Raw genomic sequence first — 57,671 nt, 5'->3', positions numbered from 1 at the left:
CCGACAGGCGGCCGTCCCACTGGGTCAGGCGCCGTTCCAGGTCGGACGCGGGCAGCGCGATGGCGGCGATGGCGCCCTTGCCGACCAGCGTCTCGGCGAACAGGCGGCTGCGCAGCACGATCACGCGTACGGCGTCCTCCAGCGACAGGCCGCCGGCCACGTACGCGGCGGCCACCTCGCCCTGGGAGTGGCCCACGACGGCGGACGGGCGCACGCCCATCGACTCCCACAGGGCTGCCAGCGACACCATCACCGCGAACAGCACCGGCTGCACGACCTCCAGCCGGTCCAGGGCGGCGGGGTCGTGCAGGGCTTCGAGTACGTGCCAGTCCACGTGCCGGTCGATCTCGGCGGCCACCTCGGCCATGCTGGTGGCGAAGACGGGGCTGGTCCGCAGGAGTTCGGCGGCCATGCCGGGCCACTGGGAGCCTTGGCCGGGGAAGATGAACACGGCCTGTGCGCGGGCTTCGGCGCCGGCGTGGGTGGCGCCGAGGACGAGGTTGGGTGCGGGCTCGCCGTCGGCCAGCGCCGTGAGCGCGGACGTCAGGGCGTCAGGGTCGCCTCCGCCGGCGATGACGACGGCGCGGTGCTCCCATGGGGTGCGGGTGGTGAGCAGGGATCGGGCCACGTCAGGCAGGGCGACGGCGGGCTCGGTCACGGTGGGCTCTCCGTCGGGTCGCCCGTCCGGATGTCCGTCAGCGTGCCCGTCGGGCTGCCCGGTGAGACGTCCGGAAAGGTGATCCGCCAGGGCCGCCGCCTGTGCGCGCAGTGCTGCCTCGCTTCTGCCCGACACGGCGAACGGCAGCACGTCAGGCGTGCGGTCGCCGTAGAGCACCGACGCGGTACGCCCGCCGGCCGCTTCATGAACGGTGGTCGCCTCGGCCTCGTCCCCCGACACGGAGTCCAGCTGAGACTCGGGCCCCGTCCCGGACGTCGAATCCGTCCCTGACGCGAGCCTCGTCCCTGACGCGAGCCCCGTCCCGACGGCGAAAAGTTTCTCGGTCGCGGGAGGTTCCTCGATGACGACGTGGGCGTTCGTGCCCGAGACGCCGAAGGACGACACCCCGGCCCGCCTCGGCAGCCCGTTCGCGGGCCACGGCGTGTCCTCCAGCAGCAGCTCCACCCCGCCCGACGACCAGTCCACGTACGGCGACGGCTCGTCCACGTGCAGGGTGCGCGGCAGCATGGAGTGCCGCATGGCCATCACCATCTTGATCACCCCGGCGACGCCGGCGGCGGCCTGGGTGTGGCCGAGGTTGGACTTGACGGAGCCGAGGCGGAGCGGGCCGCGCCCGTCGCGGTCGCGGCCGTACGTGGCGAGCAGGGCGTGCGCCTCGATCGGGTCGCCCAGTTTGGTGCCGGTCCCGTGTGCCTCCACCGCGTCCACCTGGTCGGGCGTGAGGCCGGCGTTGGCCAGGGCCTGGCGGATCACCCGTTCCTGCGATGGCCCGTTGGGGGCGGTGAGGCCGCTGCTGGCGCCGTCCTGGTTGATGGCCGAGCCGCGGATCACGGCGAGCACGGGGTGGCCGTGGCGCAGCGCGTCGGAGAGGCGTTCGACGGCGAGGATGCCGGCGCCCTCGGAGAAGGCGGCCCCGTCGGCGGAGGCGGCGAACGCCTTGCACCGGCCGTCGCGCGACATGACCCGCTGGCGGCTGAACGCGGTGAACGTGCCGGGGGTGGACATGACGGTGACCCCGCCGGCCAGGGCGAGGTCGGTCTCCCCCTCACGCAGCGACCGGCAGGCCAGGTGGAGGGCGACGAGGGAGGCCGAGCAGGCGGTGTCGACGGTGAAGGTGGGGCCTTCGAAGCCGAAGGTGTAGGCGACGCGGCCGGAGACGACGCTGGTGGCGTTGCCGGTGACGAGGTAGCCCTCGACGTCGGCGGGCGCCTTGTCCAGGCGGGGCCCGTAGTCCTGCGGCTCGGCGCCGATGAAGACGCCGGTGCCGCTGCCCCGGAGGGTGACGGGGTCGATGCCGGCGTGTTCGAGCGCCTCCCAGGCGGTCTCCAGGACGATCCGCTGCTGCGGGTCCATGGCCAGGGCCTCGCGTGGGTTGATGCCGAAGAAGGCGGGGTCGAACGCGTCGGCGTCGTGCAGGAAGTGCGCCTGGCGCAGGTAGGAGGTGTTGGGCGTCTCGGGGTTGTCGTCGAAGAGCCGTTCCAGGTCCCAGCCGCGGTTGGTGGGGAAGCCGGTGACGCTCTCGCGGCCCTCGGCCACGAACCGCCACAACTCGTCGGGCGTGGTGACGCCGCCGGGGTAGCGGCAGCCGATGCCGATGATCGCCAGGGGATCGTCGGAGGCGGAGGCGACCCTGACCTCGTCGCGGCCGGCGGTGTCGCCGTACAGGTGGGCGTGCAGGAAGTCGGCCACGGCCTGCGGCGTGGGGTGGTCGAACGCGAGCGTCATGGGCAGGTCGGCGCCGACGGCCTCGGCGAGCCGGTCGTGCAGCTCCACCGCGCCGAGCGAGTCCAGGCCGAGCTCGCGGAAGCCGCGGGCGGGGTCCACCGTGTCCGGCGGGTCGGGGTGCGTGGTCCGCAGGATGCCGACGGTGACGTCTCGTACCAGCTTGACCAGGAAGCTACGCTGCTCGCTCACTTTTCCGTACTCCGTCGCTCGCTCATGCGTACGTGCGCGTGGGTCTGGCGGGTGGTCCTGCGGGGTGGGCCGGTGGGCCTACTCGTACTTGCGGTGGAACTCGACGCGGGAGATCGACACGACCTCGCCGTCGTGGACGACGACCTCGGCGGGGGCAGGCCGGCCGAGGAACATGACGAGGCTGGCGGTCATCCCGTACGCGCCCGCGTTCGGGATCGTCACGACGTCGCCGGGGCGCAGGCGGGGGACGTCCACGTTCCTGCCGAGGATGTCGCCTGGGGTGCAGAGGGGGCCGGCGAGCGTGGCGGGCTCCAGGGCCTCTCCCGCCTCGCCCGAATCGTCCGAGCCCGTGTCGACCTCGACGGTGATGGGCAGCAGGCGGCCGAGCCCGGACATGCCGCCGAGCACGTTGATGCCGGCGTCGAGGATGACGAACCGCCGGCCGCGGCTCTCCTTGACGTTTACCACGGTGCAGACGAGCTCGCCGCAGTCGCCGACCAGGTAGCGGCCGGACTCGACGGCCACCCGCGGCTCGCCGTCGCGCCAGCCGGGGAAGTGCTCGTCGAGCACCTCCTCCAGCGCGGCCCGCAGCCCGGAGTAGACGGTGCGCTCGCCGTGGGCGAGGTACGGCGCCGCGAAGCCGCCGCCCAGGTCCAGCAGGCCGATGGGCATGCCGGTCTCCTTCCGCAGCCGGGCGGCGGTGGCGGCGGTGTGGCGGAACTCGGCGATGAGGCTGTCTTCGTCCTTGGCGTTGCTGAGCGAGAACAGGTGCACCCCCGCCAGCCGGGTGCCGGGCACGGTGCTCAGCTCGGGCATGAGCGCGGGCAGCGTCTCACTGTCGATGCCGAACTGGGACGGCGCGCCGGTCATCCTGATGCTGGTGGTGCCGCCTGACTCGACGCTGTTGATGCGCAGCAGGCAGTCGGCGACGACGCCGCGCACGGTGGCGGCGGCGCCGACGTGACGCAGGTCCGACGGCGACTCGACGGAGAACGTGCGCACCCCGGCGTCGAGGGCGACGGCGAGTTCGTCGTGGGTCTTGCCGGGGCCCGTGTAGAGGATCTCCGAGGCGTCGAACCCGGCCGCGAACGCCGCGTCCAGCTCCCCGGTCGAGCTGATCTCGGCGCGCGCGCCGCGTTCGCGCAGGGTACGGCCGATCTCGGGGTGGGGGTTGGCCTTGAGCGAGAAGTAGCGGGTGACCCCGTCGGGCAGCGCGGCCATGAGGTCGTCATGGGCGGCGGCGACCCGGTCCAGGTCGTAGACGTAGAGGGGGCTTCCGAAGCGGGCCGCGAGGTCGTCGCGGCTGATCGAACGGCTCATCCGAGGGTTTCCTTCAGCAGCTGGGCCAGGCGCCGGCGCTCGTTCTTGCCGTTGAGCGTCAGCGGGAAGGCGGGCAGGACGTGGCAGGCGGCGGGGGTCTTGGCGGGTTCGAGGCGTTCGCGCAGGCCCCGCAGCACGTCCTGCGGCCGCAGGTCGCTCTCGACGAAGATCACCAGGTCGTGGCCGTCGCCGGGCGGCAGGGCGGCGGCGGCGCGCACGCCGGGCACGTCCATGGCGGCGGCCTCGATCTCGACGGTGCTCATGCGGGCGCCGCGGCGCTTGAACATGTCGTCGCGGCGGCCTTCGAAGTAGAGGAAGCCGTCCTCGTCGAGGTGGCCGTGGTCGCCGGTGTGCAGGCGGGTCTCGCCCGTCTCGGGGTCGGGGCGGTAGACGGCGGCGGTGAGCTCGGGCGCGCGCCAGTAGCCGGCCATGACGTTCGGTCCGGAGACGACGATCTCGCCGCTGACGCCGGGGGGCACGGGGCGGCCGGCGGCGCCGAGGACGGCGACGGTGGTGCCGGGCAGCGCCCTGCCTGACGAGCCCGGCCGCTCGTCGCCGAGCTCCGGGTCCATGATGGTGACGCGCTTGCACTCGGTGATGCCGTACATGCGCACCACCGCGGCGCCGGGGAAGCCGGCGCGCAGGGCCTGGATGGTGGTCTCGGGCAGGGCGGCGCCGGTGTTGGTGAACATGCGCACGCGGCCGGGGTCGTGCCCGCCGCGCCCGGCGAGGGAGGCGATCATGCTGCCGAGTGAGGGCACGATGGGCACCACGGTGGCGCCGCACTCCTCGATGGCCCTGAGCAGGCCGAGGTCGGGTTCGTCGTCGGCGAGCACGAGCTCCGCGCCGCCGAGCGCGGCCAGCATGATCTGGTAGAGGCCGTAGTCGAAGGAGAGCGGTAGCCGGCAGTAGACGACGTCGTCGGCGCGGTAGCCGAGCACCGCGTTGATCGCGGAGGCCGCGAACGACACCCGCGCGTGCGGGCAAACCACGCCCTTCGGGGCGGCGGTGCTGCCGGAGGTGTAGATGAGCAGCGCCACGTCGTCGGGCCCGACCTTCACCGGGTCGGGCCTGGCGGCCAGTCCGGCCAGGACCTCGATGTCCGTCCAGAGCTCGTCGAGCGACACGACGGGGACGGCGCTCCCGTCGAGCGGATCCGCGCTCCCGTCGGGCGCCGGGCCCGAGCGGGCGGTCCCGTTGGGCGTGGCCGCGCGGGCGGTGCTCAAGTCGGCCGGGTCGCCGCCGTCGTCGGTGATCAGCAGCGCTGGTTCGGCGTCCGCGAGGACCGAGCGCAGGTGGAACGGCTTCATGCCGGGGTTGATCGGCACCGCGGCGGCGCCGGCGCGCCAGATGCCGTACAGCAGGGGGACGATCTCGCGCCGGTTGCGGGTCCTGACGAGAACCCGGTCGCCCAGCCGCACTCCGCCGGCGACCAGCCATCCTGCGACGGCGTCGCTGAGCCGCGTCACCTGCTGGTACGTCAGGGCGCCCCTGGCGTCACGCACCGCCCGGCCCAGCGGGTGGCGGGCGGCGGCCTCGTCCAGCAGGTCGTGGACGAGGCCCGAGCGGAGGGACGGCGTCGTGGCCATGGTCGTTCCTCCATCCATGTCTGGCATCCATGTCCGGGCCCCACGTCCGGCCTTCGGACCTCGCGGGCGGCTTTCCTTATCCCCTGGAGAAAGTAGTCCCGGCGCTTCCGAAGCCACACCCCTAACGGCCCCCTAAGCCTTATGCCTCGCCCCTTAGCACTGCTCCGGCCAGGTTCCGCAGATAAGCCCGGTCCGTTTTTCTGTTGCCGTTCATCGGCAATGCGGCGAGGTGACGATAATGCCGTGGCACGATGCCGTCAGGAAGCGTCTGGCGCAATCCGCGTGCCATTTCGGCCGAGGCCTGTTGAAGACCGGTGTAGAAGACGACGAGTTCGGCGGTGTCGCCGTTGTCGACGCCGACGGTGACCGCGTCCTCGACGCCGCGCAGGCCGCGTACGGCGTGGTCGATCTCGGCCGTCTCCACGCGCCAGCCGCGCACCTGCACCTGGGCGTCGGCCCGGCCGAGGTAGACCAGTTCGCCGCTCGCCGTCCTGCGGGCCCGGTCGCCGGTGTTGTACCAGGTGCGGCCGTCGCGTTCGACGAAGCGGCCGTGGCCGTGCGCCGGATCGAGGTAGCCGGGGGTGAGCTGGGGGCCGGTGATCCACAGCTCGCCCTCGGCGCCGGCGGGCCGGCCGCGCTCGTCGAGGAGCAGGTGGTCGTGGCCGTCGTTGACGGCGCCGATGGGCGCCAGGCCGTTCACGCCGAGTGCGGGCGAGCCGGGCGTCCAGCGGTGCGCGCTGATCGTGATGGTCAGCTCGGTCGGGCCGTAGAGGTTCTCCAGCGTGGCGGCGGGCGCGGCGGCCTGCCAGGCGGCCGCGTCGGCGCACTTCAGCGCCTCCCCGGCGAACAGACTCCAGCGCAGGCCCGGCATCGAGCCGGGGGTCAGGCCGCCGGCCCTGCGGACGGCGCCGATCGCGCCGGGCGTGGAGAACCAGACGGTCACGCCGTGCGCGGCGAGGTAGCCGGGCAGGTCGCGGTAGGCGTGCGGGGGCACGTCGCGCACGTGCGCGCCCGCGCTCCAGGCGCAGAACAGGTCGAACATGGCGCAGTCGAAGGTCAGGTCGAACGTCTGCGAGAAGACGTCGTCCTGGGCGAAGCCGAAGCGCCGCTCCGCCCACGAGAAGTAGGAGCTCAGGTTGCCGTGGGTGATCGGCACCCCCTTGGGCGTGCCGGTGGAGCCCGAGGTGAACAGCACGTACGCCACGTCCTCCGCCTGTACGGGCACCGGCTCTGCCAGCGGGGGCCCTTCGGCGGCGACGGGCAGGCCCAGCTCGTCCGCGGGCCCGTCGGCGACCAGCACGGACACGCCGGCCGCGCGCGCCATCGCCAGCGTGCGGGCCCGGGGGAAGCCGGGGTTGAGCGGCACGACGGTCAGCCCCGCGTACAGGCCGGCCAGGATGCCCACGTACGCCGTCCGGCCGCGCGGGGCCAGCACGCCCACGGCGGTGTGCCCGCGCCCGGCCAGACCGCCGGCCAGCCGGAGCGCCGCCGCGTCCATCTCGGCGTACGTGGCGCTGTCGCCGCCGATCGTGAACGCAGGCCCGCCGGGATTCTCGGCGAGCCCTTTCCTGAATAGCAAATAAAGAGGCTGACTGATTTTCGTGATGGACATCTCCGGATTCCGCCTATACCGTCGATTACGTGAGTCCTACCGAAAGCGAGGAAATCATGACTTCCCCCTGGGACGATAAGTTCGAGACGCTCGTCCGCGGCGCGCTTCCTTTTCTCGGGCCCGGCGAAGAACTGCGCGCCGACACCGATCTGACCGACGCCGGGCTCGACTCGATGGCCATTGTCGAGCTGCTGACGTCCCTGGAGCAGGCGTACGGCGTGCGCCTGGCCGCCGAGGCGCTGACGCGGGAGACGTTCGGGACGCCCGCCACGCTGTGGCGGGCGCTGTCCCTGGCGAGCTGAGCGCGGGCGGGGCCACCACGGCTCCGCCGCCGTCCCATGAGCACCCCGTCTCCTCAGAACCGACCCGTCAGAACCGACCCGTCAGAACCGACCCGTCAGAACCGGCCCTTCAGGGCCGACCTCGGGTTCACGGCGACCACCGCGAAGTTCCGCGTCGTGACGGGCACCCGGCCGAACAGGCTGTCCTGGCCCGTCACGCAGAGCCGGGTCACCCCGCGCCGCAGCATCGACTCGACCACAGACGGCCAGGACGGCGCCCGGACGAAGGCGTCGAGCAGCAGCGTGCGCACCTGCTCCCCCGTCGTGAGCGCCGCACCGCCGGCGTCGTCCAGCACCGGCAGCTTGGGGTCGGCGAACTCCAGCCCCGCCAGCACCTCCCGCTCGACCGTGCGGCGCAGCGGCGCGAACGCGGCGGCGTGCATGGGCGGGCGCATCGTGTAGAGCGACAGGCCGCCGGCCTTCCTGATCCGCCCGTCCAGCCAGTCCAGCTCGGTGCCGGGCAGCGAGAGCATGACGAAGTCGTGGTCCACGCGGCACGACAGCTCGTGCCAGATCCCGCGCCGTTCCAGGTCGTGCATGATCTCCGCCTGCGCCGGGCCGGGCACGCGGACGAAGGAGTGGGTGACCACGCCGGGGTGGGCCGTGGCGAAGTAGTCCCGCGTGTGCCGGGCGATCTCGGCCGTCATGCGGACGGCCGGCTCGAAGCCGAGCGCCTGCGCGTACGCGGCGGCGGCCTTCCCGCCGAAGCTGGGCCCCACGCACAGCTCGGGGGTGAGGCCGAGCTCGCGTTCGGCCCAGGAGGCCAGCGCCAGGCAGTTCACCAGGAACGCCACCTGCGCGGCCTGGCTGTAGTCGTCGTCCGCCTCGGCGTACCGTTCGGCCACGGGGTAGCCGACCGTGTCGGAGGCGCGGCCGAACAGCTCGCGCGCCACCGGGTCGCGTTCGAGGAAGGCGGCCGCCTCCCCTGCGTCCGTGGGCCCCATGCCGGGGAAGACGAAAGCGGTGCCGCCGCTCATCCGCACTCCTTCAGGTGGTCGAGCAGGACCTGCGTGAACCGCTCCGGCTCCTCAAGGTGGGGGGTGTGGCTGGAGTTCTCGAAGATCTCCCACCGCACGTCGGGGATGAGCTCGAAGTACGGCCGCACGGTCTCCGGAGTGGCCTCGTCGTACCGCCCCGAGATGAGCAGGGTGGGCACGTCGATCTCGGCGACCCGATCCTCCACACCCCAGTCGCGGAGCGACCCGATCACGTGAAACTCACTGGGCCCGTTCATCGCGTAGTAGACGGTCGGATCGTTGTAGATCTCCATGAAGGTGGCCTGAAACTCCTGAGGCCAAGGAGACAGCCGGCAGACGTGGCGGTTGTAGAAGACCATCATCGCCTCGAAGTACTCCCGCGAGTCGGTCGTACCAGCCTCCTCATGAGCCCGCAGCACGTCGTCCACTCCGGGCGGCAGCCGGCCGCGCAGCACCACCATCTCCTTCAGCCACAGCGGGTACGACACGGGGGCGTTCGCGATCACCAGCCCGCGCAGCCCCGGCGGCCGGGCGGCGGCGTGGGCGGCACCCAGCATCCCGCCCCACGACTGCCCGACCAGCACGTAGCCGTCACGCAGCCCGAGCCGGTCGAGCAGGTTGTCCAGCTCGTCCAGGAACAGGCGCGGCGTCCAGAAGCCGGGAGGCGCGTCGGGCAGGTGGGTGGAGCCGCCGTTGCCGAGCTGGTCGTAGTGGATCACGGGATAGCCGTGGTCGGCCAGGCCGGCCAGGCCGACGAGGTAGTCGTGGGTGCTGCCGGGGCCTCCGTGCAGCGCGACGACGGCGGGCCCGGCGCCGGGCAGCTCGCCGGTGCGGCGGTACCAGGTCCGGTACGGCCCGAACGGCAGATGGCCCTTCACAGTGGCGGGGCGGGACATCGTTCACCAGCCCCGCTTGATCGTGTCGGCGATGTGCCGGCGCTGCTCGTCGCTCACCCACCACCCCACCGGCACGCACACGACGCGCGGGGCGACGGCGTCGAGGCCGGGCAGGTCGGCGGCGAATCCGCGTACCACGGAGTGCTTGTCGTTGCGTTCGTGCACGTTGCTCGCCATGATCCCGGCCTCGTTCATGCGCTTGACGAACCCGGCCCGGTCCTCGACCTTCATCGGGTAGATCCAGAACGAGTGCGTACGATCGGCCGCCCGCTCGGTGAGCTCGACCCCGGGCACGCCTGACAGCTCGGCGTCGTAGAAGGCGGCGTTCTCCCGCTGCCTGGCCAGCGCCCGCTCGGCCGTGTCCAGGTTGGCCAGGCCGACGGCGGCGTTGATGTCGTTCATGTGGAACTTGTAGCCCCACTCGGCGACGTCGGGCGGGTTGCTCAGCCGGTCGGCGGAGCGTTCGATGCCGAACCAGCGCAACAGCCGGGCCCGCTGGTGCAGCTCCGGCGTCGGCAGGGTCATCGCGCCGCCGTCGCCGCAGGTCAGGTGCTTGATGGCCTGGAAGCTGAAGACGGAGACGTTGCCGTGCGCGCCGATCGGCGTGCCGTCGTAGGTGGCGCCCCAGGCGTGGGCGCAGTCCTCGACGACCGGCGGCCGGAACCCGTGCAGCGCCTCGGCCCGGTCGAGCACGGCCTCCAGCCTGGCCAGGTCCACGGGGTAGCCGGCGAAGTGCACGACCACGATGGCGCGCGTGCTGGGGGTGATCTTCCTGGCCAGGTCGTCGAGGTCCATGGTGAGCGTGGCCGGGTCGACGTCCACCCACTTGATGCGCAGGCCGTTGGCCAGGATCGCCCAGTTGGTGGCCTCCATGGTGAGCGGCGTGGACAGCACCTCGCCGCCGCTCGCCGGCCGGTGGCCGGTGACCAGGCGCAGGGCCAGGGTCAGGCCGGAGGTGCCGCTGTTGACGGTGACGACGCGCGGGTTGCCGACGCGGGCGGCCAGTGCCCGTTCGAACGCCTCGACCTTGGGGCCCTGGCCGACCATGCCGCTGCCGAGCACCTCGGCGGCGGCCGCCGGGGCCTCGGCCGACATGGCGACCTTGAACAGCGGGATCATCGCCGGTCACCGCCCACGGCGAGGCCGTCCAGGCGGGCGTACAGCTCCTGGCAGTCGGTGTAGGCGGGCAGCAGGCCGCGCTCGGCCGCCTCCCGCAGCGTGGGGGCGGCACGGTCCTTCTCCGACATCAGCGGCTCGGGTGTGACGGGCCAGGGCAGGTTCAGCTCGGGGTCGAGCGCGTTGATCTGCACCTCGCGTCCCGGGGCCCACGTGCTGGAGCACAGGTAGACGACGGTCGCCTCGTCGGTGAGCGGGGCGAAGCCGTGGGCGAGGCCCTCGGCCAGGTAGAGCGCCCGCCGGTTGGTCTCGGTCAGCTCGGCGGCGACGTACTCCCCGTACGTGGGCGAGCCCAGCCGGATGTCCACGACGATGTCGATGATGCCGCCCTGCGGGCAGGTGACGTAGCGGGCCTGGCTGGGCAGCGCCACCGCGTGCAGGCCCCGGATCGTGCCCCGCCGCGACAGCGAGCAGTTGACCTGCGCCACGTTCAGCTCGTGGCCGACGTCCCGTTGGAAGGCAGGCTGGCTGAACAGTTCCAGGAAGTGGCCTCTGTCGTCGGGGTAGATCACCGGATCCGCCAGGAAGGCGCCGTCCACGTCCAGTCGGTGCAACTGCATTGGTGTGACCTTTCGAAGGGCCTGGCTGACGTTTCATGGTCGGCCGCGCGCGAGCCGCCGAACAACCCCCTACCAACCCTTATCGTGCGGCCACTCCCCTAAACGGGGGTAACGCCGTTGACCGGCTTCCCCGGCACCCGTTTGATGCGTGTCATGGGAAGGATTCTGCTGGCCGTCATTATGCTGGCCGTACCGCTGCACGTCATTCCGGAGAAACGATTCCAGGTGCCTGGATTACGCGCGCCCGCGGAGATAATCGTGGACCGCTGGGGAGTTCCGCACATTTACGCGGAAAATGATCAGGACCTTTTCCTGGCGCAGGGTTTCAACGCCGCGCGGGACCGGCTGTTCCAGCTCGACCTGTGGCGGCGGCGCGGGCTCGGGCTGCTGTCGGAGGTGTTCGGGCCCGAGCACGCCGAGCGCGACCGCGCGGCTCGGCTGTTCCTCTACCGGGGCGACATGGACCGCGAGTGGGCGGCCTACGGCCCCGGCGCCCGGCAGGCCGCGACCGCCTTCACCGCGGGGATCAACGCCTACGTCGCGCACCTGGAGGAGAACCCGGAGGCGATGCCGCCCGAGTTCACCCGGCTCGGCTACCGCCCGTCCCGGTGGCGGCCCGAGGACGTGGTGCGCGTCCGCAGCCACGGCCTGGCCATGAACCTGTCCACCGAGGTGCTGCGCGCCGCCGTCGTGTGCAAGGCGGGCATCGAGGCCGACCGCAAGCTGTGGCGGCTCCAGCCCGCGCATAAGACGCGGGTGCCGCGCGGGCTCGACCCGTGCGCGATCCCCGCCGACGTGCTGCGCGTCTACCAGCTCGGTACGCAGGGCGTCAGGGTCTCGGGCAACACGCTGGTCACCGAGCCGCGGGCGGTGTCGGAAGGCAGCAACGCGTGGGCGGTCTCGCCCGGCCGCACGGCGACGGGCCGGCCGGTGCTGGCCTCCGACCCGCACCGGTCGCTGACCGCGCCCGCGCTGCGGTATCTCACCCACCTGTCGGCGCCCGGGCTCGACGTCATCGGCGCGGGCGAGCCGGCCCTGCCCGGCGTCTCGATCGGGCACAACGGCACGATCGCGTTCGGCCTGACCGTCTTCGCGATGGACCAGGAGGATCTGTACGTCTACCGGACCAAGGGCGGCTCGTACGCGTACAAGGGCGAGTGGGAGCCGTTCCGCGAGGTCACCGAGCAGATCGCCGGGCGGCCGGCGAAGCTGACGTTCACCCGGCACGGCCCGGTCATCGCGACCGACCCTGAGCGCGGCCTGGCGTACGCGCTGCGCACCACGTGGCTGGAGCCCGGCACCGCGCCCTACTTCGGCTCGATGCGTTACCTGCGCGCCCGCGACTTCGGCGGCTTCACCGAGGCCATGCGCACCTGGGGCGGCCCGCCGGAGAACCAGATCTACGCCGACTCCCGCGGCCACGTCGGCTGGGTGCCCGGCGGCCTGGCCCCCAAGCGGACCGGCTACGACGGGCTGCTGCCCGTGCCCGGCGACGGCCGCTACGAGTGGGCCGGTTTCCGCGACGGCCGCGAGCTGCCCCGCCTGCTCGATCCGCCGGCCGGGTTCGTGGCCTCGGCGAACGAGTACAACCTGCCGCCCGGCTCACCGGTCGTCGGCTATGAGTGGGATCAGCCGTTCCGGCGGCAGCGGATCGACGAGGTGCTCTCCGCCGGCAAACGCGCCGACGTGCGCGGCTCGGCCCGGCTGCAGAACGACGTGGTGTCCCTCCCGGCCAGGTCGCTGGTGCCGCTGCTGCGCGACCTGACCACGCAGGACCCGTCGGCGGTGCGGGCGCTGGCGGTGCTCAAGGGGTTCGACGGGGTGTGCGCGGTGGACTCCGGGCCGGCCGCCCTGTTCGAGACGTGGCTGACCCGCCATCTCGGCCCCGGGTTCGTCGCGGAGTCGGGGCTGCCGCCCGAGGTGCCCTTCTTCGACCTGCGCACGATCCTGGAGGAGCTGGCGCGCGGCGGCCACGAGGCGCTGATGGTGCGCACGCTGGCCGCCGCCTACGACGACGTGGCGGCCCGGCTCGGCCCCGACCCGGCCGCCTGGCGGTGGGGCGACCTGCAGCGCACGACCTTCACCTCCGCCGCCGGCGACGACGTGGGCCCGTTCCCGCGTGGCGGGTCGGCGTACACGGTGAACGCCTCGACGTATCTTCCGAGCGATTTCCGGCACGTTTCAGGGGCGTCGTTCAGAATGGTGCTCGACGTGGGCGCCTGGGACAATTCGCTGGCGATCAACGCGCCCGGGCAGTCCGGTGACCCGCGCGATCCGCATTATCGCGACCTGGCCGCGTCGTGGCAGCGCGGCGAATACTTCCCGCTCGTTTACGGCCGAGCCGCCGTGGAGTCCGCCGCGGCCGGCCGGATAACGCTGACACCGGTGTCGGGATAGGGGTGGTAAGGGGTTGGTCCGGTCACCGCCCCGCGGTTAGCGTGCATTTGCCTTTACCTCTCCGCGACGAACGGATGACGGCGTTGACGGTCATTGCAGAAAATTCCCGGCTGGATGGCCGCGCTCCCGCCGTCCGCCTGTCCCGCCTGCTCGACCCGGGTTCGGTGACGTACCTGACCGAGAGCGACGCCACGGGTGTGGCGACCGCGCGGGGCAGGATCGGCGGCCGGTCCGTGCTCGCCTTCTGCACCGACGCGGCCGTCATGGGCGGCGCGCTCGGCGCCGGCGGCTGCGAGCGGATCGTGGCGGCCATCGACCGGGCGGCCCGCGAGGGCAGCCCGGTGATCGGGCTGTGGCACTCGGGCGGCGCGCGGCTGGCCGACGGCGTGGAGTCGATGGACGGCGTGGGGCGGGTGTTCGCCGCCATCACGCGGGCGTCGGGCCGGGTGCCGCAGATCAGCGTCATCCTGGGCCCGGCCGCCGGGGCCGCCGCCTACGGCCCGGCGCTCACCGACGTGGTGATCATGGCGGAGCCCGCGCGGATGTTCGTGACGGGGCCCGACGTGGTCCGCAAGGTCACCGGCGAGGAGATCGACATGGAGGCGCTCGGCGGCCCCGCCGCCCACGGCGTCAAGTCCGGGGTCGCCCACGTGGTCACCGCGACCGAGGAGGCCGCCTACGCCACCGCCCGCCAGCTCACCGGCCTGCTGGCCGGCCCCTCCCTGTTCTCCCCGCGCACCGCCGGCGACTGCGACGGGCTGGCCGGGCTGCTGCCGGACAACCCCCGCCGCGCCTACGACGTGCGGCCGCTGGTCAAGGCGATCCTCGATCCCGGGCAGCCGTTCGTCGAGCTGCAGCCGCGCTGGGCGCCGAACATCGTGATCGGCCTCGGCCGGCTCACCGGCGGCGCGGTCGGGGTCGTCGCCAACAACCCGCTGCGCAAGGGCGGCTGCCTCGACTCGCTCAGCGCCGAGAAGGCCGCCCGCTTCGTCCGGATGTGCGATGCGCTGGGCGTGCCGCTCGTCGTCCTGGCCGACGTGCCCGGCTACCTGCCGGGAGTGCGGCAGGAGTGGGACGGCGTGATCAGGCGGGGCGCCAAGCTGCTGCACGCCTTCGCCGCCGCCGAGGTGCCGCGCGTGACGCTGGTGACGCGCAAGGCGTACGGCGGGGCGTACATCGCGATGAACTCCCGCTCACTCGGCGCCACCCGCGTCTTCGCCTGGCCCGGCACCAGCATCGCGGTGATGAGCGCCGAGGCCGCGGCCGGCATCGTGCACCGCAAGGAGCTGGCCAGGGCGCCCGAGGCGGAGCGGGCGGCGCTGCAGCGCAGCCTGGCCGAGCGGCTCGACCGCGAGAGCGGCGGCGTGGACAGGGCGCGGTCCCTGGGCGTCGTGGACGAGATCATCGAGCGCACCTCGACCCGGCGCAAACTGTCCGCGGCGCTGGCCGCCGCGCCCTCCAGGCGGGGCCCGCACGCCAACATCCCGTTGTGAACCGGACCGGATGCAAGCAGGAAGCGGACCGGACACGAACCGGCCGGAAGTGAACCGGAAGGACGAAGCGTCATGGATGCCCTGACCGAAGCCGTGCTGAGCGGTGCGAGCCCGGAGGAACTGGCCGCGGCCCCGGTGCCCGGCGACTATCTCGCCGCCCACCTGCGGGTGGAGGACGTGCACATGTTCGACGGTATGAACGACGGCGACGACAAGGACGTGCGCAAGTCGCTGCGCGTGGGCACCGTGCCGATGCCGGAGCTGGCCCCCGACGAGGTGCTGATCGCGGTGATGGCCAGCTCGATCAACTACAACACGGTGTGGTCGGCGATGTTCGAGCCGCTGCCGACCTTCGGCTTCCTCGAACGCTTCGCCGCCACCGGCGGGTACGCCCGCCGCCACGACCTGCCGTACCACGTGCTCGGCTCCGACGGCGCCGGTGTGATCGTCCGGGTCGGCGACGGCGTGCGCCGCTGGCGGCCGGGCGACCACGTCGTCATCAGCCCGTCGTACGTGGACGACCAGGAGCCCGCCACGCACGGCGACGGGATGATGGGCGCCGAGCAGCGGGTGTGGGGGTTCGAGACGAACTTCGGCGGGCTCGCCCACTACACGGTCGCGCGGGCCAGCCAGCTCGCGCCCAAGCCGGCCCACCTGACCTGGGAGGAGGCGGCGTCCATCACGTTGTGCGCGGTCACCGCCTACCGGATGCTGATCAGCCATCGCGGCACCCCGATCAAGCTGGGCGACCTGGTGCTGATCTGGGGCGCGGCGGGCGGGCTCGGCGCGTACGCGGTGCAGATGGTGAAGGCGGCGGGCGGCGTCCCGATCGGCGTGGTCGGTTCGGAGCGCAAGGCCGATCTGCTGCGCCGGCTCGGCTGCGACGTCGTCATCGACCGCAACGAGATCGGGCTGGGCGGCCGGCCGCCGGCCACGCCGGGCGAGACGATCGCGGCGGGCAAGCGGCTCGGCCGGGCGATCAGGGCCGCGACGGGCGAGGATCCGCACGTGGTCTTCGACTACGTGGGCCGCGACACGTTCGGCATCTCGACCTTCGTGGTCCGCCGCGGCGGCGCGGTCGTCACGTGCGGATCGAGCACGGGCTTCGCGCACGAGTACGACAACCGCTACCTGTGGATGAACCTCAAGCGGATCGTCGGCAGCCACGCGGCCAACCTCCAGGAGACGTGGGAGTGCCTGCGGCTGTTCGCCAAGGGTGTGCTGGTGCCGACGCTGGCCACGCAGTACCCGCTGGAGGACGTCGCCGAGGCGGCCAGGCTCGTCCAGCTGAACGAGCATCAGGGCAAGGTCGGCGTGCTCTGCCTGGCTCCCGAGCCGGGCATGGGCGTGACGGATCCCGGTTTCCGCGCCCGCGTCGGCGAGGATCGTCTGCACGCCCTGCGCGGCTGAGGCGGGAGCGACAACGTGCGTGCCGTGGGAATCGTCGCCACCGGCTCCTACCTGCCCAAGGAAGAGGTGGGCAACGAGGAGCTGGCCGCGGCTGCGGGTGTCACACCGGAGTGGATCGTGGCCAGGACGCGCATCTCGTCACGGCGTTTCGCGGCGGCCGGCGAGAGCACCGCCGACCTGGCCGTGCGCGCCGCGCAGCGGGCCCTGGAGCGGATCGACCCGGCGGAGCTGGGCTACGTCATCGTCTCCACCTCCACGGCCGACACGCCGCAGCCGCCGGTCTCGGTCACCGTGCAGCACGCGGTCGGCGCGACCGGCGCGGCCTGCTTCGACGTCAACGCCGTGTGCAGCGGCTTCGTCTACGGCCTGGCGCTGGCCAGGGACCTGGTGGCCGAGAGCGGGCGGCCGGTGCTGGTGGTGGCCGCGGACGTGTACTCGCGCATCCTGGACTTCTCCGACCGGCGCACGGCCGTGCTGTTCGGCGACGGGGCGGGCGCCGCGGTGGTGGGTCCGGCCCCTGGGCCGCCGATCCTCGAACCGGCGCCTGGATCGGCGCCTTCCGGCTTTCTCGGCTTCGAGCTGGCCTCCGACGGGTCCAGGCAGGGGCTGATCAGGGTGGAGGACGGCTTCTTCCGGATGGAGGGCCGTCAGGTCAAGGAATTCGTCCTGGAACGGGTGCCGCCGGCGCTGGCGGCACTGGCCGCCCGGCACGGGCACAGCCTCTCCGACGTGGACGTGTTCATCCCGCACCAGGCCAACGGCGTCCTGGTGACGGAGCTGGCCGAGCGTGCGGGGCTGGGAGGCGCGCTCATGCCCCGCACGGTCGACCGGTACGGGAACGTGGGCAGCGCCTCGGTCGCGGTGACGCTGGACGAGGCGAACAGGGCCGGCATGTTGCGGCACGGGGATCTGGTGCTGCTGGCCGGGTTCGGCGGCGGGATGGCGATCGGGGCGGGCCTGCTGCGGTGGGCGGCGCAGGAGGAGGAACGATGAACCAGCCGGAGAAGATCGGCGTGGTCGGCTGCGGGCTCATGGGAGCCGGCATCGCCGACGTGTGCGCCCGCGCGGGCCTCGACGTCCGCGTGGCCGTCCAGTCCCCCGCCGCGGGCGCGCGCGGGCTGGAGCGGGTGACCCGCTCGCTCGGCCAGGGCGTGCGCAAGGGGGCCATCACCACGGAGCAGCGGGACGCGGCGCTGGCGCGCGTCTCGTTCACCACGGACCTGCACCAGCTGGCCGACCGGGAGTTCGTGGTCGAGGCGGTCCCCGAGGACGAGGCGCTGAAGCTGCACGTGTTCGGCGAACTCGACAAGATCATCGAGGATCCGCAGGCTGTTCTGGCCTCCAACACCTCCTCCATCCCGATCATCCGCCTGGCCAGGGCCACCAGCAGGCCCGAGCGGGTGATCGGGGTGCACTTCTTCAGCCCGGTCCCGCTGCTGCCGCTGGTCGAGCTGGTCGCCTCGCTGCTGACGGCCGAGCGGACCCGCGAGCGGGCCGCCGCGTTCGTCTCCGGGGTGCTCGGCAAGGAGGTCATCGAGTCGCAGGACCGGGCCGGCTTCCTGATCAACACGCTGCTGATCCCGTACCTGCTGTCGGCCATGCGGATGGTCGAATCGGGCTTCGCCGACGCCGAGATGGTCGACAAGGGCATGACGCTGGGCTGCGGCCATCCGGTGGGGCCGCTGCGGCTGGCCGACCTGATCGGGCTCGACACCGTCACCTCCATCGCCTCGGCCCTGTACCAGGAGCTCAAGCAGCCGCAGCTCGCGCCGCCGCCGATCCTGCTGCGCATGGTCGAGGGCGGCCTGCTCGGCAGGAAGACGGGCCGCGGGTTCCACGCCTACCCCTGAACGAGGAGAGATTCTTGCCGTACGCCTTCGATCCGGAGCTGGTCCCCTACGCCGAGCTGATCCCGTCCGTGCCGCTGAGCGAGGTGATCCGGCGGGACGGCCCGCCGCCCGACCCGGCCCTGCTGGCCGAGATCGAGCGGCGGCTGCCGTCGTACACGCCGCGGCGCGAGGTGACGGTCGAGCACCGGCGCGTGCCCGGCGAGGTGCCTGGTGGGGTGCCGGTGCGGGTCTTCCGGCCTCGGGCGGAGGGGCCGCTGCCCGCGATCATCTACCTGCACGGCGGCGGCTTCGTGTCGGGAGAGCTCGACTACTTCAGCGTACGCTGCCTGCGGCTGGCCGACCTGGTGCCGGCGGTCGTGGTGGCCGTGGACTACCGGCTGGCGCCCGAGCATCCGTACCCGGCGGCGCTCGACGACACGTACGCCACCCTGGAGTGGCTGGCGGGCGCGGCCGGGGAGCTGGGCGTGGACCCGGACCGGATCGCGGCCGCCGGTGACAGCGCGGGCGGCAACCTGGCCACCGCGCTGGCGCTGCTCACCCGCGACCGTGGCGGGCCGCCGCTGCGGTTCCAGTTCCTGGACGTGCCGGTGACCGACGACCGGCTGGCCACGCCCTCGATGCGGGCCTTCACCGACACGCCGATGTGGAACCGGCCCGACGCCGTGCTGAGCTGGCGCTACTACCTGGGTCGTGACGGGATCGCGCCGCCGCACGCGGCGCCCATCAGGGCCGCGGACCTGAGCGGGCTGCCGCCGGCGTTCGTGGCGGTGTGCGAGTTCGACCCGCTGCGTGACGAGGGCATCGCGTACGCCCAGCGGCTCGTGCAGGACGGCGTGCCGACCGAGCTGCACCTCTATCCCGGCGCGTTCCACGGGGCCGCGATCATCGCGGACGTGGCGCTGACCCGGCGGATGAACGCCGACATGGTCGCCGCCCTCCGCCGCGCCCTGCACGGTACGGACAACTGACCGGACGACCGACCGGGCAGGCGGCGGACCGGCCATCTGATCGGACATCAGACCGGGCGGCCGGACGGCCGGCCCGGCGGACGGTCAGGGAGACGGGACGGTCGCGGCGGCGTGCTCGCGGATCAGGGAGACGATCCGCGGCAGGTGCTCGGTCAGGTAGAAGTGGCCGCCGGGGAAGGTGTGCATCCGGAACGCCCCGGTGGTGTGCGCGCGCCAGGCCGCCACCTCCGCGACCGGCGCCCTGGGGTCGTCCTCGCCCGTCAGCGCGATCACCGGGCAGCCCAGCGCCGGCCCGTCGGTGTGCCGGTAGGTCTCGATGGCCCGGTAGTCGGCCCTGATCGCGGGCAGCGCCGCGCGCATGAACTCCTCGTCCTGCAGCAGCACGGAGGCGGTGCCGCCGAGCGCGCGCACCTCGGCGAGCAGGTCGGCGTCGGGCTTGCGGTGCAGCCCGCGGTCGCGCACGAACGAGGGCGCCGGCCGCCCGGACACGAACAGCCCGGCCGGCGTGACCCCGGACCGCTCCAGGCGCCGCGCCAGCTCGTACGCCACCACGGCGCCCATGCTGTGCCCGAACAGGATCAGCGGCCGGCGGGTCCACGAGCGCACCTCGGCGGCGATCCGGTCGGCCATGTCGGTCACACTGTCCACGCACGGTTCGAGGCGCCGGTCCTGCCGCCCCGGATACTGCACGGACAGCACCTCGGCCCACTCGCCGGCCAGGCGCGCGACGGGCATGAAAGAGCCGGCCGAGCCGCCCGCGTGCGGCAGGCAGAGCAGCACGGCTCCGTCTCCGGGCCGCCGCGCGAAGTGCCGGATCCAGTCGCCAGGTGTCGTGTTGTCGTCCATGAGGCCAATAACATCCTTACTTCGATAGAGCGATAATTTAATATTCGAGGACGCGGACGGGGATCGCAAACCCCTAGTTCGTGCGGTTCCGATAGGGGGCCGCAGCGCGTCTGGTAAAACTCACGAGCCGGCCTCGTACGGCGTGATGAAATGATGAATTACGCCCATCGCGTGATGAATAACTAAGGCATTGCTTAGTTACCGCGAATAGGTACAGAATGTTGAGGGTCTAGACGGATTTGCGACTGTAACTGTGTGCGGGACAGGGTGGATCAGCGCTGCACCTGAGCCACGCACAGGCAACCGGGGAGCCTGATGTTACTGATCGACCGTACCAGCGAATTGTCCCTGCTGAATAGCCAGCTGCACCTGACGGCGCAGGCCGGCGGCCGGGTCGTCGCCATCACTGGGCCGACTGCCGCGGGAAAAACTGAGCTCGTTTACGCCTTCGGCCAGGATGCGGTCAAAGCGGGGGCCACGTGGCTGAGCGCGACCTGTTCACGTACCGATCGTAATTTATCACTGGGGGTGATCAGCCAGCTATTCCACAGCGCCGCGCTGCCGATTGAGCTGGCCTCGCAGGCGGCCGAGCTGATCGAGAGCATGACGTTCGACCGGGCGTGCGAGGAGCCGCCCGCCACCGACGACCGGGCCTGGCTGCACATGACGCAGCGGCTGTGGTCGGCGGTGCTGGAGCTCTCGGACGGCGCACCGCTGCTGATCACCGTGGACGACGTGGAGCACGCCGATCCGCCGTCGTGGCACCTGCTGCTCCACTTCGTCCAGCGGCTGAAGAGCAGCAACGTGTTCCTGGTGGTGACCACGACCGAGGACACCCAAGGGATGGAGCCGATGGTGGAGGTCGCGCTCACCCGGCACCCGCACTACCAGCGCGTACGGGTCGGCATGCTGCCACCCGACGGGGTACGGCGGATGTGGGAGCAACTGGCGGGCGGACCGGCCGCGCATGTGCTGGGCCCGCCGAGTCACGCGGTCACCGGCGGCAATCCGCTTCTGGTCAAAGCATTGATCGAGGACTACGTGACCGCCGGCCAGAACGCGGGCGAACTGGTCGTGGGCTACGCGTTCGCCCGCTCCGTCCGCGCGGTGCTGCACCGGGGCGACCCGACCGTCCTCCAGACGGCCAGGGGGCTGGCGCTGCTGGGAGAGGCGGCCGCCCACCTGCTGCCCGAGCTGCTCGGGCTCAGCCCGGTCGCGGTGCGGCAGGCCATGTGCGCGCTGGGCGGGATCGGGCTGCTGGAGTCGGGGGACTTCCGGCACACCGCCGTACGCACGGCCGTACTCGACGGAATGAGCGAGGAGGAGCGAACCGCGATGCACGCGGGCGCCGCGCGGCTGCTGCACGCCGAGGGCGCCGTGCCGTCCGCCGTGGCCAGACATCTGCTGGAGTCCGGCTGGGCCGGCGAGCCGTGGGCGCTGGCCGAGCTGCGGGTGGCCGCCGACCAGGCGCTGCCCGGCGACCAACCGGAGTTCGCGGTACGGTGCCTGAAGCTCGCGATCGAGGTGTGCGCCGACCAGGATGAGCGCACCAGGCTCGTGGCCGCGCTCGCGCGGGCGGAGTGGCGGTTCAACCCCGCCGTGGTCAGGCAGCATCTCGGCCCGCTGGCCGAGGCGGCGCGGGAGGGCCGGCTGTCCTTCGACGACACCACGACCCTGCTGCGCTACCAGCTCTGGCACGGCGCGCTGGAGGCCGCCGGCGACACGTTGCGCGGGCTGCCCGAGCCGGACGACGACGAGGCGGCGCAGCGGCTCACGGCCACCGTGGACTGGCTGGCCACCACCTTTCCCGAAGTCCGGGCCGGGTTTTCGCGCGGGGCCCCGGGCGGCGTTCCTGGCGGTCCTCGTGTCGAGACCCGTGCCGAGGCCCGTGGTGAGACCCGTGGTGAGAGCCATGCCGGGCCCCGCACCGGGCGCTGGAGCGCGGCTGGCGGTGAGGGGCCCAGCGAGAGGCCCGGCGAACGGCGGGGTGAGGGGCGGAGTGACGGGCTGCTCGGTGGAGGCGGGCGGCACGGCGCGCGCCGGCCGGGCTCGTGGGGCGTCTGGCCCGCGCAGGGTCCCAGCCTGCTGGCCGCCGTACTGCGTGACGGGCCGGAGGAGGCCACCCTGGACGGCGCCGTACGGACGCTGCAGTCGGTCACGCTCGACGACGCGAACCTCGACACGATGGAGACGGCGCTGTCGGCGCTGATCTACTCCGACCAGGCCGACCGCGCCGAGCCCTGGTGCGACCGCCTGTACGAGGAGGCGGTGCACCGCCGCTCCCCCACCTGGAGCACGCTGCTGGCCGCCGTCAGGTCCGCCATCGCGATCCGCCAGGGTGACCTGATCGCCGCCGAGAAGTACGCCCGCGCCTCGCTGGCCCCGCTGCCGCCACGCGGCCTCGGCGTCTTCGTCGGCCTGTCGCTGGCGGCGCAGATCAGGGCCTCCACGGAGATGGGCCGTTTCGACGAGGCGGAGCAGTACCTGCGCCGCCCGCTGCCGGAGGGGCTGCTGCAGACCCGGTTCGGGCTGCACTATCTCCAGGCCAGGGCGCACCACTACCTGGCCACCGGGCAGGCCCAGGCCGCCCTGCGCGACTTCACGACGTGCGGGACCCTGATGCGGTCGTGGGGGCTGGACACGCCGGGGCTGGTGCCGTGGCGGCACGGCGTGGCGACGGCGCTGCTGCGGCTGGGCCAGCGCGGCAAGGCCCGTGCTGTGCTCGGGCACTCGTACGCGCTGCCGGGTGAGGAGTCGCCGCGCATCAGGGGCATGTCGCGCCGGGTGCAGGCCGCGGCCGGCGACCTGCCGCAGCGGCCCGCGCTGTTGCGGGAGGCGGTGGACCTGCTCCAGACCGGCGGGGACAGGCTGGAGCTGACGTACGCGCTGGTGGACCTGACCCACGCGCTGAACGAGCTGGGCGAGTCGAACAAGGCGCGGCTGGTGGGCCGGCAGGCGGGCAAGATCGCCGACGAGGTCCAGGCGGAGCCGCTGCGCAAGGCGGTCGGCCCGGTGGAGGAGCCGGCCGGGAACGGGGAGGAGGAGTCGATGAGCCTGCTGAGCGACGCCGAGCAACGGGTGGCGTCACTGGCGGCCCTGGGGTACACGAACAGGGAGATCTCCAAGAAGATCTACATCACCGTCAGCACGGTCGAGCAGCATCTCACCCGCATCTACCGGAAATTGGACGTGAAGGGCCGCAGAGACCTGCCCGACCAGTTCCGCCGCCTGCAGATGCGATAACGACCCCCGCCACGCGCCGGGACGTGCTCCCGCACCCGGCAGCACCCGCCCGCCACTCGCCGGAACTCCCCTCATCCGGCGGGAACCGCGTGCCGCCCGGCCCGGATTTCCGCTCTGAAGTGTGTGGAATTGTCCCCCGCGCATTTCCGCGCGGCGACGAGCGGAAATCCGGCCGGGTTCCAGGTCGCGAGTTCCGGGGCGCGGGTTTCGTGTCGCGCGTTCCAGGTCGCGGGTCATGGGTGCACGCGCCCGCTGTCCTCGCCGGACACCACGCCGGCCTCCAGCCGCCGCAGGGTCACCGCGGTCAGCAGCGCGGCCAGGCCGAGCATGCCCGCGGCCACCACCGCCGAGAGCTGCATGCCCTCGGTGAAGGCGGCGCGGGCGGAGCCGAGCACGGCGTCGGCCAGGTGGCCGGGCAGGTCCACGGCCACCCCGGCGGCACCGCCGAGCGTCTCCCCCGCGACCCGTGCCACCTCGGGCGCCAGCCCTTCGGGTGCGACGAACGCCGAACGGTAGACCGCCAGCCCCATGCTGCCCAGCACCGCCACCCCCAGGGCACCGCCCAGCTCGGTGGCCGCCTCCAGCACGGCCGAGGCGGAGCCGGCCCGCTCGGGCGGGGCCACGGCCACCACCAGGTCGGAGGCGAGCGCCTGGACGACGCCGATGCCGCCGCCGAGCAGTGCCAGCCCGGTGATGAGGAGCGCGTCGCCGCTGCCGGGACCGACCTGGGAGAGCGCGACGAAGCCGGCGCAGGCGACGAGCATGCCCGCGGCGATGGTCGGCCCTGGACGGAACTTGGACACCAGTGCCGCCCCCACCAGCGCGCCGACGAGCGCCATGCCGGCGGCGGGCAGGGTGAGCAGGCCGGCCACGAAGGGCCGCAGCCCGAGCACCATCTGCAGGTATTGGGAGACGAAGTAGAACACGCCGACCAGGGCGAAGATCGCCAGGGTGTCGGTCAGCAGGGAGATACCGAAGCCGCGGTCGCGGAAGAGGCTCAGGTCCAGCATCGGGCTGGCCAGCCGGCGCTGGCGCCGGACGAACGCGAGCCCGAAGAGCAGGCCGAGGGCCATGGCCCCGGTGACCTCCAGCACCGCGCCGCCTCCGGCCAGTTGCTTGATCGCGTACACGACGGGGAGCACGGCCGCCAGCGACATCACCGCGCTCCACAGGTCGAACCGGCCGGGCCGTGGGTCGCGATATTCCGGCAGCAGGAGTGGGCCGAGCGCGAGGAGCAGCAGCATGATCGGCACGTTCATCAGGAACACGACGCCCCACCACGCCTGTTCGAGCAGCCAGCCGCCGACGATCGGGCCGAGCACGCTCCCGCCCGCGAAGCTCGCCGCCCAGAGCGCGACGGCGGTGCGCCGCTGGGCCGGGTCGTGGAACATGTTGCGGATCAGCGCCAGCGTGGGCGGCATGAGCGTGGCGGCGGCGGCTCCTTGCAGGGCGCGGGCGACGATGAGCAGCTCGGCGCTGGGCGCGTAGGCGGCCGCGGCCGAGGTCAGCCCGAACGCCGCCGCGCCCCACAGAAGAAGCTTCCTGCGGCCGATCCGGTCGCCGAGGGACCCCATGGCGATGAGCAGGCCGGCCAGCAGGAAGGCGTAGATGTCCACGATCCACAGCAGCTCCGTGCCGGTCGGCCGCAGGTCGAGGCTGAGGAAGGGCACGGCGAAGTAGAGGACGGTCACGGTGATGGAGACGAGGAGCACGGGCAGGACCAGGACGGCCAGCCCGAGCCATTCCCTGCGCCCGGCCTTGGGTGGGGCTCCGTTCACGTTGGCGCTCCTATGTACGGCGTACATCACTAGCGGTATACAGCGTACCCGCTCCTGGCGACCACTCGGCCGGTACAGCTATGAGTGGACCTTGACACCACGGTAGATTGCGATTCTGTAGTCGTACAGAGGCACCGCGTCACATAATTACGTCACGGAGCCGGAACGCTTTCGTCACACACCTCCTGTGTTAGAATTCGTGACCGGAGGACGCCATGCTGACCTGCGCGCAATGTAGTAAGCCCATCGACGCCCCACCCCGCGGGCGGCGGCCCCGATATTGCTCCCGCTCGTGTCAGGCTCGCGCTTACCGGGCGCGGGCGGCCGTCAGGAAGGGCTCTCCCCCTCGGCCCGCCGCCAACGGGGAGATGCCGCCGCGCACCCCGCCCGCCCGGCCGCCCGAGGGCATGAGCGTGCAGCAGATCGTGCAGGCCGCCATCGAGATCGCCGACCGCGAGGGCCTCGACGCCGTCTCCATGCGCCGGATCGCGACGCAGCTCGGGCTCGCCACGATGTCGCTCTACCGGTTCGTCTCCGGCAAGGACGCGCTGATCGACCTGATGGTGGACGCCGTGCACGCGGTGCACGGAGACAACGGCGGCGCCGCGCCCGTGGAGGCGGGCTGGCGCACCCGTCTGGAGTTCGCCGCCCGCCGCGAGTGGGGGATCTACTCCCGGCATCCGTGGGTCCTGCGGATCGTGGCCACACCGCAGCCTCCGGTCGGGCCCAACGTGCTGGCCGACGTCGAGCGGCTGATGCGGGCCATGGACGGGCTCGGGCTCGACGCGGTGACCATGCACTGGGTGGCCATCGCGGTCGGCGCCCAGGTGCAGGGCGCCGCGCTGCTGCTGGTCAACGAGCTGGAGACGAAACGGCGCACCGGCCGTACGACCCAGCAGTGGCGCAGCGACAAGTCGCCCGCCATCAGGGAACTGCTCGACTCGGGCCAGTTCCCGATGCTGACGCGGCTGTTCGAGGAGCAGGAGGACGTCGCCGACATCAACGCCTGGTTCGAGTTCAGTCTGGGGCGGCTCCTCGACGGCCTGGAGGTCTTCGTGGACGGCCGGGCCGATGCGACCGGCCGGGCCGGCGTGGCCGGGCAGGCCGGACGAGCCGGCGTGGCCGGGCAGGCCGGACGAGCCGGCGTGGCCGGGCGGGCGGGCGCCGACGCCACCGTCTGAACGGGGCTCAGCCGAGGCGGTGTCCGAGCTCCTCCGCCACCGCGCAGACGTACTTGCCGTAGTCGGAGGGGGCCAGCTTCTCCCCCAGCCGGTGGCACGCGGCCGGGTCGATGAAGCCCATCCGCAGGGCGACCTCCTCCACGCAGGCGATCCGCACCCCCTGCCGCTTCTCCAGTGTCTGCACGTACTGGCTGGCCTGCAGCATCGACTCGGGTGTTCCTGCGTCCATCCACGCGAATCCCCGCCCCAGGTCCACCAGCCGTGCCTTGCCTCGTTCCATGTAGACGCGGTTGACGTCGGTGATCTCCAATTCGCCCCTGGCCGAGGGGCTGAGGTTCTTGGCGATGTCGACGACGTCCTTGTCGTACAGGTAGAGGCCCACGACGGCGCGGTCGGAGCGAGGGCGGGCGGGCTTCTCCTCCAGGGAGACGAGCCGGCCCTGCGCGTCGGTCTCGGCGACGCCGTACCGGTGCGGGTCGGAGACGGGGTAGCCGAACAGCACGCAGCCGTCCACGTTCTGGACGTTGCGCTGGAGCAGGTCGTAGAAGGCGTTGCCGTGAAAGACGTTGTCGCCCAGCACCAGGGCGACGGAGTCGTCCCCGACGTGGTCGGCGCCGATGATGAACGCGTCGGCCAGCCCGACCGGCTCGTCCTGCCGGGCGTAGCCGATGTCGAGGCCGAGGTGCCCGCCGTCGCCCAGCAGGCGCTGCAGGTTGGGCAGATCGGCCGGCGTGGAGATCACCAGGATCTCCCTGATGCCCGCCAGCATCAGCACCGACAGCGGATAGTAAATCAGCGGCTTGTCATTGATCGGCAGCAGTTGTTTGGATATGCCGAGCGTCACCGGATACAGGCGCGTGCCGTGCCCACCGGCCAGAACAATGCCTTTCACCGGAAAATCCTTTCGCGTGTGAACACATTGTCGGCAAGCCTGACCCCGTCCATGTCCGGCGGCAACCCCGCCTCCCCCCTATCCTCGCGGCCCATTCTCGGGCCGCCCCCTATTTCATTCGCCGCGTCTTCCGCCACGGCCGCGCGCCCCGGAAAATCGAGCGAAAGGAGGCAGCCATGAGAGTGCTCGTGACCGGTGGCGCCGGGTTCATCGGCTCCCACTACGCCCGCACGCTGCTGACCGCCGGCGGAGCGGAGCAGGTGACGGTGCTCGACTCGCTCACCTACGCCGGCAACCTGGCCAACCTCGACGAGGTGAGCGACCATCCGCGCTTCGCCTTCGTCAAGGGCGACATCTGCGACCCCGGCCTGGTGGACGACCTCGCCGCCGAGCACGACCAGATCGTGCACTTCGCCGCCGAATCGCACGTCGACCGGTCGATCGCCGCCGCGGGCGAATTCGTCCGCACCAATGTCACCGGAACGTTCACCCTTCTGGACGCCGCCGTGCGGCAGGGCATCCGCACGTTTGTGCATATCTCCACGGACGAGGTGTACGGCTCCATCGCCGAAGGGTCATGGCGGGAGTCGGAGCCGCTGCGGCCGAATTCGCCTTACTCGGCCACCAAGGCCGCCGCCGATCTGCTGGCGCTGTCCTTCCACCGTACGCACGGGCTGGACGTGCGGATCACCCGCTGTTCCAACAACTACGGGCACCATCATTACCCGGAGAAATTGATCCCGCTTTTCATCACGAATCTGCTGGACGGGATTCCGGTGCCGCTGTATGGGACGGGCGGGAACGTACGCGACTGGCTGCACATCGACGACCACGTGGCGGGCATCGAACTGGTGCGGCTCGGCGGGCGGCCGGGCGAGGTCTACCACATCGGCGGCGGCCGGGAACTGACCAACGCGGAGCTGACCGGGCTGCTGCTGGAGGCGTGCGGGCACGACTGGGACATGGTCACGTACGTGGAGGACCGCAAGGGGCACGATCTGCGGTACTCCCTGGACCACGGCAAGATCACCGCCGAGCTGGGTTACCGGCCGGCCAAGGACTTCACCACGGGTCTGGCGGAGACGGTGGCCTGGTACCGCGACAACCGCGCCTGGTGGGAACCCCTGGCGGCCCGCCACCGCTGACCACCCAGCCGCCCGCGTGGGCGTCGGACCCCTGATCGCGTCCCGGACGCCGAGCCCTGACCCCCCGAGATCCTCGCCGCCGGAGCCGGGCGGGTGGCGTGAGGTTCCCGATGCCGGGCGGGGTGACATCGTAGGGGCGCGGCAGGCAGACTACTGTCATGCGGACCCCTGCCGTGGCGGTGTTGTCGGCTCTGACCCTGGCGGCGCTCGCCGCGTGCGCTCCGGCCGCCGCGCCGCCACCGGCGTCCTCCTCCCCCTCGGCGTCACCTCCCGGGCTGCTCAGGCAGACGGAGGACCAGATCGCCCGCACGTCGGCGAGCCTGCGGCGGCTGGACGACATGCCGCTGTACGAGATGACCTACCACGGCTCCTACAACGCCGAGGCGCCGCTCACGGACGAGGAGCTGGCCAGGCGCGGCGACGGCTGGGCGTGCTCGCTGTTCCACCGCCCGGGCGAGTTCGGCAGGAACTTCGACTGGGATCCCAACCCGGCCATGGTCATCCACTCCGACCCGCCCGACGGCTACGCCTCGCTCTCCGTGGCCGACGTCTCCTACCTGTTCCCGCCGGGGGCCAAGCCCGACCTGAACACCGCCCAGGACCGGCGGCGGCTGGCGCACGCGGTGCTGACCCCGTTCGACGGCATGAACGAGAAGGGGCTGGCCGTCGGCCTGGCCCAGGCGCCCGACGCGGAGCTGCCCGCGCGCACGCCGGGCCGCGCCGTGGTGAGCGGCGTGCGGATCATCCGGCTGATGCTCGACCGGGCCGCGACCGTGCCCGAGGCGATCGAGCTGATGCGCCGCTACGACCTCGACTTCACCGGCGGCCCGCAGCTCCACTATCTGATCGCCGACCGTGAGGGCAGGTCCGCGGTCGTCGAGTACGCCGACGGGCGCATGAACGTCATCGACGACCGCTACCTCACCAACATCACGATGACCGGCGCCGACCGGGACACCAAGCTGACCGACCGCCGTTACCGGCTGCTCGCCGAGGGCGCGGGCACGGACGCGATGAAGCTGCTCGAACGGGTCGCCCAGTACCACACCCGGTGGTCGATCGTGTACGACCAGGAGAGCCTGACCGCCGAGATCGTGACGGCGCAGCGGTGGAAGCGCGTGCGCGACTTACGCCTTTCCACGGGCGGCTGATCCGGCTCCACGGGCGAGTGATCCGGCGCGGCCGTCCGGGCCGATCAACGGGTACGCCGCATTACCCGTACCATGATCCGCCACTCGTTCATTTCCCTTCCGCGCATCACCCCGGAACGGTCATCAGGAAATGAATTAATGAATTCTTTTCCGGGTGAATAAGCGGACAATGCCATGGCGGGCGCCCGAGCAGGCCCGCACACACCCCCAACCTCGCACGTCGAGCCGGAGTTTCGGGGCGACCTGAGCGCGGGTTAGGGAGACTCGACAATCGGACCGTCCGATATGTGAAGAGTTTCACCGTAGCTTGACAAGCGATCCGACAAAGTTGTGCAGAGCCTAGTGGATGGCCGTGCGCGGCGGGCCGGCCGGGGACGGCTCTAACTCCACTGCTCCGAGCCTGTTTCGAGTCGTTGTCAAGGAACGACAGCAGGCGACGCCGCACTTCGGCAGCCACTGCCCTACCCCTCGGGCGATTGCCGATGATCGTACAAACCCGGACAAACCCCGCTAAACGACGGGTCGAACCACTATGGGCCGGTTTCGGATGCCCGAATTCCGGTTACGGACACACTGCGGGTCGCCCATCTATCATCGGGTGTCCGGCGCTGCAAGAGGTCGTCAGGGTTCAATTTCCTTGACCTCCGTCAGGCACCCAGAACCGCTTATCGCGCCGTTGACTCCTTCCGGCAACATCGATATAAGAGTTAATGTCGTGCAACGGCGTGAGATCACACGCTATGTCAGGACTGTAGGCAATCTCCCTATTTCGATGTTGTTTCGAGGCATTGTCCAGGAGCGCCGTAACATGGCGGTTGACGACCTCTGTATTCAGCGACGAATCATCCCTTCGACCTCCTCATCCGGCCCGCGCGTGTCGCGGACGGTCGCTCCCCTCAGGGGAGGTGCTGGGCGATTAGCGGCCAGCTAGCCGCGGCGGCGCAGGATCCGCACCCCATGGATCCCGGCACCGTACGCACCCTGTTCTGTCTGCCGTACGCGGGAGGAGGAGCCGGCGCCTACACCGGGCTCCTGCGCGCGCTCTCCGCGGTCCCCGGACTTCCCGGACTCACCGTGGTCCCCGTTCAGCTTCCCGGCCGGGAGAACCGCATCGCCGAGCCGCCCGCTTTCACGATCGCCGAGGTCGCCGACGAGGTGGCGCCCGCCACGCACGAGCCGTACGCCCTGTACGGCCACAGCATGGGCGCCCGGCTGGCCTTCGAGGTGGTCAGGGAGCTGCGCCGGCGCGGCCTGCGCGGCCCGTCGCGGCTCTACGTCGGCGGGGCGCATCCGCCGGATCGCCGGGTGCCGCTGGCCGCCGCCGTGGACCTGCCTGACGACGCCTTCATCGACCAGCTCATCCGCAGGTCGGGCGCGCTGCCGGAGCTCAAGCACCTGCCGGAGCTGCGGGAGCTGATGATGCCCGTGCTGCGCTCGGACTTCACCTGGATCAAGAACTACTCGTTCGTCCCCGAGCCCGCGATCGACTGCCCCGTCGTGGCCTTCACCGGGCTGGACGACGGAGAGGTCGGCGCGACCGACATGCTCGGCTGGGCCCGCCACACCACCGCCGGCTTCCGCCTGCGCACCCTGCGCGGCGGCCACCTGTTCGTCAAGGACCGCCCGGCCGAACTGGCCTCACTCATCGCCGCCGATCTGACGACCGAGCCCGCCGGACCCGCGTCGAACGTGCACGCTCTGCCCGAGCCGGACGAGATCCACCTCTGGCTGGGGCAGGCCGCCGGGCATGCCGAGGTCCTGCGCCGTTACGCCGGCCGGGCCGCGACCGGTCTGAGCCACGCCGACGGCCTGACCTTGGTGGGCGCCGTGGACGGGGCCGGGATCGGGGTGTCGCTGCTGCGCACGCTTGACGGCGGCGGCCCGGACAACGTTCCGGACCAGGCGTGCGCGGGCCAGGCGAACCCCTACCAAGTGAGCGCGGGCCAAACGAGCCCAAATCAGGCGAACGCAAGCCAGGCGAACGCAAGCCAGATGACCGCAGGCCAGATGAGCCCGTACCAGGTGAGCGCGGACAAGGTGAGCGGGGACAAGGTGAGCGGGGATGAGCTGAGCAAGGACGAGCGCGAGCAGATCGAGGACGCCGCCGAGGAGGACCGGGGGTGGCTGGCGCTGCGCGCCGTCACGGCGAAGCGGGCGCTGATGGCCGCCGACGGCCGCGGAGCCGATCCCACCCGCGTCGGCTTCCCCGACCTGGCCGATCCCGGGCCCTGGCGGGCCCAGTCTGATCCGGGGTGCGATCCGGGGCTGGACCGGCTGGCCCGGTGGCAGGTCGTGCACCTGCCGCTGCACACCTCACGGGGAGAGGCGCTGGGAGCGGTCGCCGTATCGCACGACAGGGTGCGGCTGAGATTCGACATGCCGGCAGCGGAGCAGGCAGGGTAACGGGGGGACACAGGGTGATCAAGAGGGCGCTTCTTCATGACCTCGTCCTGGCGCAGGCCGGCCGCACGCCCGACGCGACCGCCGTGCGGCAGGGGGATCGCGATCTGACCTACCGCGAGCTGGTCACGGCGGCGGCGGAGCTGGCCCACCGGCTGCGCGCTCTCGGGGCCGGGCCCGAGGTCAGGATCGGCATCTGCCATCGCCGTACGCCCGACCTGCTGGTGTGCGTGCTCGGCGTGCTCATGTCCGGGGGCGCGTACGTGCCGCTGGACCCCTCGCACCCGCGCCGGCGGCTCGCCGGGATCATCGAGGACGCCGGCATCACCACGGTCATTGCGGACGAGACGGGCACCGACCTCCTCACGGGACTCCCCATCCGGCTGGAAACCCCGCCCCGCCCGGCCACCGAACCACCCATGGACATCGCAGCGCCCGAGCCGGGTCCGCCGCCCGGTGCGGCGGCCTATGTGCTCTACACCTCCGGTTCGACCGGGCGGCCCAAGGGGGTCGTGGTGAGTCACGCCTCGGCGGTGGCGTTCGTGACGATGGCGGGCGAGGTGTTCGGGCTCGACGCCGGGTGCCGGTCCATCGGGTTCGCCGCGCTCGGGTTCGACGTGTCGGTGCTGGACGTGTTCGCCCCGCTGGCCCGTGGCGGGTCCGTGATGTTCATCCCCGACGAGGCCAGGGTCGATCCCGTGCTGCTCCAGCGCTTCCTGGAACAGCACCAGGTCACCTGGGGCACGATCCCGCCCGCCCTGCTCCCCCTGCTGGAGCCGGAGCGGCTGCCGTGGCTGCGCGATCTGCTCACGGCGGGCGAGCCGGCCGGGCCCGAGCAGGTGGCCCGGTGGGCGACGGGCGGGCGGCGCTTTCACAACTGGTACGGCCCCACCGAGACCACGGTGTGCGTCGTCGGCACCGAACTTGAGGGCGTCTGGGACCGGCCGCTGCCGATCGGGTTCGCGCTGCCCGGCTGCCGGGCGTACATCCTGGACGACCTGCTCCGCCCGTGCCCGCCCGGCACGCCGGGAGAGCTGTGCATCGGCGGCCCGCAGCTCGCGCGCGGCTACCTGGACCGGCCTGGGCTGTCGGCGGAGCGGTTCGTGCCGGACCCGTACGGCGAGCCGGGTGCGCGCATGTACCGCACCGGGGACCAGGTCGTGCTGGAGGACGACGGCCGCATCGGCTTCATCGGGCGGCTGGACCGGCAGGTCAAGGTACAGGGCCAGCGGGTCGAGATCGGCGAGGTGGAGGCGGTGCTGCGTGCGCTGCCCGGGGTGCGGCAGGCGGTGGCGGACGTGGCGGACGGCCCGGCCGGGCTGAAGGAGCTGACCGCCTACCTGACGCCGCAGGATGCGCCGGGCATCGACGGCGTGCGGGCCCACTGCCTGGAGAGCATGCCCGCGTACATGGTGCCGACCCGGGTGGTCCGGCTGCCCGTGCTGCCGCTGACGGCGGCCGGCAAGGTCGACGTGTCCGCCCTGCGCGCCCGCCGCGCCGCGCCGCCGCAGGAGGTGCGCTCACGGCAATGGGCCGCGAACGAGACCGAACGCGGCGTCGCGGCGGCCTGGGCCGAGGCGTTCGGCACCGGGGAGCCGGGACCGGAGGACGACTTCCTGGCCTGCGGCGGCCACTCCCTGGTCGCCATGCGCCTGAGCGCGCTGCTGCGCACCGGGCTGGGCAGGGAGATCGGGGTCGGCGACGTGCTCGCTGGCCGTACCGTGGCCGGCATCGCCCGCCTGGCCGCGCTCGCCCCGCCGGTGCGGGACGAGCCGCCGGCGGGTGCGGCCCCGACAGCGCTGTCGGCGGTGCAGCGGCGGATGTGGTTCGTGGAACGGCTCGCGCCCGGCACGCCCGCGCACAACATCGCGATGGCGCAGCGCCTGTCGGGGCCGCTGGACGTCGAAGCCCTGCGCGCCGCGCTAGCGGTGGTGGCCGAGCGGCACGAGGTGCTGCGCTGGCGTGTCCCGCAGTCGGACGGGGTGCCGTCCGTCGCCGTGTCGCCGCCCGGCCCGGTGCCGCTGCCGGTGGAGGACGTGCGCGAGGAGCAGGTGGGCGAGCGACTGGAGGCCGAGGCCCGGCTGCCCTTCGACCTGGCGGCGGGGCCGCTGTGGCGGGCCCGGCTGCTGCGGATCGCCGACGGGGAGCACGTGCTCGCCATCACGGCGCACCACCTCGTCTTCGACGGCTGGTCGCAGCGGGTGCTCTACGACGACCTCGGGCGCGCCTACCGCCGGGCGGCGCTGCCGCCGCTGCGCACGTCGTTCGGCGGGTACGTGGCCTTCCTCGACGGGCGGGACAAGGAGGCGAGCCTGGAGTGGTGGCGGGACCACCTGGAGGGCGCGCCCAGCGTGCTCGACCTGCCCCGCGACCATCCGCGCCCGGCCGTACAGACGTTCGAGGGGGCCGGCGCCTCCGCCGAGGCCGACGCCTCCGTCAGTGACGGGGTCCGCGCGCTGGCCGCCCGCCTGGGCGGGACGCCGTACGCGGTGATGCTGACGGCCTTCGGGCAGGTGCTGCGGCGGCTGACCGGGCAGCACGACCTGATCGTCGGGGCGCCGGTCGCCGACCGCCGCGACCCGTCCTTCCACCCGCTGACCGGCTGCCTGGTGCAGGTGCTGCCGGTACGGCTGCGCGTCGACGACGCCGGGAGCTTCGCGGCGCACGTGACGCGCTGCCAGGAGACGTTGTCCGGCGCGCTCGCGCATCTGGACGTGCACCTGGAACGGCTGGTCGACCGGCTCGGCCCCGGCCGCGACCTGTCCAGGAACCCGCTGGTGCAGGTGCTGTTCAACATGTACGACTTCGCCGAGCCGCGCCTGGACCTGCCCGGCATCACGGCCGTCCCGCTGCCGCCGGGGCTGCCGGGCGCGCTGTTCGACCTGACCCTGTACGTCGGGGAACGGGACGGCCGGTACGTGCTGCAGGCCGTCTACAACCCGCGGCTCTTCCGGGCGGAGCGGATCGAGGAACTGCTGGCCGGCTACCTCCAGATCCTCGGCGACCTGGTCACCGCTCCTGAACGGCCGGTCATGAAGGCGTCCTTGCGTTCGCGCGGTCCGCGCCGATCGAACCTGCCCGACGGCACCGCCCCACTGCCCGCCTGGGACGGACCCGGCGTGGTCGAACGCGTCCTCGCCCAGGCCGTTCCCATACGGCCCGGCGACGAGCGGGTGGCCGTGGCCGACGGTGAGCGCGTGGCGGTGGTCGGCAGTGAGCGGGTGGCGGTGGCCGGGGAGGACGGCGCGCTGAGCTATGCCGAGCTGGTGCGGCTCGCGGAGGCGACCGGTGCCGCTGTGTCCGCGGCGGTGCATCCGGGCGACGCGGTGGCGATCCTGGCCGCCCGCACGTGCGAACTGCCTGCCCTGATGCTCGGCGTCCTGGGCGCCGGGGCCCGCTGGGCCGTGCTCGACTCAGCCTTACCGCCCGCCCGCCTGGCCGCCCAGGCCCGCTCGGCCGGCGCCCGCGCGCTGATCGCCTGCCCCGGCGTGCCGGTTCCCGCCGAGCTGGCCTGGCTCCCCCAGCCGACCCCGCTCCCCGAACCGGCCGCACACACCCAGCCGGCCGCGCAAACCGGACCGGCCGCACAGCCGGCCCCGGCCGGTCCCGACGGGGACGCGCCGTTCCCGGTGGTGTTCGGGCGGCGTGGGTATCTGTCGTTCACCTCCGGCACCACCGGTGAGCCGAAGCCGGTGCGGGCCGCCGAGCGGCCGCTGGCCCGCTTCCTCACCTGGTACGCCGCCGAGTTCGGGCTGACCGCGGACGACCGGTTCGCGCTGCTGGCAGGGTTGGCGCACGACCCGCTGCTCAGGGACGTCTTCACCCCGCTGACCCTGGGTGCGACGCTGCACGTGCCGGACCAGGAGCGGGTGCGGGACCCGGCGCGGCTGGCGGCGTGGCTGCGTGAGCGGGCCGTCACGGTGGCGCACCTGACCCCGCAGCTGGCCACGCTGATCGCCGCCGCCGGGGTGGAGCTGCCTGATCTGCGGCTGGTGTTGTTCGGCGGGGACCGGCTGACCTACGCCGAGGCGGCCAGGTTCGCGGTGGTGGCGCCGAAGGCCCGGCTGGTCAACACGTACGGCACCACCGAGACCCCGCAGGCGCAGGCCGTCTGCGAGATCACCGGCCCGGTGCCGGGCACCGGCGACCCGGTCCCGCTCGGCCACGGCGTGGATGGGGCGGAGCTGCTGGTGCTCGACGCGAACGGCTCCCCCGCGGCGGTGGGGGAACTGGGCGAGGTGGTGATCAGGAGCCGGCGGCTGGCGGAGGCGTACCTGGACGACGAGCTCACCCGCCAGCGCTTCACCCGCGACCCGGACGACGACCCGAGCGGCGCGACGAACGGTGAGACGAACAACGGGCCGGGCGGCGCGACGGACAACGGGCCGGGCGGCAAGGCGAGCGAGACGCGCCGCTACCGGACCGGCGACCTGGGCCGTCACGACCCGGACGGCCGCGTGGTGCCGGCTGGCCGGGCGGACGGGCAGGTGAAGATCCGGGGTCACCGGGTCGAGCTCGGCGAGGTCGAGGCGGCCCTGGCCGCGCACCCCGGTGTCGTGGCCGCCGCCGTCCGAGCGGCCGAGCAGCCAGGGGGCCGGGTGCTGCACGCGTACGCGGTTCCGGAGAGCGCGGCCGTCCAGGCGGGTGAGCTGCGCCGCCATCTCGCGGCCCGCCTGCCCGACTACGCCGTCCCCGCCGAACTGGTGCTCCTCCCGGCGCTGCCGCTGACGCCGAACGGCAAGGTGGACCGGGCCGCGCTGCCACCACCACCCCAGCGGGCCGCGGCCGGGCCGGGGCAGGAGCCGTCCACCGCGACCGAGCGCCTGGTCGCGGGCGTGTGGCGGGAGGTGCTCGGCCTGCCGCGGGTCTCCGCCGACGCGAACTTCTTCGAGATCGGCGGGCATTCGCTCGCCACCGCTCAGGTCCAGGCCCGCCTCGCCGCCGCGCTCGGGCGTGAGGTGCCGATCGTGGACCTGTTCCGCTTCCCCACCGTACGCACGCTCGCGGCGCACCTCGACGGCGAGCGGCGCACCGCCGGATCGGAGCGCGCCGCCCGGCGGGTCGCGGCGCGCCGGGCACGACCCTCAACTCGGCCTCACCGGGCCAGACGGGAGAGTAAGGAATGACCGCTGCGCTGAACCACGAGGAAGAGGGGTCCGGGGTCGAGCCGATCGCGGTCGTCGGCCTGGCCTGCCGTCTGCCCGGCGCCGAGGACGTGCCGGCCTTCTGGCGCAACCTGGTCGGGGGCGTGGAGTCGGTGCGCTTCTACACGCGGGAGGAGCAGGAGGCGCTCGGCGTTCCCGACTACCTGCTGGACGATCCGACGTTCGTGCCCGCGTGCTCGATCGCGGAGGGCTACGGCGCTCTCGACGCGGCCTTCTTCGGCATGTCGCCGCGTGAGGCGGAGCTGCGTGACCCGCAGCAGCGGATGTTCCTGGAGCTGGCCAGCACCGCGCTGGACGACGCCGGGTACGATCCCGCGCGCTACGCCGGGGAGATCGGGGTCTACGGGGCGATCGGCTCGGATGAGTACCAATGGCTGTATATCCGGCCGAACAAGAAGGTGTTCGCGTCGGTGGGGAACCTCGCCGTCTACACCGGCAACCACCCCGACTACCTGGCCACGATGGTGTCGTACAAGCTGGACCTGCGCGGCCCCAGCCTGACCCTGCACACCGCCTGCTCCTCCTCGCTCGTCGCCCTGCACGTGGCGTGCGAGGCGCTGCGCACCGGCGAGTGCGACATGGCGCTGACCGGCGGCGCCTCGCTGGAGCTGCCCGCCGAGTGGGGGTACCAGTACCACCAGGACGGCATCTACTCGCCCGACGGGCACTGCCGCGCGTTCGACGCCTCGGCGGCCGGCACGATCTGGGGCGGGGGCGGCGGCATGGCCGTGCTGAAGCGGCTGTCGGACGCCGTCGCCGACGGCGACCACATCCGCGCGGTGGTGATCGGCAACGCGATCAACAACGACGGCGCCACCAAGATGGGCTTCTCCGCGCCGAGCGCCGAGGGCCAGGCGGCGGCGGTCTCGCAGGCGCTGGGCGTCGCCCAGATCGACCCGCGTACGGTCACGTACGTCGAGGCGCACGGCACCGGCACCTCGCTGGGCGACCCGATCGAGGTGGCGGCGCTGTCCAGCGTGCTGGGCGCCGGCACGGACGAGGCGGGCTGGTGCGGCCTCGGCTCGGTCAAGACCAACATCGGCCACCTGGGCCCGGCCGCCGGCATCGCGGGGTTCATCAAGACGGTGCTCGCGGTGGAGCACGGCATGATCCCGCCGAGCCTCAACTACGAGTCGCCGAACCCGCGCATCGACTTCGGCACGAACCCCTTCAAAGTCGTCTCGTCGCTGACCAAGTGGGAGACGAACGGCTTCCCGCGCCGCGCGGGCGTCAGCTCCTTCGGCATCGGCGGCACGAACGCGCACGTGCTGGTCGAGCAGGCGCCGCCCGCGCCGCTGCCGACCGCCCAGCCGCGTGACGCGCACCTGCTGCTGCTGTCGGCCCGTACGTCGTCGGCGCTGGACGCCGCCGTGTCCCGGCTGGCCGGGCACCTGGAGGGCGGGGAGGCCGATCTCGCGGACGTGGCCCACACGCTGCGGGCGGGACGGCGGACGTACGCGCACCGGGCCGCCGTGGTGGCCACCGACGCGGCCGACGCGGTCGCGGCGCTGACCACCCCGCGCCGGCTGGTCAAGGGCAAGGCGGGCACGCCCAAGGTGGCCTGGCTGTTCTCCGGCCAGGGCGCGCAGTACGCGGGCATGGGCGCGCAGCTCTACCGCACGGAGCCGGTCTTCGCCGCCGCGGTCGACGAGTGCGCCGCGATCCTGCACGAGGAGCTGGGCCTGGACCTGCGCACCCTGCTCTTTCCCCCCGATGACGGCCGCGACGACGAGCGCGAGGCGGCCGACGAGCGGCTGCGGCAGACGGCAATCACCCAGCCGGCCCTGTTCACGGTGGAGTGGGCGCTGGCCCGCCTGTGGCGCTCGTGGGGCGTGGAGCCGGCCGCGATGATCGGGCACAGCATCGGCGAGTACGTGGCCGCGACCGTTGCCGGCGTCTTCTCCCTGCCCGACGCGCTGCGCCTGGTGGCCGCCAGAGGCCGGCTCATGCAGAGCATGCCGCCCGGCGCGATGCTGGCCCTGCGCCGCGATCACGAGGAGGTGCGCGCGGACCTGCCGGAGGGGCTGTCGATCGCCACCGTGAACGGCCCCGGCACCTGCGTGGTCGCCGGCCCGGGCGAGCTGATCGCCGCCTACGCGGCCCGGCTGGGCGAGAGCGGGATCCAGACCACCGCGCTGCGCACCTCGCACGCCTTCCACTCGGCGATGATGGACCCGATCCTGGGCGACTTCCACGCGGCCGTCGCGGCGGCGGCCAGGAACGCGCCGAGCCTGCCGTTCCTGTCGAACGTCACCGGCGGCTGGATCACCGCCGAGCAGGCCGTGGACCCCGCCTACTGGACGCGCCACCTGCGTGAGGCGGTCAGGTTCGGCGACTGCGTGGCGACGCTGGCCGCCGAGGGCGAGTGGCGGCTGGTGGAGTGCGGCCCGGGCCGCCAGCTCGCCGGCCTGGCCAGGACCCAGCTGCCCAGGACCGCGCCGCGCCCGCTGACCAGCCTGCCAGGACCCGCCGACGGCAAGACCGACCTGGAGGTCCTGTACGCGACGGCCGGTGCCCTGTGGACGGCGGGCGTGCCGCTGGACACCGACGTGCTGGCCGAGCCGGGCCGCCGGGTGCCGCTGCCCGCCTACCCGTACGAGCGGGCCGAGCACTGGGTGCACACCGACTTCGATCCCGAGCTGGTCTTCACCCGGCCGCCGCGCGCGGGCGCGCTGCCGCTGGAGGAGTGGTTCTCGGTGCCGGCCTGGCGGCAGGCGCCCGTCACCCCGGCCGGGCGGGGCGCGCTGGCCGGCGTGCGCTGCCTGGTGTTCGCCGGGCCCGCCGCCGAGCCCCTGCTGGACGGGCTGCGCACGGCGGGGGCCGACACTGTCCGGGTGGTCCCGGGCAGCGCGTACGGCACCGCCCCCGACGGCACGATCACCGTCCGCCCGGCCGCCCGCGACGACTACGAGGCGCTGCTGGCCGCGACCGGTGTGCCGGAGCGCGTCATTCACGCCTGGGCGCTGGACGGCGACCCGGCGAGCACGCCCGGTGAGGCCGTCGCGGCCCAGGAGCTCGGCTTCCACAGCCTGCTGGCCCTGGTGCAGGCGCTGGCCGGGGCCGAGCGGGAGGCCGGGGTGCGGCTCGACGTCGTGACCGCGGGCACGCAGGGCGTGACCGGCCAGGACGTGCACAGGCCCGAGCACGCCACGGTCGCCGGGTTCACCGGCGTGGTCCCGCTGGAGGCGCGCTGGCTGACGGCCCGCCATCTCGACCTGGAGCCGGGCCCGTACCGGCCGGGCCCCTACCTGGACCGGGTGCTGGCCGAGCTGGCCGCGGAACCGGACGAGCCGGACGAGGGCGTGCCGCCGTCGCCCGTCGCGCTGCGCGCCGGCCGCCGCTGGGTGCGCGGCTTCGAGCCGGTGCCGCTGCCGCCGCAGGACGACCCGCTGCGTCGGCACGGCGTGTACGTGATCACCGGCGGGCTCGGTGGCATCGGGCTCACCCTGGCCGAGGACCTGGCCCAGCGCGTCCAGGCCAGGCTGGTCCTGCTCGGGCGTACAGGCCTGCCCCCGAGGGACGAATGGGACACGCTCGACGGGGCGCCGGAGCGGGTGCGGCGGGCCGTGGCGGCCGTGCGCCGGATGGAGCGGGCGGGCGCCGAGGTGATCGTGCTGTCCGCCGACGTGACCGATCCCGGGTCGCTGCGCCGGGTCAGGGAGGAGGCGCTGACCCGGTTCGGCCGGGTGGACGGCGTCCTGCACGCGGCTGGGGTCCCCGGCGGCGGCATGGCCGAGGTCAAGGAGCGCCGCGCGGCCGACGACGTCATGGCCCCCAAGATCGCCGGCACGCTGGCGCTGCGCGAGGTGTTCGGCGACCTGCCGCTCGACTTCGTGCTGCTCTGCTCCTCGGTGACCGCCGTCGCTGGCGGGTTCGGCCAGGTCGACTACTGCGGGGCCAACGCCTTCATGGACGCGTACGCGCACGTCTGGCCGGGCCGGGTCCTGTCGGTGAACTGGGGGGCGTGGCTGGAGGTCGGCATGGCCGCCGAGGTCGCCGCCCCGGTGGCGTTCCGCGCCCTGCAGCGCGGCGACCGGGTGACCCGGCTGGAGCACCCCGTGCTCAGCCACCGGCACGAGAGCGCCGGCCGCCGCCCCTGGTACGCCGCGACGCTGTCGCCCGCGACGCACTGGGTCCTGGACGAGCACCGGGTGGCCGGGGTGCCGGTGCTGCCCGGCACCGGCTACCTGGAGACGGCCCGGGCCGCGTTCGAGGCGGCGGTGCCGCGCCCTGGCCCCGAGCACGTGATCGAGCTGCGTGACGTCGCCTTCGTCGCGCCGCTGACGGTCGCCGAGGGGGCGAGTGCCGAGCTGCGGGTGCTGCTCACCCCGGCGGGCGACGGCGTGGACTTCGAGGTGGTCAGCGTCACCGGCGGTGAGCCGGCCCAGCACGCCCGTGGCTCGGCGGCCTGGGTGCTCGCGGAGACGGGCGCGGGCGAGCCCGCCGGCGGGCTGGCCGGGGCGCGGGCCCGCTGCGTGCACGGCGGCGGCCGGGCCGATCTGTTCGCCTCGGCGTCCGGGCTGGTCACGTTCGGGCCGCGGTGGAGCAGCCTGCGCGACGTGCGGCTCGGCCAGGACGAGCAGCTGGCCCAGCTGGAGGCGGGGCCACTGGTGGCCGCCGAGCTGGGCGCGCTGCCGCTGCATCCGGCGCTGCTGGACGAGGCGACCGCGTTCATCGCCGTCTCGGGCGAGCACAGCTTCCTGCCGCTCGGCTACGGCCGCGTCACCGTGCGCGGCCCGCTGCCCGCCACGCTGTGGAGCCACGCCCGTCTGCGTGACACCGGCGGCGGCGAGGTGCTGGCCGCCGACCTCGTCCTGTATGACGACGCCGGCGAGCCGGTGGTGAGCATCACCGACTTCGTGCTGCGGCGCGTCGACCGGGACGCGATGACCCGCACCGTCGGCGAGGAGGCCAGGCAGAGCGCCGAGGAGGTGGCGGTGAAGGAGGAGTCCGCGACCGCGGGCGTCGCCCTGGACCTCGACGGGGCCAGACGCGGCATCGCGCCGGCGGACGGCGCCGAGGCGTTCCGCCGCCTGCTCGCCGCCGACCTGGGCGTCCAGGTCGTGGTGAACGCCACCGCGCTGCCCGAGTTCGTGGCCGGGGTGCGCGAGCTGACCCAGGACACGGTGGCCGGCGACCTGGCCGCCGCCTCGGCCGCCGGGCAGGGCGAGACGGACGACGAGGATCACGTCGCCCCGCGCACCGAGCTGGAGGGCGTGCTCGCCGGTCTGTGGGGCGAGGTGCTCGGCGCCCGCCGGGTCAGCGTCGAGCAGGACTTCTTCGAGCTGGGCGGCAACTCGCTGGTGGCGGTCCAGCTGATCGCGCTGATCAGGAAGAAGGTCGGCGTCCGGCTGCCCATGCGCAGCCTCTTCCAGGTGCCCACCGTGGCCGGGATGGCCGCGCTGGTGGAGGAGCTGCGCGGCCAGGACGCCCAGTCACAGTCGCAAGCCCAATCACAGGCACAGGCACAGGCAACGACGATCACCCGGCTGCCCCGGGAGGAAAGGCGCTGACATGCGGGACGGTCAGTACAAGGTCGTGGTCAACGACGAGGAGCAGTACTCCATCTGGTTCGCCGACCGGCCCGTGCCCGCGGGCTGGCGGGAGGCCGGATTCGAAGGGGCCAAGCAGAGCTGCCTCGACCACATCGAGCAGGTCTGGACCGATATGCGCCCGCGCAGCCTGCGCGAGGCCATGTCCCGGCAGTAGAGGAGCGGCTCGGTGACCGGCACGTACGTCTTTCCCGCCTCGTTCGCCCAGGAACGGCTGTGGTTCCTGGCGCGGCTCGACCCCGGCGCGCCCGCGTACCACATCAACGCCGTCCTCGACCTGCCAGAGAGCGGCGACGAGAGCGATGACGAGAGCGATGACGGGGGCCGGTGCGAGCGGATGCTGGGCGAGCTGGTCCGGCGGCACGAGACGCTGCGCACCGCGCTGGCGATCGAGGACGGGCGGCTCGTCCAGATCGTCCAGATCGAGCTGCCGGTCACCCTGCCCGTGACGGACCTGCGCGCGCTGCCGCCGGAGCAGGCCGAGCGGGAGTTCCGCGAGCTGGCCCTGGCGACGGCGCGGCAGCCGTTCACGCTGGACCGGGCCCCGCTGTGGCGGGCGCATCTGGTGCGGATGCCTGGCGGGGAGAAGGGCCGGCCGGTGCAGCGGCTGGTGTTCGTGGTGCACCACGCCGTGTTCGACGCCCGTTCGGGCGTCAACTTCGCCGAGGAGCTGCGGGAGCTGAACGCGGCGCTCGACGAGGGCCGCCCGCCGCGGCTGCCGGACCTGCCCGTCCAGTACGCCGACTACGCCGCCTGGCAGCGCGAGCACCTGGGCGGCGGGGTGCTCGACGCGCAGCTCGGCCACTGGCGGGAGCGGCTGGCCGGCCTGCCGCCCGACCTCGGGCTGCCCACCGACCGGCCCAGGCCCGCCGTGCGCGGGCACGCGGGGGCCGAGCATCATCTCGCGCTGCCCGCCGGCCTGGTCGGCGAGCTCGAAGCGCTGGGCAGGCGGCACGGGGCGACGCTGTTCATGGTGCTGCTGGCCGGGCTGAAGGCGCTGCTGTCCCGGTACGCGGGCCGCGAGGACGTGGCGGTGGGCACGCCGGTGGCCGGGCGCGATCTGCCCGAGTTCGAGCCGCTGCTCGGGGTGTTCATCAACACGCTGGTGCTCCGTACGGACCTGGGCGGCGACCCGGCGTTCTGCGAGCTGGTGGAGCGGGTGCGGGAGAGCGTGCTCGACGCGCTCGACCACGCGGAGGTGCCCTTCGACCGGCTGGTCGAGGCGCTGCAGCCGGTGCGCGACACCAGCCGCACGCCGCTCTTCCAGGTGGGGTTCAACCTGCTGCCGATGGCGTCGCGGGGGCAGTTCCCGAACGGCACCGCCCAGCTCGACCTGAACGTGGACGTGGTCAGGACGGCCGACGGGGCCGGCGTCTACCTGGAGTACAGCACCGACCTGTTCGACGCCGGCACGATCGCCCGGCTGGCGGGCGCGTACCGGCTGATCCTGGAGGCCGCCGTAGCGGACCCGGGCACCCGGCTGTCGGAGCTGCCGCTGATGACCGCCGAGCGGCGGCGCGAGCTGCTGACCGGCTGGAACGACACCGCCGCGCCGTACCCTGAGCTCACCCTGCACGAGCTCGTCGCCGAGCAGGCGGCCCGCACCCCCGACGCGGTGGCGGTGCGGGCGCAAAACGGAGTGGAGCTCACCTACGCCGAGCTCGACGCCCGTACGGCGGCCCTGGCCGCGCGCCTGGCGGCCAGGGGGGTGGGGGCGGAGTCGTGCGTGGCGTTGTGCCTGCCGCGCGGGGTGCACCAGATCGTGGCGCTGCTTGCGGTGCTCAGGGCGGGCGGGTGCTATCTGCCGCTGGACGTGGCGTATCCGACGGAGCGGCTGGCGTACCTGATGGCCGACTCGGGGGCGGAGCTGCTGCTCACGGACTCGGCCTGCCTCGACCGGCTGCCGGCCGCGCGTCCTGCTGAGCTGCTGCTGGACGTGCCAGGCCCCGACGTGGACGGGCCTTCGCAGCCGCCGCCGGTGGGGCCCGACAATCTGGCGTACCTCATCTACACCTCCGGCTCCACCGGCCGCCCCAAGGGGGTGCAGGTCCCGCATCGGGGCGTGGTCAACCTGGTCACCGATGTGATCCGGCGGCTGGGTGGCGGCAGCGCGCTGTTCATGACCTCGCTCTCGTTCGACATCGCGGCGCTGGAGATCTTCACGCCGCTGCTGTCCGGCGGCACGCTCGTGATCGCTCCCGAGGACGCCGCCCGCACGCCGAAGGAGATCCGGCGGGCCGCGGAGGACGCGGACCTGGTCCAGCTCACCCCGTCCGTCGCGAGCGTGGCGCTGGAGCACCTGCCGGCCGGGCTGCCGCGCGCCATCCTCGGCGGCGAGCCGCTGCCCCTCGACCTGGCCGCCCGCCTGCTGACGGTCACCGACGAGCTGTGGAACTTCTACGGGCCCACCGAGACGACGATCTGGTCGACCGCGTACCGGGTGCCGGGCTCCCCCGAGACGATGCGCATCGGCCGGCCGGTGGCGAACACGACCGTGTACGTGGTGGACGGCGGTCTGCGGCCGGTGCCGGTGGGCGTGCCGGGCGAGCTGCTGATCGGCGGGGACGGCGTCACCCGCGGCTACCACGGCCGCGCCGGGCTGACGGCGGAGCGGTTCGTCCCCGACCCGTTCGGGCCGCCGGGCGGGCGTCTCTACCGCACCGGGGACCTGGCCCGGTGGCATCCCGACGGGACCCTCGAATGCCTGGGCCGCCTGGACGACCAGGTGAAGGTGCGCGGCGTCCGGATCGAGCCGGACGAGGTGGCCGCCGTGCTCGGCGAGCACCCGTCCGTCCGGCGGGCGGTCGTGACCGTACGCGACGACGCCCCCGGCGGGCGCGGCCTGGTCGCCTACATCGTGGGCGACGCCGAGGAGGCCGCCCTGCGCGCCCATCTGCGTATCCGCCTGCCTGAGGCGATGATCCCCGCCGCCTTCGTCGCCGTCACCGACCTGCCCGTCCTGCCCAGCGGCAAGCTCGACCGTGCCGCGCTCCCGCCGCCGCGCGGCGGTGACCGGGTCGCCGTCTTCGTGCCGCCGCGTACCCCGATGGAGGAGACCCTGGCCGCCATCTGGGCCGAGCTGCTCGGCCGGGAGCGCATCGGGGTGAACGACGACTTCTTCGCCCTCGGCGGCCACTCGCTGCTGGTGGTCCGCCTGATCGGCCGGATCGACGACGAGTTCGGCGTCGAGCTGCCGCTGCGCCGCTGCTTCGACGCCACGACCGTCGCCGAGCAGGCGCTGGCGGTGCTCGAAGAGGGACTGACCGATGCCGACCTGCTGGACCTGCTGGAGGAGGAGCGTTGAGCGACCCGAACGGGGTACGCGCGCGACTGGCCGGGCTCAGCCCGCAACAGCGCGCCGCGCTGGAGGCCCGCCTGCAGCGCACCCGGGCCGCGCGGAAGTCGGGGCCCTTCTCCGGGCCCTTCGCCCAGCCCTTCACTGGGCCCATCCAGGGGAACCGGGCCGGGGAGGGCGGGGCGCTGTCCGACGCGCAGCGCCGCCTGTGGGTGGTCGACCAGCTCGATCCGGGCAATCCCGCCTACACCCTGTCATGGGCGTACCGGATCGAGGGCGACCTGGACGCCGCCGCGCTGGCCGCCGCGTTCGACGCGCTCGTGGAGCGGCACCCGATCCTCGGGTACGTGGTCGAGACCCGCGACGGAGAGCCCCGCCAGGCGCCCGGCCGGGTGCGTCCCGCGCTGCGGATCGAGACGATGACCGCCGGCGAGGCCGACGCCGCAGCTCAGGAGGAGGCCCGCTTCGCCTTCGACCTGACCACCGGCCCCCTGACCAGGGCCCGCCTGATCCGGGTCACGCCCGAGACCGGCGCCTCGGCGGGGCGGCCCGCGCGCGAGACGCCCGAGGCCGCCGAACACCGTCTGATCCTGACCCTGCACCACATCCTGGCCGACCGCTGGTCGGTGGCGATCCTGTTCAGTGACCTCTTCCGGCTCTACGCCGGCGAGCCGCCATCCGACCGGCCGGTGGCGTACGCCGACTACGTGGCCTGGCAGCAGGCGGGCCCGTCCCCGGAACGCGACCTGGACTACTGGCGCAAGGCCCTCGACGGCCTGCCCGACACGCTCGACCTGCCCGCCGACCGGCCGCGCCCGCCCATGCAGTCGAACCGGGGGCACCGCCTGCTGTTCGAGCTGGACGCCGCACTCGCCGCCGGGCTGCGCGACCTGGCCGCCGGCCTGCGCGCCACCCCCTTCATGGTGCTGGCCGGCGCGCTGCAGGCGCTGCTCGCCCGCTACACCGGCCAGGACGACATCCCGATCGGCACGCCGATGTCCGCTCGCCCGCATCCGTCGCTGGACCAGACCGTCGGCCTGTTCCTCAACACCGTGGTGCTGCGCGGCGACCTGTCGGGCGATCCGTCCTTCACCGAGCTGGTCCGGCGTACCAGGGAGCGGGCGCTGGCCGCGTTCGACCACGCGGGGCTGCCGTTCGAGACGCTGGTGGAGGAGCTGTCCAGCGGCCGGGACCTGTCCCGCAACCCGCTCTTCCAGGTCATGCTCGCCTACCAGAACACCCCCGGCCTGCCCGCAGACCTGCCCGGCCTGCGCCTGGAGCGCCTGGACGTGCGGCCCGGCACCGCCATGTTCGACCTGGACCTCATCGTCGAGGAGCGCACGGACGGGTCGCTGCTGTGCGTGCTCGACCACGCCACCGACCTGTTCGACGACGACCGCGTGCACCGCCTGGCCGCGCACCTGCGCACACTCCTGCGCGCCGCCGTCGCCGATCCGGGGCTGCGGCTGTCCGAGCTGCCGCTCATGGACCCGGCCGAGCTGCGCGACACGCTGCACGCCCGCAACGACACCGCGATGCCGTACCCAGGCCGTGGCATCCACCACCTGGTCACCGAGCAGGCCACCCGCTCGCCGGAGGCGATCGCTGTCGAGGGCACCGTCGAGGGCGTCGTCGAGGGCGACGACGGCACGTCGCTGACGTACGCCGAGCTGGAGTCACGCGCGAACGACCTGGCCGCCGGGCTGCGCACGCTCGGGGTCGGCGGGGAGAGCAGGGTCGCCGTCTGCGTGCCCCGGCAGCCGGACCTGATCGCGGCGCTGCTGGCCGTGCTCAAGGCCGGCGGCTGCTTCGTCCCCCTTGACCCGGAATATCCGGCTGAGCGGCTGAGGCAGATCATCGCCGACTCCGGCGCCGGCGTGGTCGTCACCGTGGACTCCCTGCGGGACCGGCTGCCGGCGACCGCCCGCCTCTTCCTGCTCGACGATCCCCCGGCTGCCGCAGGTCCCGCTCCCGAGCCCGCCTTCCACCAGAACCAGGCCGCCTACCTGATCTACACCTCCGGCTCCACCGGCCGGGCCAAGGGCGTGGTGGTGCCGCACCGTGGCCTGGTCAGCCTGCTCTGCGACGTACGCGAACGGCCGGGGCTGGCGGCCGGCGCGCGGTCGCTGTTCCTGACGTCGGTGTCGTTCGACATCGCGATGATCGAGATGTTCGGCCCGCTCGTCAGCGGCGGCACGGTCGTCCTCGCCTCCGCCTCCGCCATCGAACGCGTCCACGACCTCATCAGGAGCGGTGACCTGCACACCGTCCAGGCCACCCCCTCCGTCCTCGAAGGGCTGCTGCCCGCGCTGGCCCACCGGGTGCCGCGCGTGATCAGCACGGGCGAGGCGCTGCCCGGCCCGCTCGCCGCCCGCCTGCTCGCCGTCACCGACGAGTTGTGGGACCTGTACGGGCCCACGGAGACCACCGTGTGGTCCACCAGGCGGCACGTCACCGACGGACGGGGCGGCTCGATCGGCCGGCCGGTCGCCAACACCGCGGTTTACGTGGTGGACGGCGATCTGCGTCCGGTGCCGGTGGGCATTCCCGGCGAACTGCTGATCGGCGGGGACGGCGTCACCCGCGGCTACCACGGCCGGGCCGCCCTGACCGCAGAACGCTTCGTCCCCGACCCGTTCGGGCCGCCCGGCGGACGCCTGTACCGCACCGGGGACCTGGCCCGCCGGCACTCCGACGGCACCCTCGAATACCTCGGCCGTCTCGACCACCAGGTCAAGGTGCGCGGCGTCCGCATCGAGCCGGACGAGGTGGCCGCCGTGCTCGGCGAACACCCGTCCGTCCAACGAGCGGTCGTGACCGTCCGCGACGACGCCCCCGGAGGGCGCGGCCTGGTCGCGTACACCATCGGCACCGCGCAGGAGAGCGATCTCCGCGCCCACCTGCGCGCCCGCCTGCCGGAGGCGATGATCCCCGCCGCGTTCGTCACCGTCGCCGACCTGCCCGTCCTGCCCAGCGGCAAGCTCGACCGCGCCGCCCTGCCACCGCCGCGGGCCGCCGCCGGGACCGCTGTCTCGGTGCCGCCGCGCACGCCCGCCGAGCGCGTGCTGCACGGTGTCTGGGCCGAGTTGCTCGAACGGGACGACTTCGGGGTCGAGGACGACTTCTTCGCCCTCGGCGGGCACTCCCTGCTGGCGATGCGCCTGGTGGTCAGGCTTCGGGAGACGTACGGGGCCGAGGTGACCCTGCGCCGCTGCTTCACCACCCCGACCGTCGCCGGCCTCGCCCCCCTCCTGCCCAGCGCCGCCGCGCGACCCATCCCGCCCCTGCCGGACGGCCCCGCCCGGCCCTCGCACGCCCAGGCCCGCCTGTGGTTCCTCGACCAGCTCGACCCCGGTAATCCCGCGTACAACGTCGCCTGGGCGGAACGGCTGATCGGCCCGCTCGACGTTGTCGCGCTGAGGGCCGCCTTCGACGACCTGGTGACCCGGCACGAGGCCCTGCGCCTGGTCATCGTCACCGACGACGGCGAGCCGACGCTCCAGGAGGGCCCCAACAGACCACGCCTGACCGTGCAGGCGGACGCGGATCTGGCACAACCCGCCAGGGCGGACCTGCCGACGGCCGTGGGACCGGCGGAACCGGACGGGGCGGACCCGGCGGCGGTCGTGGGGGTGGAGGAGGCTCGGCACCGGTTCGACCTGGCCGGCGGGCCGCTGGTCCGGGCCGTCCTGGTGCGGCGTGGCGACACCGAGCACGACCTGTACCTCACCCTGCACCACGTCGTCACCGACCGGTGGAGCCTGTCGATCCTGCTGCGCGACCTCATGGAGCTCTACCGGGCCCGCGTCACCGGCACCCCCGCCGGCCTGCCCGCGCTCGCCACCGGCTACCGGGACTTCGCCGCCTGGCACCGGGCCCGGGTGGCCGGGCGGGCGGACGATCTCGCGTACTGGAAGGAAGCCCTCGCCGGTCTGCCTCCCGCCCTGGACCTGCCCGCGGACCGGCACCGGCAGGGGCCGGCGAGCATGGAGGGCCGGCGGCTGACGTTCCCGATCGACTCCGCCACCGTGACGGCGGTGCGCGCGCTCGCGCGGGAACGGCAGGTGACGCCGTTCATGGTGCTGCTGGCCGCGTTCCAGGCGGTGCTGGCCCGCTACACGGGCGGCACCGACATCCCCGTCGGCACCCCGGTCTCCGGGCGGGCCCACCCCGACGTGGAGGAGATGGCCGGTCTCTTCCTGAACACGCTCGTCCTGCGCGGCGACCTGTCCGGCGAGCCGCCCTTCGCCGAACTGCTGGCCCGCACCCGCGAGCGCGTCCTGGACGGGCACGACCACGCGGAGCTGCCGTTCGAGGTGCTGGTGCAGGAGCTGGCCGAGGAGCGCGACCTGGCCCGCAACCCGCTGTTCCAGGTGATGCTCGCCTACCAGAACGTGCCGCCGGCGCCGCCGGAGGTGGCGGGGATCGCCCTGCGCACCCTCGACGTCGACCCGGGGGTGACGCAGGCGGACCTGCACCTGGTGATCGAGGAGTCCGGCGACACGCTCACGGGGGTGCTGCACTACGCGAAGGACCTGTTCGAGCACGACCGCATGGAGCGCTTCGCCGACCACTTCCGCTCGCTCCTGGCCGCCGCCGCAGCCGAACCGGACCGGCCGGTGACCGACCTGCCACTGCTCACCCCGGCCGAGCTGGACATCATCCAGCGAGCCAACGACACGGCCACACCCACTCTCGACGCGTCGGCCACGCTGCCCGCGCTTGCGGCCGAGCAGACGGAGACACTCGGACCTGACGCATCCACCACGCTGCTCGCCCTGGTGACCGAGCAGATCGCCCGTACTCCGGACGCGCCCGCCCTGGGGTTCGAGGCCGCGGACGGGAGCCGGGCGTGGCTCACCTATGCGGAGTTCGGCGGCCGGGTGAACCGCCTGGCCAGGCGCCTGCGCGCGCTCGGAGCCGGGCCCGGCGAGGTCGTGGGCGTGTGCTTGGAGCGGAGCGCCGACCTGGTCGTCGCCGTGCACGCCGTCGTCGCCACCGGCGCGGCCTACCTGCCGCTGGAACCTGACCATCCGTCCGAGCGCCTGGCGGGCATGATGACCGATGCGGGCGCACACTTGGCCATCTCGACCGAACGCTTCGCCACCCACCTACCCGGCCCCACGGCCGGGGTCGTGACGGTGCTGCTCGATCGCGACGCCGCGGCCGTGGCCGGCGAGGACGGCGGGCCGCTCGGAATCCGGCCGCACCCCGACTCCCTCGCGTACGTGATCTTCACCTCCGGCTCCACCGGCCGCCCCAAGGGGGTCGGGATCTCGCATCGGGCGATCGTGAACCGGCTGCGCTGGATGCAGGACGCGTTCCGGCTGACCGGGGACGACCGGGTGCTGCACAAGACGCCGTTCTCGTTCGACGTGTCGGTGTGGGAGCTGTTCTGGCCGCTGATCACCGGGGCGGGGCTGGTCGTGGCCCGGCACGGTGGGCACGCCGACCCCTCCTACCTGGCCGATCTGCTGGAGCGCGAGTCGGTCAGCACCGTGCATTTCGTCCCGTCCATGCTGGACGCCTTCCTGTCCGAGCCCGACCTGGGCAGGCGGCTGGGCGCGCTGCGTACCGTGGTCTGCTCAGGGGAGGCGCTCGGCGTCGAACTGGCCGCCCGGTTCGCCGCCGCGCTGCCAGGGGCGGGCCCGCACAACCTGTACGGGCCGACCGAGGCGGCGGTGGACGTGTCGTGGCACGCGTGCCGGCCCGGCGAGGCCACGGTCCCGATCGGGCGGCCGGTCGCGAACACCCGCCTGGAGATCCTCGACGCCAGGATGAACCGCGTCCCCGTCGGCGTGCCCGGCGACCTGTGGATCGGCGGCGTGCAGCTCGCGCAGGGGTACGCGGCCCGTCCCGCGCTGACGGCCGAACGTTTCGTCCCCGACCCCTACGGCCCTCCGGGCGGGCGGCTGTACGACACCGGCGACCTGGCCCGGTGGCGACCGGACGGCGAGATCGAGTACCTGGGCCGCTCCGATCACCAGGTCAAGATCCGCGGCATGCGGGTGGAGCCGGGCGAGATCGAGGCGGCCCTGGCGGCCCTGCCAGGCGTCCGCGCCGCCGCCGTCCGCGCCATCGAGGACGGCGCCGGCCTACGCCTGGCCGCCTACGTGGTCCCGACCGACCTCGCGATGGACGACCCCCCAGCGGTCGGTGCGGACGTGATGGGTGGGTGGGAGCGGAGGTTGCGTGACACCCTCCCCGATCACCTGATCCCCAGCACCTGGACCGTTCTCCCCGAGCTGCCCCTCAACCGCAGCGGCAAGCTCGACCGGAACGCTCTGCCCGACCCGCGCGCCCGCGAAACAGCCGGGCACGCCGAGCCGGAAGGGGCGGCCGAGGTGGCCGTCGCCGAGGCCTGGCGGGGGGTGCTGGGGCTGGAGCGGGTTTCGGCTCACGACAACTTCTTCGCCGCCGGCGGCGACTCCATCCGCAGTCTCAAGGTGGTCTCCCGCCTGCGCGAAGCCGGTTACGCCGTACGGCTGGAGCAGCTCTTCCGCCACCAGACGGTCAGGGAGCTGGCCGAACGGCTGGTGCCCGCCCCGGCGGAGGAACCACCCGAGGCGCCACAGACGCCGTTCGGCCTGCTCAATCCCGACGATTTGGCACGACTGCTGGAAGGCGAGGCGTGATGACCGTGACGACGGGAGCCGCGCGCGGCCTGGAGGACGCCTATCCTCTGGCCGCGCTGCAGGCCGGGATGCTCTACCACAGCGCGTACGAGCCGGACGTGGCCACCTACCACGACCTGACCACGATCACCCTGCGCGGCCGGTTCGACGCGGGGGCGTTCGAGGCGGCGCTGGCCGAGGTGACCGCCCGGCATCCCGTCCTGCGCACCTCGATCGACCTGACCGGGTTCAGCGAGCCGCTGCAGATCGTGCACCGCGCGGCGACGCTGCCGCTGGAGGTGACGGACCTGTCGGGCGACCCGGAGGCGGCCGGGCGGCGGCTGGCGGAGTGGTCGGAGGCGGAGAAGCGGCGGCCGTTCGACTGGGCGTCGCCGCCGCTGGCTCGCGCGCACGTGCACGTGCTGCCCGGCGAGACGTTCGCGTTCAGCCTGAGCTTCCACCACGCGATCCTCGACGGTTGGAGCGTGGCGGCGCTGGTCACCGAGCTGTTACGGCGCTACCACGGGCACCTCACCGGTGAACCTGTGCCGCTCACCCGCCCGGGCGCGGCCTTCCGCGAGCTGGTGGCGGCGGAACGCGCGGCGGTGGCCGCGCCGGAGACGCGCGACTTCTGGCAGGCCAGGATGGCCGACGCGCCCGGCACGAAGCTGCCCCGCCTGCCGGGGCCGCACGGCGAGCCGGGGGCGGAGGTGCTGCGGCTGCCGCTGCCGGCCGAGCTGCTCGAACGGCTCGGCGCGGCGGCCAGAGGGCTGGCGGTGCCGCTGCGCACCCTGCTGCTGGCCGCCCACCTGCGCGTGCTCGCCCTGGTCACCGGCGAGAGCGAGGTGATGACCGGCCTGGTCACGCACAGCCGGCCGGAGAGCGAGGCCGGCGAGGAGGTGCTGGGCCTGTTCCTGAACACCGTGCCGCTGCGCCTGGACGTGTCCGCCGCCCCGACCTGGGCGGAGCTGGTGCGCGAGGTGTTCGAGGCGGAGGTGGCGCTGCTGCCGCACCGGCGTTATCCGCTGTTCGAGATCCAGCGGGCGGCCGGACGTTCTCCGCTGCTGGACGTGCTGTTCGACTTCCGCGACTTCCACGTCTACCGGGGCCTGCCCGGCGTCGAGATCGTCGGCCAGGACTTCTTCGAGCAGACCGACGTGCCGTTCGCCGCCGCGTTCGGCCGCTCGCGCGAGCACGGCGGCTTCGACCTGACGATCACGTACGACCGGGCCCAGTTCGACGCCGGCCAGATCGCTCGGTTCGGCGAGCTGTATCTCATCGCGCTGCGGCAGGCCGCCGAGCCCGGCAACGACCCTCGGCCCGAGGGCCCCTACCTGGAGCGCGACGCCGCCGCGATCGACGGCTGGAACGCCACCGCCAGGACCTACCCGGACACGACGCTGCACGAGCTGATCGCCGAGCAGGCCGCGCGCACGCCCGCCGCGCCCGCCGTCTGCTACGACGGGACCTGGATCAGCTACCGCGAGCTGAGCGAGCGGGCCGGGGCCGTCACCGCCCGGCTCACGGCGGCCGGCACGCGGCCGGGCGACGTCGTCGGTGTCTGCCTCGAACGCGGCCCCGACCTGCTGCCCGCCCTGCTCGGCGTGCTCGGGGCGGGGGCCGCCTACCTGCCCCTTGAGCCGGGGCTGCCGCCGGAGCGGCTGGCGTACATGATCGAGGACGCGCGGGCGCGCACGGTGCTGACCGGCCCGGAGGGCACGACGGTCCTCCCGGACGGCGTCGCACTCCCCCTGGCCGACTCCGAACCGGATCCCGCCGCCCTCGCCGTTTCCGGCCTCGCCCCGGATCCCGCCGACAGCGTCCCGGACGTGCCCGGCGCGCCGACGCGCGTGCATCCCGACTCGCTGGCGTACGTGATCTTCACCTCCGGTTCCACCGGCCGCCCCAAGGGGGTCGGCGTCTCGCACCGGGCGATCGTCAACCGGCTGCTGTGGATGCAGGACACGTTCGGGCTCGCCCCGGACGAGCGGGTGCTGCACAAGACGCCGCTGTCGTTCGACGTGTCGGTGTGGGAGCTGTTCTGGCCGCTCATCACCGGTGCCGGGCTGGTGGTCGCCGAGCCGGACGCCCACCGCGACGGCGCCCGCCTGGCCGCCCTGGCCACCGCCCATGACGTCACCACCATGCACTTCGTCCCGTCCATGCTGGAGCTCTTCCTCGACGAGCCGGCCCTGCCGGCGCTGCGCCGCGTCATCTGCTCGGGCGAGGCGCTGGGCGCCGAGCTGGCCGCCCGCTGCCACGACCGTCTCCCGCAGACCGAGCTGCACAACCTGTACGGCCCGACCGAGGCGGCCGTGGACGTCACCTGGCACTCCTGCGAGCCTGGCGAGCCCCTGGTGCCCATCGGCCGGCCCGTGGCCAACACCCGCCTGGAGATCCTGGACGCCGGCGGCCGGCGGGTCCCCGTCGGCACCCCGGGCGAGCTCTGCCTGGGCGGCGTCCAACTGGCCCGCGGTTACGTCAGCCGGCCCGGGCTCACCGCCGAGCGGTTCGTGCCCGACCCGTACGGCCCGCCCGGCGCCCGGCTCTACCGCACCGGCGACCTGGCCCGCCGGCTGCCGACCGGCGAGGTCCAGTACCTCGGCAGGACCGACTTCCAGGTCAAGATCCGCGGCCAGCGGGTCGAGCTCGGCGAGATCGAGGCGCTGCTGGCCGCCGAGCCCGCCGTCCGCGCCGCCGTCGTCGTGCTGCGCGGCGAACGCCTCGTCGCCTACGTCGTCCCCGAGAACGACGCTGCGAACGGCCCAGGGAACGACGCCGAGAACGACGCCGCCGGCGAAGGCGGCGCGCCGAGCACCGACGCCGGCGGCAACGACGGTGGCGACGGCCATGTCGGCGCGGCCGGGCGGATGCCCGATCTGGCCGCCGCGCTGCGCAAGCGGCTGCCCGAGCACATGATCCCCGCCGCCTGGGTACCCCTGGACGCCCTGCCCGTCACCGCCAACGGCAAGCTCGACCGCGCCGCCCTGCCCGACCCCGGCGACGCCGCCCGCGCCCCGTACCTGCCGCCGCGCGACCCGTTCGAGGCCAGGCTGGCCACGCTGTGGGAGGAGACGCTCGGCGTGGACGCCATCGGCGTGCACGACGACTTCTTCGCCCTCGGCGGCCACTCCCTGCTGGCCCTGCGCCTGACGATGCGGCTGCGCAAGGAGCTGGGCCGCGACGTGCCGCTGTCGTCGGTGCTGACCGCGCCGACCGTCGCGGGGCTCGCCGCCGAGCTGCGCCGCCCGCAGGACAACGACGGCGCGCCGCGCCGGATCGTGCCGCTGCGGCCCACCGGCGACCGCGCTCCTGTCTTCCTGTTCCACGCGCTCGGCGGCCAGGTCTTCCGCTATCTGCCGCTGACCCGCCATCTCGGCCCCGACCAGCCCGTGTACGCGATCCAGGCGGCCGGTCTGGCCCCCGGTGAGCAACCGCACGCCACGCTGGCGGAGATGGTGGACGACTACACCGCCCACCTGCTCGACCTCCGCCCTCACGGCCCGTACGTGCTGGGCGGCTACTGCATCGGCGGCAACATCGCCCTGGAGACCGCCCGCCGGCTGCGCGAGCTGGGTGAGGAGGTGCCGCTCGTCGTGCTGTTCTACTCCGACGCGAACGAGCCGGTGCTGCGCGCCTCGCTGGAGGACGACGCCGTCCTGCTCACCCACGCCCTGGCCGGCGGCAAGGTCCAGGTGAACCTGGACGACCTGCACCGGATGAGCCCGGACGAGCGGCTGCTGGCCGTGATCGACGCCGCCGCCCGCGCCGACACGCTGCAGCCCGACACCGCCGACCTGCGCCAGGCCCGCCGCTTCGTGGACGTGTTCCGCGCCAACGCGCACGCCGTCGGCCACTACCGGCACGCCCCGTACGACGGGGACGTCCTGCTGTACTCGCCCGCCGCCGAGGGCGTACCGCCCGACGACATGGGCTGGCGGGACGTCGTCACCGGCCGCCTGCGCATCTCGCCCATCCACGGCGAGCGTTTCACCGTCATGTACGAACCCCGGGTCGCCCTCGCGGCCGCCGAACTGAGGAGCAGCATCGACCATGGCCTCACCTCCGACGACTGAGCCCCCCACGCCCGGCCCCGCCGCGGCGGAACCGCCCACGCTGTGGAAGAACCGCGACTTCCTCAAGCTGTGGAGCGGCGAGAGCCTGTCGCTGGTCGGCTCCCAGGTGACCGTGCTCGCCATGCCGATCGTCGCCTACCTGTGGCTGAACGCCTCGGTCGCGGAGATGGGCGTGCTCGGCGCGCTGTCCAGGCTGCCGATGGTGCTGTTCTTCGTGGTGGGCGTGTGGGTGGACCGGATGCGCCGCCGGCCCGTGCTCATCTGGAGCGACGTCATCCGGGCGTTCATGCTGGCCACCGTGCCGCTGCTGTTCGTGATGGACCTGCTGACGCTGTGGTGGCTGTACGCGGTCGTGTTCGTGATGGGCGTCTTCGGGGTGCTGTTCGAGATCGCCTACCGGTCGTACCTGCCGGCGCTGGTGGCCCCCGAGCACCTCGGTGACGGCAACAGCAAGCTGCAGCTCAGCGACTCGGTCTCCAAGGCGGTCGGGCCCAGTCTGGCCGGGTTCCTCATCGCGACCCGCTCGGCGCCGCTGGTCATCCTGGTGGACGCGGTCAGCTACGTGCTGTCGGCGGCGTTCCTGATCTCCATCCGCAAGCGGGAGGACCCGCCGCCGCCGGACAGCGGCGGCAGCATGATCGGCGCCATCCGCGCGGGCTTCGGCTGGGTGATGTCCCACCCGGTCGTCCGCCCGCTGGCCATCGCCAGTGCCGTCTACTCCTTCTTCGACATCGGCATCCTGCAGACCCTCTACATCCCGTACGTGATCGACGGCGCCGGCGTGCCGGCCGGCTGGGTCGGGGCCGTGCTCGCGGTCGGCGGAGTCGGCGCCGTGGCCGGCGCGTGGCTGTCGGTGCGGCTCATGAAGGGGGTGGGCCCCGGGCCGACCATGTTCTGGTCCACGGTGATCGGCAACAGCGCGCTCATCCTGGTGCCGCTGGCCGGAGGGCCGCTCTGGCTGGCGATCGGCGTGCTGGCCGTCTCGCAGCTGCTGGTCGGGCTGTGCACGCAGGTGTTCGTGGTGAACAACATCACCGTGCTGCAGTCGGCGACGCCGCGCGAGCTGGTCGGCCGGGTCATCGCCACCATCTGGGCGATGGGGCTGGTGCCCGCGCCGATCGGCGCGCTGGTGGCCGGGCTGGTCGGCGAGG

Annotated in this window: 30 protein-coding genes (2 of these 30 cut by a window edge); 19 read left to right on the top strand and 11 right to left on the bottom strand. The window is 73.2% G+C overall.

Annotation, left to right across the window (positions count from 1 at the left end):
- The 4 genes from AB0C28_RS09730 to AB0C28_RS09715 form a co-directional block, all read right to left on the bottom strand.
- On the bottom strand, window positions 1-2,593 hold part of the coding region annotated (locus AB0C28_RS09730; protein ID WP_358073584.1) for an SDR family NAD(P)-dependent oxidoreductase (this coding region is incomplete at its 3' end). 6,355 nt of the annotated region lie to the left of the window's left edge; 2,593 of 8,948 annotated nt are visible.
- A 78-nt stretch (window positions 2,594-2,671) separates the two neighbouring features.
- Window positions 2,672-3,913 carry a type III PLP-dependent enzyme gene (locus AB0C28_RS09725; protein WP_357843046.1) on the bottom strand — a complete coding sequence of 414 codons (1,242 nt, stop codon included), beginning with the start codon at window positions 3,911-3,913 and terminating at the stop codon, window positions 2,672-2,674.
- A complete protein-coding gene (locus AB0C28_RS09720; RefSeq protein ID WP_358073583.1) occupies window positions 3,910-5,520 on the bottom strand; it encodes an AMP-binding protein in 1,611 nt (536 codons plus the stop codon). Before AB0C28_RS09720 ends, AB0C28_RS09725 begins: the two co-directional genes overlap by 4 nt.
- A 121-nt stretch (window positions 5,521-5,641) precedes the next feature.
- On the bottom strand, window positions 5,642-7,081 hold the full coding sequence (locus AB0C28_RS09715) for an AMP-binding protein (protein ID WP_358073582.1): 1,440 nt from the start codon (window positions 7,079-7,081) through the stop codon (window positions 5,642-5,644).
- An 89-nt stretch (window positions 7,082-7,170) separates the two neighbouring features.
- On the opposite strand from AB0C28_RS09715, the gene AB0C28_RS09710 reads away from it, so the two are divergent.
- Window positions 7,171-7,416 (top strand): acyl carrier protein, encoded by a 246-nt coding sequence (locus AB0C28_RS09710; RefSeq protein WP_346111845.1) that lies wholly within the window; start codon window positions 7,171-7,173, stop codon window positions 7,414-7,416.
- 95 nt (window positions 7,417-7,511) lie between these two features.
- Here the strand turns inward: AB0C28_RS09710 and AB0C28_RS09705 are convergent, their stop codons facing one another.
- The 4 genes from AB0C28_RS09705 to rfbC are packed head-to-tail and all read right to left on the bottom strand — an operon-like array spanning window position 7,512 to window position 11,064.
- Window positions 7,512-8,432 (bottom strand): ACP S-malonyltransferase, encoded by a 921-nt coding sequence (locus AB0C28_RS09705; RefSeq protein ID WP_357843037.1) that lies wholly within the window; start codon window positions 8,430-8,432, stop codon window positions 7,512-7,514.
- Window positions 8,429-9,328 carry a proline iminopeptidase-family hydrolase gene (locus AB0C28_RS09700; RefSeq protein WP_358073581.1) on the bottom strand — a complete coding sequence of 300 codons (900 nt, stop codon included), beginning with the start codon at window positions 9,326-9,328 and terminating at the stop codon, window positions 8,429-8,431. The genes AB0C28_RS09705 and AB0C28_RS09700 overlap by 4 nt, the downstream gene beginning before the upstream one ends.
- Window positions 9,329-9,331: 3 nt before the next feature.
- Window positions 9,332-10,447 carry a DegT/DnrJ/EryC1/StrS family aminotransferase gene (locus AB0C28_RS09695; RefSeq protein WP_357843031.1) on the bottom strand — a complete coding sequence of 372 codons (1,116 nt, stop codon included), beginning with the start codon at window positions 10,445-10,447 and terminating at the stop codon, window positions 9,332-9,334.
- A complete protein-coding gene (gene rfbC, locus AB0C28_RS09690) occupies window positions 10,444-11,064 on the bottom strand; it encodes a dTDP-4-dehydrorhamnose 3,5-epimerase (RefSeq protein WP_357843028.1) in 621 nt (206 codons plus the stop codon). The genes AB0C28_RS09695 and rfbC overlap by 4 nt, the downstream gene beginning before the upstream one ends.
- Window positions 11,065-11,217: 153 nt before the next feature.
- Between rfbC and AB0C28_RS09685 the strand changes: the two genes are divergently transcribed.
- The 6 genes from AB0C28_RS09685 (at window position 11,218) to AB0C28_RS09660 (ending at window position 19,182) form a co-directional block, all read left to right on the top strand.
- Window positions 11,218-13,461, top strand: coding sequence for a penicillin acylase family protein (locus tag AB0C28_RS09685; RefSeq protein ID WP_358073580.1), 2,244 nt, complete (start codon window positions 11,218-11,220; stop codon window positions 13,459-13,461).
- An 83-nt stretch (window positions 13,462-13,544) separates the two neighbouring features.
- On the top strand, window positions 13,545-14,954 hold the full coding sequence (locus AB0C28_RS09680) for a carboxyl transferase domain-containing protein (protein ID WP_357843022.1): 1,410 nt from the start codon (window positions 13,545-13,547) through the stop codon (window positions 14,952-14,954).
- A gap of 72 nt (window positions 14,955-15,026) precedes the next feature.
- On the top strand, window positions 15,027-16,364 hold the full coding sequence (gene ccrA, locus AB0C28_RS09675; RefSeq protein ID WP_358073579.1) for a crotonyl-CoA carboxylase/reductase: 1,338 nt from the start codon (window positions 15,027-15,029) through the stop codon (window positions 16,362-16,364).
- Window positions 16,365-16,379: 15 nt separating this feature from the next.
- Complete coding sequence (locus AB0C28_RS09670) at window positions 16,380-17,357, top strand: beta-ketoacyl-ACP synthase 3 (protein ID WP_357843017.1); 978 nt, start codon at window positions 16,380-16,382, stop codon at window positions 17,355-17,357.
- Window positions 17,354-18,214, top strand: a complete 861-nt coding sequence (locus AB0C28_RS09665; RefSeq protein ID WP_357843014.1) for a 3-hydroxybutyryl-CoA dehydrogenase — start codon at window positions 17,354-17,356, stop codon at window positions 18,212-18,214. Before AB0C28_RS09670 ends, AB0C28_RS09665 begins: the two co-directional genes overlap by 4 nt.
- A gap of 14 nt (window positions 18,215-18,228) precedes the next feature.
- The gene (locus AB0C28_RS09660) at window positions 18,229-19,182 is read left to right on the top strand and encodes an alpha/beta hydrolase (protein ID WP_358073578.1); all 954 of its coding nucleotides are present in this window, start codon (window positions 18,229-18,231) and stop codon (window positions 19,180-19,182) included.
- An 84-nt stretch (window positions 19,183-19,266) separates the two neighbouring features.
- On the opposite strand, the gene AB0C28_RS09655 is transcribed toward AB0C28_RS09660, so the two are convergent.
- Window positions 19,267-20,028 carry an alpha/beta fold hydrolase gene (locus AB0C28_RS09655; RefSeq protein ID WP_357843008.1) on the bottom strand — a complete coding sequence of 254 codons (762 nt, stop codon included), beginning with the start codon at window positions 20,026-20,028 and terminating at the stop codon, window positions 19,267-19,269.
- A gap of 315 nt (window positions 20,029-20,343) precedes the next feature.
- On the opposite strand from AB0C28_RS09655, the gene AB0C28_RS09650 reads away from it, so the two are divergent.
- Window positions 20,344-23,271: an AAA family ATPase gene (locus AB0C28_RS09650; protein ID WP_358073577.1), complete on the top strand. Its 2,928-nt coding sequence runs from the start codon at window positions 20,344-20,346 to the stop codon at window positions 23,269-23,271.
- A gap of 233 nt (window positions 23,272-23,504) precedes the next feature.
- Here AB0C28_RS09650 and AB0C28_RS09645 read toward each other — a convergent pair whose 3' ends face one another.
- Window positions 23,505-25,049 carry an MFS transporter gene (locus AB0C28_RS09645; RefSeq protein WP_357843002.1) on the bottom strand — a complete coding sequence of 515 codons (1,545 nt, stop codon included), beginning with the start codon at window positions 25,047-25,049 and terminating at the stop codon, window positions 23,505-23,507.
- Window positions 25,050-25,417: 368 nt separating this feature from the next.
- Here AB0C28_RS09645 and AB0C28_RS09640 point away from each other — a divergent pair, with 368 nt between their 5' ends.
- Complete coding sequence (locus AB0C28_RS09640) at window positions 25,418-26,230, top strand: TetR/AcrR family transcriptional regulator (RefSeq protein ID WP_358073576.1); 813 nt, start codon at window positions 25,418-25,420, stop codon at window positions 26,228-26,230.
- 7 nt (window positions 26,231-26,237) lie between these two features.
- Here AB0C28_RS09640 and rfbA read toward each other — a convergent pair whose 3' ends face one another.
- The gene (gene rfbA / locus AB0C28_RS09635) at window positions 26,238-27,122 is read right to left on the bottom strand and encodes a glucose-1-phosphate thymidylyltransferase RfbA (protein WP_358073575.1); all 885 of its coding nucleotides are present in this window, start codon (window positions 27,120-27,122) and stop codon (window positions 26,238-26,240) included.
- A 176-nt stretch (window positions 27,123-27,298) separates the two neighbouring features.
- Here rfbA and rfbB point away from each other — a divergent pair, with 176 nt between their 5' ends.
- The 10 genes from rfbB to AB0C28_RS09585 all read left to right on the top strand — a co-directional run.
- On the top strand, window positions 27,299-28,267 hold the full coding sequence (rfbB, locus tag AB0C28_RS09630; protein WP_357842996.1) for a dTDP-glucose 4,6-dehydratase: 969 nt from the start codon (window positions 27,299-27,301) through the stop codon (window positions 28,265-28,267).
- Between the two features lie 158 nt (window positions 28,268-28,425).
- Complete coding sequence (locus tag AB0C28_RS09625; protein ID WP_357842993.1) at window positions 28,426-29,418, top strand: linear amide C-N hydrolase; 993 nt, start codon at window positions 28,426-28,428, stop codon at window positions 29,416-29,418.
- A gap of 957 nt (window positions 29,419-30,375) precedes the next feature.
- Window positions 30,376-31,821, top strand: a complete 1,446-nt coding sequence (locus AB0C28_RS09620) for a thioesterase domain-containing protein (RefSeq protein ID WP_358073574.1) — start codon at window positions 30,376-30,378, stop codon at window positions 31,819-31,821.
- A 14-nt stretch (window positions 31,822-31,835) separates the two neighbouring features.
- Window positions 31,836-36,944 carry an amino acid adenylation domain-containing protein gene (locus AB0C28_RS09615; RefSeq protein WP_358073573.1) on the top strand — a complete coding sequence of 1,703 codons (5,109 nt, stop codon included), beginning with the start codon at window positions 31,836-31,838 and terminating at the stop codon, window positions 36,942-36,944.
- On the top strand, window positions 36,941-42,496 hold the full coding sequence (locus tag AB0C28_RS09610) for an SDR family NAD(P)-dependent oxidoreductase (RefSeq protein ID WP_358073572.1): 5,556 nt from the start codon (window positions 36,941-36,943) through the stop codon (window positions 42,494-42,496). Before AB0C28_RS09615 ends, AB0C28_RS09610 begins: the two co-directional genes overlap by 4 nt.
- Before the next feature lies 1 nt (window position 42,497).
- A complete protein-coding gene (locus tag AB0C28_RS09605; protein WP_346111874.1) occupies window positions 42,498-42,692 on the top strand; it encodes an MbtH family NRPS accessory protein in 195 nt (64 codons plus the stop codon).
- A 12-nt stretch (window positions 42,693-42,704) separates the two neighbouring features.
- Window positions 42,705-45,839: an amino acid adenylation domain-containing protein gene (locus tag AB0C28_RS09600; RefSeq protein WP_358073571.1), complete on the top strand. Its 3,135-nt coding sequence runs from the start codon at window positions 42,705-42,707 to the stop codon at window positions 45,837-45,839.
- Entirely contained in the window at window positions 45,836-52,465 is a 6,630-nt protein-coding gene (locus AB0C28_RS09595; protein ID WP_358073570.1) for an amino acid adenylation domain-containing protein, read from the top strand. Before AB0C28_RS09600 ends, AB0C28_RS09595 begins: the two co-directional genes overlap by 4 nt.
- The gene (locus AB0C28_RS09590; RefSeq protein WP_358073569.1) at window positions 52,465-56,520 is read left to right on the top strand and encodes an amino acid adenylation domain-containing protein; all 4,056 of its coding nucleotides are present in this window, start codon (window positions 52,465-52,467) and stop codon (window positions 56,518-56,520) included. The genes AB0C28_RS09595 and AB0C28_RS09590 overlap by 1 nt, the downstream gene beginning before the upstream one ends.
- A protein-coding gene (locus tag AB0C28_RS09585; protein WP_357842972.1) for an MFS transporter crosses the window boundary here: on the top strand, window positions 56,498-57,671 show its 5' portion. Its footprint extends 122 nt past the window's final position; only the first 1,174 of its 1,296 coding nucleotides appear in the window; it begins with the start codon at window positions 56,498-56,500; its stop codon lies off the right edge, out of view. Before AB0C28_RS09590 ends, AB0C28_RS09585 begins: the two co-directional genes overlap by 23 nt.

The sequence above is a fragment of the Nonomuraea sp. NPDC048892 genome, from assembly GCF_040649735.1.
GTDB lineage: Bacteria > Actinomycetota > Actinomycetes > Streptosporangiales > Streptosporangiaceae > Nonomuraea > Nonomuraea maheshkhaliensis.
This window is presented reverse-complemented; position numbering and strand designations above follow the sequence as displayed.

What these genes read in the sequence shown, in the direction of transcription:
- AB0C28_RS09725 (WP_357843046.1), bottom strand. Translation starts at nt 3,913, where the DNA reads ATGAGCCGTTCGATCAGCCGCGACGACCTCGCGGCCCGCTTCGGAAGC.
- AB0C28_RS09720 (WP_358073583.1), bottom strand. Translation starts at nt 5,520, where the DNA reads ATGGATGGAGGAACGACCATGGCCACGACGCCGTCCCTCCGCTCGGGC.
- AB0C28_RS09710 (WP_346111845.1), top strand. Translation starts at nt 7,171, where the DNA reads ATGACTTCCCCCTGGGACGATAAGTTCGAGACGCTCGTCCGCGGCGCG.
- AB0C28_RS09705 (WP_357843037.1), bottom strand. Translation starts at nt 8,432, where the DNA reads ATGAGCGGCGGCACCGCTTTCGTCTTCCCCGGCATGGGGCCCACGGAC.
- AB0C28_RS09700 (WP_358073581.1), bottom strand. Translation starts at nt 9,328, where the DNA reads ATGTCCCGCCCCGCCACTGTGAAGGGCCATCTGCCGTTCGGGCCGTAC.
- AB0C28_RS09695 (WP_357843031.1), bottom strand. Translation starts at nt 10,447, where the DNA reads ATGATCCCGCTGTTCAAGGTCGCCATGTCGGCCGAGGCCCCGGCGGCC.
- rfbC (WP_357843028.1), bottom strand. Translation starts at nt 11,064, where the DNA reads ATGCAGTTGCACCGACTGGACGTGGACGGCGCCTTCCTGGCGGATCCG.
- AB0C28_RS09685 (WP_358073580.1), top strand. Translation starts at nt 11,218, where the DNA reads ATGGGAAGGATTCTGCTGGCCGTCATTATGCTGGCCGTACCGCTGCAC.
- ccrA (WP_358073579.1), top strand. Translation starts at nt 15,027, where the DNA reads ATGGATGCCCTGACCGAAGCCGTGCTGAGCGGTGCGAGCCCGGAGGAA.
- AB0C28_RS09665 (WP_357843014.1), top strand. Translation starts at nt 17,354, where the DNA reads ATGAACCAGCCGGAGAAGATCGGCGTGGTCGGCTGCGGGCTCATGGGA.
- AB0C28_RS09655 (WP_357843008.1), bottom strand. Translation starts at nt 20,028, where the DNA reads ATGGACGACAACACGACACCTGGCGACTGGATCCGGCACTTCGCGCGG.
- AB0C28_RS09650 (WP_358073577.1), top strand. Translation starts at nt 20,344, where the DNA reads ATGTTACTGATCGACCGTACCAGCGAATTGTCCCTGCTGAATAGCCAG.
- AB0C28_RS09640 (WP_358073576.1), top strand. Translation starts at nt 25,418, where the DNA reads ATGCCGCCGCGCACCCCGCCCGCCCGGCCGCCCGAGGGCATGAGCGTG.
- rfbB (WP_357842996.1), top strand. Translation starts at nt 27,299, where the DNA reads ATGAGAGTGCTCGTGACCGGTGGCGCCGGGTTCATCGGCTCCCACTAC.
- AB0C28_RS09625 (WP_357842993.1), top strand. Translation starts at nt 28,426, where the DNA reads ATGCGGACCCCTGCCGTGGCGGTGTTGTCGGCTCTGACCCTGGCGGCG.
- AB0C28_RS09620 (WP_358073574.1), top strand. Translation starts at nt 30,376, where the DNA reads ATGGATCCCGGCACCGTACGCACCCTGTTCTGTCTGCCGTACGCGGGA.
- AB0C28_RS09610 (WP_358073572.1), top strand. Translation starts at nt 36,941, where the DNA reads ATGACCGCTGCGCTGAACCACGAGGAAGAGGGGTCCGGGGTCGAGCCG.
- AB0C28_RS09605 (WP_346111874.1), top strand. Translation starts at nt 42,498, where the DNA reads ATGCGGGACGGTCAGTACAAGGTCGTGGTCAACGACGAGGAGCAGTAC.
- AB0C28_RS09590 (WP_358073569.1), top strand. Translation starts at nt 52,465, where the DNA reads ATGACCGTGACGACGGGAGCCGCGCGCGGCCTGGAGGACGCCTATCCT.